Here is a 57,671-nt window from a genome sequence, read left to right as displayed (position 1 = left end):
GACGGCGTCCTGACAGGAGACGAACTGCGTGGCGCAGTTGCGCAGCACTTCCCAGCCCAGCGGGTTGGGCTCACCGCAGGCGAGACCGGCCATAATGGTGGCCATATCGCCGCTGACGTTGACGATCTGGCCCTTCAGCGCAGAGCGGTAGAGACAGTCGGCCAGCTCCGGCTCGACGATAATGGAATGGAGATGCTTCGCGCCGTAGACATCGGCCAGGTAGCCCAGCACGCCGCCCGCCATCGCCCCCACGCCGCCCTGCAGAAGCACGTGCGTCGGACGGGCGATACCCATTGAGGAGAGCTGTTCTACCGTTTCATCGGCGAGGGTGGCGTAGCCCTGCATAATCCAGGTCGGAATTTTCGTGTAGCCTTCCCAGGCGGTGTCCTGCACCACCTCCCAGCCGTTTTTCTGCGCGGTCTGCATGGTAAAGCGGACGGTGTCGTCGTAGTTCATGTCGGTGACGATACACTCGGCGCCGAGGCGCAGTATGGCGTCAACCCGCTCCTGCGCGGAGCCTTTCGGCATATAGATGACGGCGTTCTGGCCTAACTGGCGGGCTGCCCACGCCACGCCGCGGCCGTGGTTGCCGTCGGTGGTGGTGGCGAACGTCATCTTCTCTTTGATGCTGGATTTGAGCGTTTCGAAGGAGAGATCGTTGATATCTAAATGATATCTTTCACACAGCAGCCGGGCGATAGCATAAGAGCCGCCGAGCATTTTGAAGGCGTTGAGGCCAAAGCGCCGGGATTCATCTTTAACGAGGATTTTTTGTACCCCAAACAGCGCGGAAAGTTCGTTCAGCGCCACCAGCGGCGTAGGCTGATAGCCGGCGATCTTTTGATGAAAGCGGCGAGCCTGCTGCGCCTGCTGGCGTGAAAACAGCGGTGAAATCTCTCCGTTAAAAAAACGGTTTTCGGCAATATCCATTTTCAGTGAGAAAGCAGACATACTCGATCCTTATCCTTTTTGAAATGCGAAAGTCGTGGGGCTGGCCCGCAGGCCAGCCTGGGGATTATTTGATGCGTTTCTGCGCTTCCTTGAGCAGCTGCTCCAGCACCTTGCCCGGGTTCGCGTATTTGCGGCAGACGATCATCGCGGCGATGATGTACGGCTTCCAGCTGGCCTCTTTGTAGGTCGGGATCCGGTACTTCTCGAAGACTCCCTCGGTGACTTCGCCCGCGTCGCAGGAGACGCCGGTGATATCCGCCGGCAGGCAGTGCATATACAGCGCTTCACCGTCGCGGGTGTGCTTCATCATCTCTTCCGTACAGTGCCAGTCTTTATGGCCGGCGTTCTGCTCAAGGCAGGCTTTCTCCAGCGCCTTCAGACCTTCATGGTCATTTGCGCGCAGCAGTTCGGTGCGTTTTTCCATTACCTTGTACGGCGCCCAGGATTTCGGATAGACGATATCGGCGTCTTTAAAGGCTTCCTCCATGCTGTTCACCTGGCGGAAGCTGCCGCCGGAGGCCTGGGCATTGTTTTTTGCCACTTCGATAACGTCAGGGATCAGGTCGTACCCTTCCGGGTGGGCGAGGGTGACGTCCATACCGAAGCGGGTCATCAGGCCGATAATGCCCTGCGGCACCGAGAGGGGTTTGCCATAGCTCGGCGAGTAGGCCCAGGTCATGGCGATCTTTTTACCTTTCAGATTCTCCAGCGAACCGAAGTGCTCGCGCAGCCAGGCGAGATCGGCCATGGATTGCGTCGGGTGGTCGATATCGCACTGCAGATTGATCAGCGCCGGTCGCTGCGGCAGGACGCCCTGCTTGTGGCCGTCGTCCAGCGCTTCGCCGACTTCGCGCATGTAGGCGTTGCCCGCGCCAAGGAACATGTCATCGCGAATGCCGATGGCGTCGGCGCAGAAGGAGATCATGTTGGCGGTTTCACGGACCGTTTCGCCGTGGGCAATCTGCGATTTCCCCTCATCCAGATCCTGTTGCGCCAGCCCTAACAGATTAAGCGCGGAAGCGTAGGAGAAGCGGGTACGGGTTGAGTTATCGCGGAACACGGAAATACCCAATCCGCTGTTAAACACTTTGGTGGCGATATTTTCAGCGCGTAGCGTTTTTAGCGCGGCGGCGACGTCCAGCACCTGTTTCAGCTCATCCGGCGATTGTTCCCAGGTCAGCAGAAAGTCTTTCTCACTGAGATGAGAGTTAAGTTTATTGATATCCTTAATCAGTTCGTTAACAGTTTTCATGTTTCAATCCTGGTCGTGAATGACGGCTTATTGATTGCTGTGCGGTCGGATATGCAGAGTTGCCGAATTAGCGACTGCCAGCGCTGTATTACCACTAACAATAAGCGTGCCAAATCCTCCGGGAGAGGCGGCGGAGAGGATTGAATAGTTAAGATTATGCCAGGTCTGTCACGAATTCAGGCGAGTTATCCCGGGAAGATAAAGGTGAAAATTTCCCCCCCACCGTCCATTTCTGCGGGACAGGCGCGGGTTGCCGCCGTAAATAATGCGATTATCATCTTCACATTGCGCCAATATGATAAAAACCGCGGCAAATTTATCATAATGATAAGAAACTGTGATAGCTCTTGCATATTTAAGATAAGGTGGGGGAATTGGCCCTATCTATATCAACGCGGGTGGCTAAAAGGAGTGGTATCATTCCCCGCAGATAAATAAAGCCGCTTCGCTTGACGCCGAACAGGTGAGCAATAATAGAAGGCCGATAGACATGATACCGTCCAAAGCACCCTCCATTTTAATGCAGATTCAGCCTACAATTCAAAAGTTTGCAAGGATGTTATCCAGCGTGCTGCAGCTGGAGGTCGAGATTGTTGATAACGAATTATACCGGGTCGCCGGAACTGGCGCTTATAGTAAACAGATTGGCTATAAATTAAATTCAAATTCACGGCTTCTGCGTTACATTATTGAAACACAGACCGAGAAGGTCGTTACCCATTCCCGCTTCGACCCCCTGTGTAAAGACTGTAACAATAAGGAGAAATGCGAAGAGAAAGCCTTTCTTGGCACGCCGGTGATGTATCACGACCGCTGCGTCGGCGTTATTAGCCTGGTTGCGCTGACGCGCGAGCAGCAGGAACGTATAAATGCGAATATCCAGGAGTTTTCTGATTATGTTCGTCATGTCTCAACCATATTCGTTTCCCGCTTTTTGCAGGAGCGGGCGGTCGGCGACAATATCCATAAAATATTTTTAACCATGATCGAAAATATGGATCAGGGCGTACTGGTCGTGGGCAACGATCAAAGAGTCAAATTTGCCAACCAGGCCGCTTTGAAAATAATGAGCGTCACTCAGGGACAGGTGATTGGTAAGTCAATCCAGTTTCAGCCGTTGACCTTCGAAGATAATTTCAAGCACGGCCACATGCAGCACATTATCTCCTTTGACGATCGCAAGGAGCTCATTATCGGCCAGCTGCACGCGGTGCAGGATCAGTGGTTATTTTTAATGGCGTTCCATCAGTCGCACTCTTCGGCCGATTTCAGCTGCGGGCAGGAAGGGCCGCAGATTGAGGCGATGGTGGGGGAGTGTCGACCTATGCGGCAGTTGAAAAAGCTCATCAGCCGCGTGGCCCCGAGCCCCTCCAGCGTGATGATTGCCGGTGAAAGCGGGACCGGGAAAGAGGTGGTTGCCCGCGCTATCCACAAGCTCAGCGATCGCCACGCGAAGCCCTTTATCGCGATTAACTGCGCCGCGATACCCGAGCAGCTGTTAGAAAGCGAACTGTTTGGCTACGTGAAGGGGGCGTTTACCGGCGCATCGGCAAACGGTAAGACCGGCCTGATTCAGGCGGCCAATAGCGGGACGCTGTTTCTTGACGAAATTGGCGATATGCCGCTCACTCTGCAGGCCAAGCTGCTGCGGGCCATTGAGTCACGTGAGATTCAGCCGGTGGGCGCCAGCCATCCGGTTCAGGTCGATATTCGTATCATATCCGCGACCAATCAAAACCTGGAACAGTACATCGCGGAAGGGAAGTTCCGCGAAGATCTCTACTATCGTCTGAACGTGATTCCGCTGCGTCTGCCGCCGCTGCGCGAACGTCAGGACGACATTGAACTGCTGATTCACTATTTCCTGCATCTGCATACCGGTCGTCTCAATCTGGTTTATCCCGGCGTCGCGCAGGACGTGATCGATTTCCTTAAGCGCTATCGCTGGCCGGGCAATATTCGCGAACTCAGCAACCTGATGGAGTACCTGGTCAACGTGGTGCCGTCGGGAGAAATCATCGATATGTCGCTGCTGCCGCCGAATCTGTTAAGCAGCGGAGAAGCGGCGAGCCAGGCGACGTCGTCGGCTTCAGCGCCAGCGACCCTCACTCAGGAGGAGAATGTGACGGCGCTGGAGGAGATGGAGCGGCAGATGATCCGCGATGCGCTCTCTCGCTACAGTAATAAAAAGCAGGCGGCGGATGAGCTGGGCATCGGCATCGCCACGCTGTATCGCAAAATAAAGAAATATTCGCTGGCGGCGGGTCAGAACTGACGGGAACGGCGGGCAATAAAAAATCCACGCGAGCGCGTGGATTTTGTGGATGGCATGACGGCGAAGAAACGCTTAGACGTTGAATCGTGATTTGATATTTATTGAATTGATATTTAATGTTTTTATTTTTGATTTTTATTTTCATACTCATGTCTGTACTCACTTTAGTTGATGCTGCTATCTGAGGCTAGTTACCACTGACCCTGGCCCAAATTCAGTGCAGTGCTAAATCAGAGCTAGATGGCCCCTTGATGACGTCGGGCTACAGATGATGTGAAGTCGTGTCGAAACCTTGATATAATGAGTGCAGATTACACATTCGATAGCTGAGGAATCGCGATGAGCAATGACAAGAAAACGCAGGTGTATTACGTTAAACCGTCTCGCGCTGACATTGTTCGCTCGGTAGCAACGTCAACCGCCGTTGAGACGGGGCAGTCTTCTGAGAAGATCGAAGCTTCGCTTGAAGCGACGCGCAAAAAGTTCGCCCATCTTCGTCTTGCTGTTTAATCACGTCTTAACGCAGTACCGACCCAATAACACATCGGGCCGTAGTCCATTGACATACCTGCGTGGATAGCCGAAATATATTCGGCTTTGTTTTGCTCCCAGCTTTGATAATCCAGCGGCCTGTGTCCCCCCTGAACTGCCATCACATCAGCTAAAAGTCGTGATAAACGTCCATTGCCTTCCCGGAATGGATGGATGAGTATCAGCTCTACATGGGTTACAGCAATAGCCTCTATGATCTGTTCTTCGCTCATGTTAGTGCATGGTGTATATCGGGCAAGGTATTTAGCGTCGAATTCGTGTATTAGTTTTGGCAACTGTGCAGAGGGCGCGAACATAAAGCCCCCTTTGCTGATATTGACAGTCCTTTCTTGCCCGGCCCACTCATAGATGTTTCCCAGCCAGCGGCGATGCCAGCTTTTCAGCAAAGCAACGGTGATCTGCCCTGCTGGAAACTGCTCTTCAAAAATGCAGTGATAGAGCTTCTCTAACAGCACAAGCTCCGCTTCGTCCATCTCACCAGAATCAGCAATCCCCAGCTTATTTGCCAGAACTTGCTCATCGGAGTTTTTCTCATATTGTCCTTCACTGCCAGAGACACGGTATCGGCTCATGGGAACATCCTGCGCTAATGGGTGCTAAGAAATTATAACGCTGGGTGAGGAGAGTAACAATGGTCGTATAATCAGATAGTTACAAAAGTGTAGACTGAAATATAGTTTTTATAATCTGATGGGAAATTATCGTTAGTAATCAGCATTAACAGACCAATACATCATGGTTTACGAAACATCAATAGTGCTGCGCGCGCTTCCTACCCATTCTTCAGGTTTATTTGCCCAGTCCTGCATCATAACCTTTCGCTCATCAAGATAAGTTGCATGGTTGTATGTGCGACGAACATTGTTGGTATCAGCGTGCGCAAGTTGGGCCTCAATAGCATCAGGTCGATAGCCCATCTCGTTTAAACGGGTACTTCCTGTGGTTCGGGTTGCATGTGGGCTATATGTACCACTCCAGCCGAGGCTTTTACGTAGCTGGCGCAGCGAGTGCGATGTCATTGGACCTAACGGATTATCCCTGCCCGGGAAAAGGTGCTGCCGATGCCCGGTTAATCCCTGTAGTGTTCTGAGCATTTTGATAGCTTGGGAGGGTAGGGGAATAACGTGTTCTCTGCGGGCTTTCATTCGCGCTGCCGGAATTGTCCACAGGGCGTTATCAAGATCGAATTCTGTCCATTCTGCTTCGGTGGCTTCTGCAGGACGCGTCAATGTCCACCACATAAGCCACATACAATAGTTAACCTGGTACGAGCCACGACTATTATCAAAACAGTTTAATAACTTTCCGATTTGCTGAGGATTCAGTGCTTGTTTGTGCTGTGTCTTATTGGCCGGAAGGGCCTTGCGCACAGGCCGTACAGGATCGCTATCAGCTCTAAGCGTTGCAACTGCTAACTCAAAAACTGATGAAACGGTGCGGCGAGCTTCAGCGGCAACTGTCGGTGCTCCTCGTTTAGCAGTTTCTTGAAGAATTCTAAGGATGTGGTGTGGAGTGACCTCTCTGATTGGGAGCTTACCTATTGCGGGGAAAACCACACGTTCAAGCATATCCAGTCGGCGCGTTTTGGTAATTTCGGCCCAGTCTTTCATCTGCAACCACTCTTTAGCGATCAGCTTAAAGGTGTTGGAGACGTCGTTGACCTTGCGGATCTTATCTAACTGGCGAGCCTGTGTCGGGCTAACTCCATCTGCGACTTGCTTACGCGCTTGCTGAAATGAAAAATCCACGCAATTGCGTGGATTTTGTGGTTTTTTTCGATGTTCATGAGGTTCAATGAAACCTCATGAGACAACAAATTTTATTTAGACGTTGAACAGGAAGTTCATCACATCGCCATCTTTCACGATGTAGTCTTTACCTTCAGCGCGCATTTTCCCGGCTTCTTTGGCACCCTGTTCGCCTTTATAGGTAATAAAGTCTTCATAGGCGATGGTCTGCGCGCGGATAAAGCCTTTTTCAAAGTCGGTGTGGATTTTACCCGCGGCCTGCGGGGCAGTGGCGCCGACGGGGATAGTCCAGGCGCGCACTTCCTTCACCCCTGCGGTGAAGTAGGTCTGCAGGTTCAGCAGCTCGTAGCCGGCGCGGATAACGCGGTTCAGGCCCGGCTCTTCGAGACCCAGCTCGGCCATAAACTCATCGCGGTCGGCATCGTCCAGCTCGGCGATATCGGACTCAACGGCGGCGCAAACGGCGACCACCACAGAACCTTCGGCGGCGGCGATTTCGCGGACTTTATCGAGATAAGGGTTGTTCTCAAAGCCGTCTTCGTTGACGTTGGCGATATACATGGTCGGCTTCAGGGTCAGGAAGCTCAGATATTTAATCGCCGCTTTGTCTTCGTCGGTCAGGTTTTTCAACGAACGCAGCATACCGGCATTCTCAAGGTGCGGCAGGCATTTTTCCAGCGCCGCCAGCTCGGCTTTCGCGTCTTTATCGCCGCCTTTGGCTTTCTTCTGCACGCGGTGGATAGCGCGCTCGCAGGTGTCCAGGTCGGAGAGCGCCAGCTCGGTGTTGATAACGTCAATATCGTCAGCCGGATCCACTTTATTGTTAACGTGGATGATGTTGTCGTTTTCGAAGCAGCGCACCACGTGACCGATAGCTTCGGTTTCGCGGATGTTGGTCAGGAACTGGTTGCCCAGGCCTTCACCTTTCGACGCGCCTTTAACGAGGCCTGCGATATCAACGAATTCCATCGTGGTCGGCAGAATACGCTGTGGTTTGACGATTTCAGCCAGTTTGTCCAGACGCGGATCGGGCATCGGCACGACACCGGTGTTCGGCTCAATGGTACAGAAGGGGAAGTTGGCCGCTTCAATACCCGCTTTAGTGAGCGCATTGAACAGGGTGGATTTGCCGACGTTGGGCAAACCGACGATACCGCATTTGAATCCCATGATTTAAATCACCTTAATCTTTGGATAATCAACCTGTTACAGTGAACAGATTGCAGAAAAGTAAATAGCTTCGCCTATTATACACGGTGCGTGACAAAAATTCCGCACGCCGACCGGTTATTGCGCTTTAAAAGCGTGTAAACGGTTGGTCGCCTTAGTCAGGCCATCCTTCAGCCACACCTCGGTGCAGCGTGCCGCTTCGTCAACGGCCTCATCAATCAGCTTCTGTTCGCTGGCGGGCGGCTTGCCCAGCACAAAACCGACAACTTTATTTTTATCGCCCGGATGGCCGATTCCCACGCGTAAGCGGTGAAAGTTCGGGTTATTGCCCAGCTTGCTGATGATGTCTTTCAGGCCATTATGGCCGCCGTGGCCGCCGCCCAGCTTAAACTTAGCCACGCCTGGCGGTAAGTCGAGCTCATCGTGGGCGACCAGGATTTCGTCCGGGTTGATGCGAAAGAAAGTCGCCATCGCGCCGACGGCTTTGCCGCTCAGGTTCATAAAGGTCGTCGGCACCAGCAGGCGGACATCCTCGCCGGCAAGGTTAATCCGCGAGGTGTAGCCGAAGAATTTGCTCTCTTCGCGCAGCGGCGCGCGGTGGCGTTCAGCCAGTAAATCCACGTACCAGGCGCCGGCGTTATGTCGGGTCGCTGCGTATTCTGCGCCGGGGTTCGCCAGGCCGACAATTAATTTTATGCTCACTTTTTTATCCTGCTTGGATCGTTCTCTGGCGCGTAGTGTACTGTCTGCGCGCGCGGTTGACAAAATTCTGCCAGCGAAACGCACCTGCCACAGATAATCACGGGTTTGAATAATTAGAATTTGATGTTGTTCAGTGGGTTATTTGTAAACTTTTGTTGGCAAGATGTTCGCTTCTGTGATCGTCCACGCAATCGCTATATTGGCCATTGTCTATACTACACCTATAAGATTTGGGGATATTCCCATGCAACCCAAGGTTCCGGAGGTGACATATGAAACGCAGAAACGCTTCGTTACTCGGTAATGTGCTGATGGGGTTGGGGTTGGTCGTCATGGTTGTCGGCGTTGGTTATTCTATTTTAAACCAGCTTCCGCAGCTTGACCTGCCGCAGTTTTTCGCACACGGCGCGATCTTGAGTATCTTTGTCGGCGCGGTACTGTGGCTGGCTGGCGCCCGTATCGGCGGTCATGAACAGGTTAGCGACAGATACTGGTGGGTTCGCCACTACGATAAACGCTGCCGCCGCGATCAGCATCGCCACAGCTGAGTGAATTCCAGACCGCCAGCCGTTGTGAACGGCTGGTGCGTTTTCATGCCGCCCGTTCAGGCTGCCCGCTTGTTGGTGTCTCAAATTCTCCTTTCTCTCTTCGTCTTTCTTCGCCACCGTCTGCCTAATACAATTCCTGTACAGAACGCTTGACCCTGACGTCACGTCAGGCAGCAGAGTGGCGCCACTGGTAAACGAAAGGAGCAGTCATGTTAATTCAGGTGGGTGAACTGGCGAAGCGCGCCGGCATAACCGTCCGCACGCTACATCACTATGAACAAACGGGACTGCTGACGCCTTCGGCCAGAAGCGCGGCGGGTTACCGGCTCTATAATCTGGCGGCCGTTCAGCGACTGCATATGATCAAAGCGCTGGCGCAGGCCGGGCTGGAACTCGCCACTATCAAGGACTATCTCGACCGGGACGCCTTCTCGCTGTCCGACCTGCTGGTCAAGCAGATCGCCACCCTCGACCGGCAGCTGCAAACCCTCTCCACGCTGCGCCAGCGCCTGGCGCTGCTGCGTGAAGAGCTGGACTGCGGAGACGAGCCCGACCTGGAGTCCTGGCTACAAATGCTGGAGCTAATGAAAATGTACGATCGCTGGTTTAGTCAACAGGAATTACAGGTGCTGCCGTTCGCAGAGCAGGATGCGCAGCGTAACCAGATATGGCTGGAGCTGGTGGGTGAAGCGCAGCAGCTTATGGGCGAACGCTGTCCGGCCGATGAGCCTCGGGCGATTGCGCTGGCCACCCGCTGGATGGCGCAGCTGGAGCAGGATACCGCCGGCAGGCCGGAGTTTCTCACTCGCCTGAATGAGATGCACGCCGCCGAACCGCAGATGCGCGAACAAACCGGGGTGACGCCGGAGATGATTGATTTCATTACCCGTGCTTTTGCCGAAAGCAAGCTGGCCATCTGGGCGCGCTATCTGAACGCCGAAGAGCTGGCTTTTACACGGCAGCACTATTTCGATCGCCTGATGGAGTGGCCGGCGCTGGTGGCCGAGCTGCATCGGGCCTGTCGTGAGAAGCGGGAGCCTGCCTCCGCGGAGGGTCAGCAGCTGGCGCAGCGCTGGCTGGCGCTGTTCCAGTCTTACGCGGGAAAGGATCCGCACACGCAGCAGAAGTTTCGTTATGCCATGGAGCGGGAGCCGCATTTAATGAAGGGAACGTGGATGACGCCGGAGGTGCTTGGCTGGCTTCAGCAGGCGATTGGCGTAATGATGCGGCAGGCGCCGGGGCCTGCCGCCGGGTAATTAAATATCCGCCAGCGCGGCGCTGCGGTCCGGGTAGAAGCTCAGGCGGCCCGGAATCGGTTTAACGCCTGCCCGCGCCAGGGTACGCAGGGGCTGAAATTCCAGGTTCGAGACGCGTAGCTCACAGCCTTCCGGCAGCTTATTCACGAAGCGCTGGAAGGCATCCAGCCCGCCGGCATCCAGCACCGGCACCGCATCCCACTTCAGCACGACGATACGCTTGCCAGCAATCCGCGTTTCCAGATCGGTAAACAACCCTTCCGCGGCGGCGAAAAACAGCGGACCAATGACGCGCAGCACCAGTACGTCATCGGGAACCTCAACGTTGACCGGCGCGAGGCGGGTCATCCGCGCGATCCGGCGCATAAACAGCAGGGAAGCCAGCACAATACCGACGCTAATAGCGATGACCATATCAAACAGGACGGTCAGCGACATACACATCAGCATGACGATAATGTCGTCTTTTGGCGCATAGCGCAGCAGGTTAACGACCTTGTGCGCTTCGCTCATATTCCATGCCACCATCAGCAGCAGCGCTGCCATCGCGGAAAGCGGCAGCCAGGAGAGCAGAGGGGCAAGCACCAGCAGCGCCATGATCACCAGCAGCGCGTGGATCACGGCGGAAACCGGCGAGGTCGCCCCGGCGCGAACGTTGGCCGCCGAGCGGGCGATAGCGGCGGTGGCGGTAATGCCGCCGAAGAACGGCGCGACGATATTGCCGAGCCCCTGGCCAATCAGCTCGCTGTTGGCCTTGTGTTTGGTGCCGGTCATGCCGTCCAGCACCACGGCGCACAGCAGGGACTCAATCGCCCCGAGCATGGCCATGGAAAACGCCGCCGGCAGCAGCGCCTGCAGCGAGGACCAGCTGAGGGTGAAGTCCGAACCGGGCATATCCCACGGCAGCACCAGCTGCGGCAGCAGCTGCGGAATACCGTTGCCCTGGCTGCCGTCGGCGAGAATATAGTGGAACTGAGAGCCGATGGTGGCGACGTGCCCGCCAAGCAGGTTGACCACGCCCATCACCGCGCAGCCCGCCAGCAGGGCCGGCAGGTGGCCCGGCAGACGAATCCCCAGACGCGGCCAGATAATCAGCGTGCCCAGCGTGACAACGCCGATGGCTGCATCGCCGGGGTTAATGGTCGGCAGCGCCATCGCCAGCGCGCCGACTTTCTGCAGATAATGTTCAGGCACGTGGGCCATCTGCAGACCGAGAAAATCTTTAATTTGCATGGTACCGATGGTGATACCGATCCCGGAGGTGAATCCGAGGGTGACCGATAGCGGAATATACTCAATCAGGCGGCCAAAGCGCGCCAGGCCGAAAAGAATCAGGAAGATCCCCGACATCAAGGTGGCGACCAACAGCCCGGCGAGCCCGAACTGCTGCGAGACCGGGTAGAGGATCACCACGAAAGCGGCGGTTGGCCCGGACACGCTGAAGCGCGAGCCGCCGGTTAAAGCAATTACGATCCCCGCCACCGCGGAGGTATAGAGACCGTACTGCGGCGCCACCCCGCTGCCAATTGCCAGCGCCATCGCCAGCGGGATAGCGATAATCCCGACGGTAATCCCGGCAATCACATCACGAGTAAACCGCGAAGCGGTATATTTTTCTTTCCAACAAGCGTCGATGAGGGCGCGGAAAGGCATCACATGTGAGGAAAATAATCTGTTCACAATAATGTTTCATCCATGAGCGCATCATCTGTCAACTAAATGGCAGGTGAAGGAGGCATCGGTCATTTCCACGTCATCCTTCGGGATGCCTCTGTGTTGGCTGCGTTCATTTACCCCGGTCTCGTACTGCCTGTACGCTGCCGGAGATTCATTCACTTGCCGCCTTGACGCATGCCGAATGATTTTGTGGAGAATAAAAGGTTCAGAGACAAAAAAACCCGCCGCAGCGGGTTTTTGAGCCGGGCTCGATTAATGTTCGAACATAGCAGAGATAGATTCTTCGTTGCTGATACGACGAATCGCTTCGGCCAGCATACCAGACAGCGTCAGAGTACGTACCTTTTCCAGCGCTTTGATTTCCGGCGTCAGCGGAATGGTATCGCAGACGACGAATTCGTCAATCACAGAGTTTTTGATGTTCTGGATGGCGTTGCCGGAGAAGATCGGGTGCGTGGCGTAGGCGAATACGCGTTTCGCGCCGCGCTCTTTCAGCGCTTCCGCAGCTTTACACAGGGTACCGCCGGTATCGATCATATCGTCAACCATTACGCAGTCACGGCCGGCGACGTCACCGATGATGTGCATCACCTGAGAAACGTTAGCGCGCGGACGGCGTTTGTCGATGATAGCCATATCGGTATCGTTCAGCAGCTTGGCGATAGCGCGAGCGCGAACCACGCCGCCGATGTCCGGAGAAACCACGATAGGGTTATCCAGGTTCAGCTGCAGCATATCTTCCAGCAGGATCGGGCTGCCGAATACGTTATCCACCGGAACGTCAAAGAAGCCCTGAATTTGTTCTGCGTGCAGGTCAACGGTCAGAACGCGGTCAACGCCGACGCTGGACAGGAAGTCAGCAACCACTTTCGCGGTGATAGGCACACGAGCAGAACGAACACGACGGTCCTGGCGAGCATAACCGAAGTAGGGGATAACAGCGGTGATACGACCTGCCGAAGCACGACGCAGAGCATCAACCATAACAACCAGTTCCATCAGGTTGTCGTTGGTGGGAGCACAAGTGGACTGGATGATGAAAATATCACCACCGCGTACGTTTTCATTGATTTGTACGCTGACTTCGCCGTCGCTAAAACGACCTACAGCGGCGTCGCCAAGAGAAGTGTACAGGCGGTTGGCAATACGTTGTGCTAGTTCCGGGGTGGCGTTACCAGCAAAAAGCTTCATATCAGGCACGAGAAGAACCTCAGGCATGCGTCCAGTGGTGGATGAAATGGGCCAAAAACGGTGCGGGTGGGCACGATTTCATCCAGGCGGTGTATTTAAAGAGCCCGATGCAACGTCTGGAACAGGGTGACGTTGTCACCGTAACTCAGTTTCCCCGGCGTTTTCACCAAATTTGCTATAATGAGCAGAACTTAGCGCAGCGCCTGCTTGAGCGGAGAGATATTAACACCTCGCGCTACGAAGCCATGCAGCCATGCCGGGGCTTTTTCAAGCACCTGACGAGCGGCGGATTCAGTGTCAAATTCAGCAAACACACATGCACCGGTGCCAGTCAGGCGCGACGGCGCATATTCTAACAGCCAGGAAAGCGCTGCATCAACCTCACGAAAACGTTTTCTTGCGATAACCTCGCAATCATTGCCGAATTTACATTTTAATAACGTATTAATTGACCTTGACGGGGTATTGCGCGGGAGTTCCGGATCGCGAAAAATGATCGGCGTGGGAATGCTCACTCCCGGATGGGCCACCAGATACCATTTTTCCTCCGGTTCGGCCGGGGTGAGAATTTCCCCGACGCCTTCGGCAAAGGCCGCATGGCCGCGCACGAACACCGGCACGTCGGCGCCCAGCTGCAGACCCAACGCCGCCAGCTCATCTTCCGAGAGATGGCAGCCCCATAAGTGATTCAGCGCCACCAGTACGGTCGCGGCGTTGGACGAACCGCCGCCGAGGCCGCCGCCCATCGGAAGAACCTTGTCGATGCTGATATCGGCGCCGCTGCCCACAGGAAGCTTCCCGGCCTGGGCTGCGGCCTGCATTAAAAGCCTGGCCGCGCGAATAATCAGGTTCTCTTCATCCGGCACGCCGTCAACCGGCGTCAGCAGACGCAGCTGGCCATCGTCGCGCGGTTCAATCGTCAGCGTGTCGCCATAATCCAGAAACTGAAACAGCGTCTGCAGGGTGTGGTAACCGTCGGCGCGCTGCCCGGTAATATACAAAAACAGATTCAGCTTTGCGGGAGAAGGCCAGCGGGTCATCATTTCACAATCCAGTTATCCATTTTCAGCTTGATGCGCTGACTGCCGTCGTTAAGCTCCATATTGGCCGGTAGCGAAGGTTTGGTGTCCGAGGTGTAGCCACCGTAGGTGACGTGCCAGGTTTTGCCGTTTTGCGTGTAGTTCAGCTCGCGCAGGCGGTACTGGTCGTCAAGCGAGTAGTCGGTGGCCTCGCCCGGCAGGCCAATAATCCACTGGCGCAGGCTGTTGAGCGGAATCGGCATGCCGGTCAGGCGGCCAATCATCTCTTCGGCATCGGTCGCCGTGTAGGTCTGGCCTTTATTGTCAATCAGCTGCACGCTGCCCGGCTGGGCGGTTAACGACAGCTCGGTGCTGCCGAGGGGGTTAGTCAGCAGCAGGCGGTAGCGGTCCTGGCCGGTTTGCTGCCAGAAGAAGCGGGCATAGACTTTTTGCTCATCAGAAAGATAAGCAAAAGCGCCGCGCGTCTGGAACTGATTAAGATTGCGGACATCTTGCTGGTGCTGACGCCACTGTGGAGAATCCGGGCTTTTACCCGGCCCTTTCGGAGCATTAATCGCACAGGCGGTCAGAACGAGGCTTGCCAGCGGCAACAGGCGGAACAGTCGATTCATAATGATGACAAATCCTTGATGTCTACAGTGAAATGCGGCGAATGGGAGAAACAGGCGGCCGATTTGTGTAGCGGGTTACAATTATAACCATTAATGCTAGCGTTGCCGGACGGTAGCGTCTACGTTCAAGTTGTCTGAAATCAAAAAATTACCGTTAATGGCTATTACAGATTAGCTATTACTCCAAAAGGGGAGCCTCTCTTTTATTGATTACGCGCATCCTGTATGATGCCTGCAGACTAACCTTAGCAACGCTGGTACTACTCCCTCACAATGACGCTTTTAGCTCTTGGCATTAACCACAAAACAGCTCCTGTAGCGCTGCGAGAACGCGTAACGTTTTCGCCGGATACGCTCGATCAGGCGCTGGAGAGCTTGCTGGCCCAGCCAATGGTGCAGGGCGGGGTGGTGCTGTCGACCTGTAACCGCACGGAACTCTATCTCAGCGTCGAAGAGCAGGATAACCTTCAGGAAGTGCTTATCCGCTGGCTGTGCGACTACCACGGTTTAAATGAAGACGACCTGCGCAAAAGCCTCTACTGGCATCAGGACAACGAGGCGGTTAGCCATCTGATGCGCGTCGCCAGCGGCCTGGATTCGCTGGTGCTGGGCGAGCCGCAGATCCTCGGGCAGGTGAAAAAAGCCTTTGCCGACTCCAGCCGTGGTCACCTGAACGTTAGCGAGCTGGAGCGCATGTTCCAGAAGTCGTTCTCGGTGGCCAAACGCGTGCGTACCGAAACCGATATCGGCGCCAGCGCGGTCTCCGTGGCGTTTGCCGCCTGTACCCTGGCGCGACAAATCTTCGAATCACTCTCCAGCGTGACCGTGCTGCTGGTTGGCGCCGGTGAGACTATCGAGCTGGTGGCCCGCCATCTGCGCGAGCATAAGGTGCGCAAGATGGTGATTGCTAACCGCACCCGCGAGCGCGCTCAGGCGCTGGCCGATGAAGTCGGCGCGGAGGTGATCGCCCTGAGCGACATCGACGAACGGCTAAAAGAAGCGGATATCATTATTAGTTCTACCGCCAGCCCGCTGCCGATTATTGGCAAAGGGATGGTGGAGCGCGCGCTGAAGGCGCGCCGCAATCAGCCGATGCTGCTGGTGGATATCGCCGTTCCGCGCGATGTCGAACCGGAGGTTGGCAAGCTGGCGAACGCCTATCTCTACAGCGTGGACGATCTGCAAAACATCATTCAGCACAATCTGGCGCAGCGTAAAGCCGCGGCGGTACAGGCGGAAACCATTGTCGAGCAGGAAGCCAGCGAATTTATGGCCTGGCTGCGCGCTCAGAGCGCCAGCGAGACTATCCGCGAATATCGCTCCCAGGCCGAACAGGTCCGCGAGGAGCTGACGGCAAAAGCGCTGGCTGCGCTCAATCAGGGCGGCGATGCGCAGGAAATCATGCAGGATCTGGCGCGTAAGCTGACTAACCGCCTGATCCACTCGCCAACCAAATCTCTTCAGCAGGCCGCCCGTGACGGGGATGATGAACGCCTGCATATTCTGCGCAACAGCCTCGGGCTGGAATAGCGCACCTTTCTCTCTTTTTTAGGACAGGGTGAATTCACGCCTATGAAGCCTTCTATTGTTGCCAAACTGGAAGCCCTTTACGAACGCCATGAGGAAGTTCAGGCGCTACTCGGCGATGCCGCAACCATCGCCGATCAGGATAAATTTCGCGCATTGTCGCGCGAATACGCACAGCTGAGCGACGTCGCCCGCTGCTACACCGACTGGCGTCAGCTGCAGGATGATATCGAAGCCGCGCAGATGATGCTCGACGACCCGGAAATGCGCGAAATGGCGCAGGAAGAGCTGCGCGAAGCGAAAGAAAAGGGTGAGCAGATGGAGCAGCAGCTGCAGGTTCTGCTGCTGCCAAAAGACCCGGACGACGAGCGTAACGCGTTTGTTGAAGTTCGCGCCGGTACCGGCGGCGATGAAGCGGCGCTGTTCGCGGGCGATCTGTTCCGTATGTACAGCCGTTACGCGGAATCACGCCGCTGGCGCGTGGAAATCATGAGCGCCAACGAAGGCGAGCACGGCGGCTTTAAAGAAGTGATTGCCAAAATCAGCGGCGACGGCGTCTATGGGCGACTGAAGTTCGAATCCGGCGGCCATCGCGTACAGCGCGTACCGGCCACCGAATCCCAGGGGCGTATCCATACCTCCGCCTGCACCGTGGCGGTGATGCCGGAGCTGCCGGAAGCCGAAATGCCGGATATCAACCCGAGCGATCTGCGCATCGATACCTTCCGCTCCTCCGGCGCGGGCGGTCAGCACGTTAACACCACCGACTCGGCGATCCGTATTACCCACCTGCCGACCGGCATCGTCGTCGAGTGTCAGGACGAACGTTCTCAGCACAAAAACAAAGCCAAAGCGCTGTCGGTGCTTGGCGCGCGTATTCGCGCCGCGGAAGTCTCCAGGCGCCAGCAGGCGGAAGCCTCAGAGCGCCGTAACCTGCTGGGCAGCGGCGATCGCAGCGATCGTAACCGCACCTATAACTTTCCGCAGGGCCGCGTGACCGATCACCGCATCAACCTGACGCTTTACCGTCTGGACGAAGCGATGGAAGGCAAGCTGGATATGCTGATTGAGCCGATCGTTCAGGAATATCAGGCCGATCAGCTGGCCGCCCTTTCCGAGCAGGAATGATGACTTTTCAGCAGTGGCTGACGCAGGCCATCGTCCGCCTGAGCCAAAGTGAAAGCCCGCGCCGGGATGCCGAAATCCTGCTGGGTCACGTGACCGGCAGGGCGCGGACCTATATTCTCGCCTTTGGCGAAACGGCGCTGACGGCGGCGCAGGCCGCCGAGCTGGAAACGCTGCTCAGCCGTCGCGCCCGGGGCGAGCCGGTGGCTCATCTGGTGGGCCAGCGCGAATTCTGGTCGCTGCCGCTGTTCGTTTCTCCCGCCACGCTGATCCCGCGTCCGGATACCGAATGCCTGGTTGAACAGACGCTGGCGCGGTTATCCGACAAGCCGTGCCGTATTCTCGATCTCGGCACCGGCACCGGCGCCATCGCTCTGGCGCTGGCCAGCGAACGCCCCGATTGCCACGTCACCGCCGTTGACGTAATGCCCGACGCGGTGGCGCTGGCGGCGCGTAACGCTGAACATCTCGCTATCCCTAACGTCAGGATACTGCAAAGCCACTGGTTTAGCGCGCTCGCCGGTCAGCAGTTCGACATCATCGTCAGCAATCCGCCCTATATCGATGAAACCGACCCGCATCTTGCGCAGGGTGATGTGCGCTTTGAGCCGAAAACGGCGCTGGTCGCCGCCGATGGCGGTCTGGCCGATCTGGCGCATATCATCCGCGAAGGCCGCCGCTATCTGGCTGCCGGCGGCGTGATGCTGCTGGAACACGGCTGGACGCAGGGGGAAGCGGTGCGCGCAATCTTTCGCGCGGCGGGTTATGGCAATATTGCCACCTGTCGCGACTACGGAGACAACGAGCGTCTGACGCTCGGGCAATATCAGGGAGGCGTATGAATCTGTTTAACGCGGTACTGTATCTGCATATCGCCTGCGTGGTGGTTTCGGTGAGCCTGTTCGTGCTGCGCTACTGGTGGAGCTGGAGCGGTAACCGTCTGCTTGACCAGCGCTGGGTTCGTATCGCGCCGCACTGTAGCGATACGCTGCTGTTTCTCAGCGGCGCCGGACTAATGGCAATAACGCACTATCTGCCGTTTACCGAAGAGGGTACATGGCTGACTGAGAAGCTGTTTGGCGTTATCATTTATATCGCATTGGGATTTATCGCGCTGGGCCGTCGTCGCCAGCGCAGTCAGCAGAGCCGGTTTGTCGCCTTTCTGCTGGCCCTGGTGGTGTTGTTTATCATTATTCAACTCGCCATCACAAGAACACCGTTACTGGGGTAAGGCATGAGGTCGTTAGCTGATTTCGAATTTAATAAAGCGCCGTTATGCGACGGCATGGTCCTCATTTCTGAATTAATCCGCGACGATTTTCCGACGCACTATGTGCAGGATGAGCTGGAGCGGCTGCTGGGTCTGGCGCGTGAGGAGATTGCCGCTTCGTGGGACCAGGAGCGCCAGATAGAACGTCTGCTGGAGCTTTTCTATCATGACTGGGGCTTTAGCGATTCGCGCGGCGTTTACCGCCTGTCCGACGTGCTCTGGCTTGATAAAGTCCTGAACAATCGTCAGGGTAGCGCGGTATCGCTAGGCGCAATCCTGCTGTGGATTGCCCAGCGCCTGGCGCTGCCGGTGGTGCCGGTGATTTTTCCGACCCAGATGCTGCTGCGCGCCGACCCTGAAGAGAGCGAAGAGATGTGGCTCATTAATCCATTTAACGGCGAAACGCTCAACGAGCATACGCTGGAAGTGTGGCTGAAGGGCAATATTAGTCCGGTCGCCGAGCTGTTTAACGAAGACCTCGATGAAGCCGACAACGCGGAAGTGATCCGCAAGCTGCTCGACACGCTCAAATCGGCGCTGATGGAAGAGCGGCAGATGGAGCTGGCGTTACGGACCAGCGAAGCGCTGCTGCAGTTCAATCCGGAAGACCCGTACGAAATTCGCGACCGGGGACTGATATACGCCCAGCTGGATTGCGATCACGTGGCGCTGCAGGACCTCAGTTACTTCGTTGAACAGTGCCCGGAGGATCCCATCAGCGAGATGATCCGCGCGCAGATCAACACCATTTCGCACAAACAAATTACATTGCATTAGTCTGAAACCATTCCGGTTACACCCTGATAAGGCGAACTTATGAAACAAAAAGTGGTTAGCATTGGTGATATCAACGTAGCAAACGACCTGCCATTCGTGCTGTTTGGCGGCATGAACGTGCTGGAATCCCGCGATCTGGCGATGCGTATCTGCGAACACTACGTGACCGTCACGCAGAAGCTGGGTATTCCTTATGTGTTTAAAGCCTCTTTTGATAAAGCTAACCGTTCTTCCATCCACTCCTATCGCGGGCCGGGGCTGGAAGAAGGGATGAAGATTTTCCAGGAGCTGAAACAAACGTTCGGCGTGAAAATCATCACCGACGTTCACGAAGCCAGCCAGGCTCAGCCGGTCGCTGACGTGGTGGACGTTATTCAGCTGCCAGCGTTCCTTGCCCGTCAGACCGATCTGGTTGAAGCGATGGCGAAAACCGGCGCGGTGATCAACGTGAAAAAACCGCAGTTCGTGAGCCCGGGCCAGATGGGCAATATCGTCGATAAGTTTATCGAAGGCGGCAACGACAAAGTGATCCTTTGCGATCGCGGCGCGAACTTCGGCTACGATAACCTGGTGGTCGACATGCTGGGCTTTGGCGTGATGAAAAAGGCCTCCAATAACTCACCGGTTATCTTCGACGTTACTCACGCTCTGCAGTGCCGCGACCCGTTTGGCGCCGCTTCCGGCGGACGCCGCGCGCAGGTTGCCGAACTGGCGCGCGCCGGGATGGCGGTGGGTATCGCCGGCCTGTTTATTGAAGCGCACCCGGATCCGGAACACGCGAAATGCGATGGTCCGTCCGCGCTGCCGCTGGATAAACTGGAGCCGTTCCTCAAGCAGATGAAAGCCATCGACGATCTTGTTAAAAGCTTTGATGAGCTCGATACCAGCAAGTAATCGCTGCTGAAACGACAAAAGCCTGCCGGTTTTATAACCGACAGGCTTTTTTGATCTCCCCGAACGGCATGACGCCGCCGGGGGAGGTTCAGGCAAAAATGGTCATCAGGTAGGCGGCGAACAGCGCCAGGTGCGCCGCGCCGTTCAGCACGTTAGTACGCCCGGTAGAGAACGATATCTGGCACAGCAGCAGCGAGGCGACCATCACCACCATTTCCGGCGCGCCAAGGCCAAAGCGCAGTTCGTTGCCGGTGAGGAAGGCGATAAGCGTCACCACCGGTACCGTCAGGGAAATGGTGGCCAGCACGGAGCCGAAGAACAGGTTCATCGCCCGCTGGACCTGATTGTTCAGGACCGCTTTCAGCGCGCCAAGGCCTTCCGGAGAGAGGATCAGCAGCGCGACCAGGAAGCCGGTAAAGGCGACGGGGGCATTCATGCTGGTCAGCAGCGTCTCCAGCGGATTGGCGTTCATTTTAGTCACGGCGATAACCGCAACCAGGTGTACCAGCAGCCAGGCGGTGTGCCACTTGCTGCTATGGGCCGACGGTTTGCCGTGATGCGGGTCATCGTCGTCGCCGTCATCCTCGTGTTCGTAAACAAACAGGCTCTGGTGCGTTTTCGTTTGAATCAGCAGGAACACGCCGTACATGGCGGCGGAGATCAGCGCAACCAGCAGCGCCTGGCCGGTGGTGAAATTAGCCCCGGGCAGCGCCATGGGAAAGACCAGGACGATGATCGCCAGCGGAAAGAGGGCGATGAGGTACTGTTTAAGGCCGAACAGATTCATATACTGGGTGGCGAATTTGCGCCCGCCCAACAATAAAGAAAAACCTACCAGCCCGCCGGTAACAATCATGATGATTGAATAAAGCGTATCTCGCATCAGGGTCGGCGCGGCGTCGCCGGTGGCCATTAATGCGGAAATCAGGCTGACTTCGAGAATAACCACTGAAAGGCTTAAAATTAACGAACCATAGGGTTCGCCAAGGCGGTGCGCCAGAACGTCGGCGTGGCGAACAACGCTGAACGCGCTGCTCAGAATCCCGACCAGCGCCAGGATATTAATGGCAACGACCACTGGCAGTGACTGGCTGCTTCCCCAGAAAAACAGCACCGCCAGCGCCAGAACCGGAAAGGCGAGGGTGGTCTCCTTGTGGCGGGTTTTCACCGCCTCATGTGCATCGGTCATGAATTATCTCCAGGTGTGCAGGTGTTATAATTATAGATACTGTAAGTTAATAAAATAACAGACATTGATCGAACTACTTTGTTTTTTTACTTAAATTTACCACTCTGACCATGGAAAAGTGGTAGATTGCCATAAACTGCGGTTACTCTCGTTTTGTATTTATTATTCAGATAATTACTAAAACATCTTTCTCATTTATCCATCGCCTTGCCAGCCGGTAAATCGCCTGACAGACTGACTATTCACCCTAAATCTGGAGGTCGCCATGCCCTATAGCAACAAAAGTGAATTACCCGACAGCGTTCAGCACGTTCTGCCTGCGCATGCCCAGGAGATTTACAAAGAGGCCTTTAACAGCGCCTGGGACCAGTATAAGCATAAAGAAGACCGACGCGATGACGCCAGCCGTGAAGAGACGGCGCACAAAGTCGCCTGGGCGGCGGTGAAAAATGAGTACCAAAAAGGCGATGATGATAAGTGGCATAAGAAGAAGTAATCGCTTTTGCTACGTCATGTGCTGCCTGAGCCCTTGCCCGCGGCTCGTTCATTGCTTATTGTCAAATAAAGCTGGATAATAATTCGGCAATACTTCACGGATGGCACCAGATAATCGCCGGGAAGCGGGCAGTGGCGGAGGTAGTAGAAAGTGTTAACGCGTGATTTCTTACTGAATGCGGATTGTAAAACGGCGTTTGGCGCTATTGAGGAATCGCTTCTTTGGTCGGCAGAGCAGCGGGCAGCCTCTTTGGCGGCGACCCTGGCCTGTCGTCCGGACGATGGCTCGGTGTGGATCTTTGGCTACGGTTCGCTGATGTGGAATCCGGCGCTGGAGTATCGAGAGTCCTGTACCGGTACGCTACCGGGCTGGCACCGCGCGTTTTGCCTGCGGCTCACCGCCGGGCGCGGTAGCGCCACTCAGCCGGGTCGAATGCTGGCGTTGAAAGAGGGCGGGCGCACCACCGGGGTTGCCTACCGCCTGCCTGATGACACTCTCGAAGAAGAGCTGACCCTGCTGTGGAAGCGGGAGATGATCACCGGCTGCTACCTGCCGACCTGGTGCAAGCTGGATCTGGACGATGGCCGCACCGTCAATGCATTAGTTTTTATTATGGACCCGCGTCATCCGCTGTTTGAGGCGGATACCAGCGCGCAGGTGATTGCGCCGCTGATAGCCCGCGCCAGCGGCCCGCTTGGCACCAACGCTCAGTATCTGTTCTCGCTCGATCAGGAGCTGCGGAAACTCGGGATGTACGATGCCTGCCTCGACGATTTAGTCGGCAAGGTGCGTCATCTGCTGGGGGAAAGCAGCCAGCCCGGGCTGGCTTAAGAGTATATCGCCCGGGTTTCCCCGGGCGTTTGCTATCAGGCGGGAACGTAGCTGATGGAGTGCTCCAGCGACTGGCTGTGGCTGTCGATGAGAACGTTCCAGGTGCCGCTGTAAGGCACGGTCAGATACGCGCTATCTCTGTCCTGCACACTCAGAATATCCGCATGACTATCGCCAGGCACTTTGGCGCTCATCAGGTGAATGTGGCAGCGTTCGGAACAACGCACCACCAACGTATCACCGCCAAACAACGTTAAACTTGCTTTTACCATTGCCATTTAATCTCGACCCCGTTTCTGTCTACAGCATCCTGCCAGCCCATTAACCCGCGTGATATTGTTCACACTTTGCTCTGTGCATAACACCAAAGGGGAGGGGGGCAGATGCTGATTTTGATCAAAAAAAGGAATAAAGATTAAACAAAAATGACGTTGTGCCTGAAAGCATTCAGCTGACATTGTTTTCGGTTAACAAACGCCGCCAGCTTAATATTTAATCCCGTTGAATGGCGGATTTTTAGAAGGTCAGGACTTTATCCGCCGCCAGCGTCCACTGCGCCAGCTCGACGAGGGTGCCAATCTCCACGCCATCAATCAGCGGCAGCGCGCCGATCCCCCGGCCGTCAGCGCAGGTTTTACACAGCTTCACCGGCACGTTTTGCGCGGTGAGGATCTCCAGCATCTGCTGAATGTTGTAGCCTTCCGCTGGCTTCTGTCCGCGCAGGCCGGCGGTCACCGCATCAGACATTAAAAATAATTTCAGTTCGAGGTCAGACTGCTGCTCGCGCAGGGCGATAGCCAGACGCAGGCTATTGAACAGGGATTCGCTGCCGTAGGCGGCACCGTTAGCGATAATCACAATACGTTGCATAAGGACTCCTTCTATAAGGCACGGTTATTGCTTGGCTGAAGTATAAAGCGTTAACCCGGGGGAAGGGTATGAATAATGTGGCGGGTAATACACCTGAGGTGGTCGACTGGTTTGCGCGCGCGCGTCGCTTACAGAAGCGGCAGCTGCACCAGCTGGCGCAGCAGGGGGCGCTGGCAGGCCAGATAAGCGCGCTGGTGCATATGCTGCAGTGCGAGCGCGGCGCGTCAAATATCTGGCTATGCTCGGGCGGCAGACTATACGCGGCGGAGTGCCGGGCGGGCGCGGCGCTGGTTGATGAGCAGCTCACGCGGTTTTATGCGGCGCTGGAACCTGCCCGCGATGCCGCCAGCAGCGCGCTCTGCTGGCGAATTGCCTGCGCGGTGTGGTATCTGACGCAGCTTGTCGCGTTGCGTAAATGCGTGCGCGGCCTGGAGATTGCCGCAGAAGAGGCCACCGGGCAGTTTAGCCGCATTATCCGCCACCTGTTGAATATCGTTCCGCAGCTCAACGACAGTATCGACGATCCGCAAATCGCCGGGCGGATGGTCGCGCTTTACAGCTTTATGCAGGGGAAAGAACTGGTCGGACAGGAGCGCGCGCTGGGCGCGCTGGGCTTTGCTCGCGGACAGTTCAGCGATGAGCTGCGCCAGCAGCTGGTGGACCGCATTGACGGCCAGCAGCCCTGTTTTGACACTTTTCAGGCTTTAGCCAGTTCGCCGCAAACCGTTCTGTTTGTTGAACAGTGCCAGGCCGGTCTGGAAATTGAACAGCTGCGGCGGGTCGCCTGCACCCGCCAGCCGCCGCCGGACGAGGGAGAAACGGCTCTGCGCTGGTTTTGCGTTCAGACCCAGCGTCTTGAGCAGCTGCGCGGCGTGGAAGAGCGGCTGATCGCAGACCTGCTTAACGCGGCCGATGCGCTGCTGGAGGGAGACGATCGGGAGGTCCAGGTGCCGCCCGCCGACTGGCAGGAGGACGGTATAGCCCTGCGGCTGGATAAGCAGCTGTTGCCGCTGGTGCGCCAGCAGGCCCATGAGCTACAGCAGCTCTCCGCCCAGCTCGCGTCGTTAAAAGATGCGCTTGAAGAGCGCAAGCTGATTGAAAAAGCCAAAAGCGTGCTGATGACCCACCAGGGAATGCAGGAGGAGCAGGCCTGGCAGGCGCTGCGTAAAATGGCGATGGACAAAAATCAGCGCATGGTTGAGATAGCCCGCGCGCTGCTGACGGTGAAGTCGCTATGGCAAGTACCACCTAAGGAGTAGGTGCACAATCAGTGGGCATATATTGCCAGCCGACGGTGCAGTTTTTGCCTCAAACGCCCCCGGCAAATGAGCCAACGCGCGTGAACCGGGCCTCCGCAAATCTGGCATTGGCTTTGCATTAAATAAAACGAGTGAATAAAGGTTTTGGCAGCGGGCCAACGGCGGCACGTATGTCTAAGGATAAAGGCGTCCAGCGGTGCGTAAGCACCGCCGGACGCTTTTTTTTGCGCGTTTCTGGAGCGGGTATGGGCGATACGTTTTCAATTTCACGGCGGCGTTTATTACAGGCGGGGGCGGCGCTGGGCGGCGCGATGCTGCTCCCCGGCATGATGCAGGCGGCATGGGCGGCAGGGTCGGATAAGCCGGAACAGACTACCGTGCGGGTCGGTTTTATTCCGCTGACCGACTGCGCCCCCTTAGCCATCGCTTCCCTGAAGGGATTCGATAAAAAGTACGGCATCACCCTCGTCCCGAGCAAGGAGGCCAGCTGGGCGGCGGTGCGCGACAAGCTGGTTGCCGGGGAGCTGGACGCCGCGCACATTCTGTACGGCATGCTCTACGGCCTTGAGCTGGGGATCGCCAGTAAACCGCAGGCGATGGCCAATCTGATGACCCTTAACCGCAACGGTCAGGCGATAACGCTCTCCAGCGAGCTGCAGGAGAAGGGCGTCACCGACCTGGGCGGGCTGAAAAAACTGATCGACCAGCAGGCGCCGGGCAGCTACACCTTCGCCCACACCTTCCCAACCGGCACCCACGCGATGTGGCTCTACTACTGGCTGGCGAGCGGTGGAATTAATCCCTTTGACGATATTCGCACCGTCGTGGTGCCGCCGCCGCAGATGGTAATGAACATGCGCATCGGCAATATGAGCGGCTTTTGCGTTGGCGAACCGTGGAACGCGCGCGCGATAAACGATCGTATCGGCTTCACCGCCGCCACTTCGCAGGATATCTGGCCGGAGCATCCGGAAAAAATTCTCGGCACCCGCAGCGAATGGGTTGAGCGTCATCCCAACACCGCGCGCGCGCTGGTGGCGGCGCTGATAGAGGCCCAGCGCTGGATTGACGCATCCGCCGAGAACACCCGCGAAACGGCGCGCCTTCTCGCCAGACGCGCGTGGCTGAACACCAAAGAGCAGTACCTCAGCGGGCGCATGCTCGGCGAATACGACAACGGTATCGGCCGCCGCTGGCAGGACGCGCACCCGATGCGCTTCTACGAACGGGGAGAAGTGAGTTTTCCGTGGCTCTCGGACGGCATGTGGTTTTTGACCCAGTTCCGCCGTTGGGGATTGCTGAAGTCGGCACCGGATTATCTGGCGGTGGCCCAGCGCATTAACCGGATTGACGTCTGGAAAGAGGCCGCGCAGGCGGTCGGCGGCATCAGCGCGCCGACGCAGGCGATGCGCAGCAGCACGCTGATCGATGGCAAGGTCTGGAATGGGGCCGATCCGGAAGGCTACGCCCGCAGTTTCGCGATTCAACGTAAGGGGGCATGAGATGAAACACGCATATAAACCGCAACCGCAGGCCGGCGCCGACAGCGCGCCCGGCGAAGTCATTACCCTGCCGCCGCTGCAGGTGCGCAAAACCACGCCTTCGCTCAGCCGCTGGCTGCGGGATGTCACCCAACGTCTTCTGCCGCCGCTGCTCGGGCTGGGATTGCTGCTGCTGGGCTGGCAGCTGGCGGCGATGAACAGCAAAGGCTTTCCGACGCCGCTCAGCACGCTGGATTCCGCGCTAACCCTTTTCGCCGACCCGTTTTATCAGGACGGGCCGAACGATATGGGCATCGGCTGGAACGTGCTGGCGTCGCTGCAGCGGGTGGCGGTGGGATTTGGCCTTGCCGCGCTGGCGGGAATTCCGCTCGGCTTCCTGATTGGCCGCTCGCTGTTTTTCGCCCGCATGTTTAACCCGCTGATCGCGCTGCTGCGCCCGGTCAGCCCGCTGGCCTGGCTGCCCATCGGCCTGCTGCTGTTCCAGAAAGCGGAACCCGCCTCCAGCTGGACCATTTTTATCTGCTCGATCTGGCCGATGGTCATTAACACCGCCGAGGGCGTGCGGCGCATTCCGGAAGATTACCTCAACGTCGCCCGGGTGCTGCAGCTGTCGGAGTGGACGGTGATGCGCAAGATCCTCTTTCCGGCGGTATTGCCCGCGGTGCTGACCGGGGTTCGTCTCTCCATCGGTATCGCCTGGCTGGTGATTGTCGCCGCCGAAATGCTCACCGGCGGCTTAGGGATCGGCTTCTGGATCTGGAACGAGTGGAACAACCTCAACGTCGAAAACATCATCATCGCCATCGTCATTATCGGCGTGGTCGGGCTGGTGCTGGAACAGGGGCTGATGCTGCTCGCCCGTCGTTTTAGCTGGCAGGAAAAATAGGGAGTCGCAGATGAAACCATTAATTCAGGTCCAGGGCGTCAGCCAGCGTTTTAACACCGCCAGCGGCGAATTCCTGGCATTGCAGAACGTCTCCTTCGACATCTACGAAGGGGAGACCATCAGCCTGATCGGCCACTCCGGCTGCGGTAAATCAACCCTGCTGAATCTGATAGCCGGGATAGCCCTGCCGACGGAAGGCGGCCTGCTGTGCGACAACCGTGAAATCGCCGGGCCGGGGCCGGAACGCGCGGTGGTGTTTCAGAACCACTCCCTGCTGCCGTGGCTGACCTGTTTTGACAACGTGGCGCTGGCGGTGGATCAGGTCTTTCGCCGCAGCATGAGCAAAGGCGAGCGCAAAGAGTGGATTGAGCACAACCTCGAGCGGGTACAGATGGGGCACGCCCTGCACAAGCGCCCGGGAGAAATCTCCGGCGGCATGAAGCAGCGCGTTGGCATTGCCCGGGCGCTGGCGATGAAACCGAAAGTGCTGCTGCTGGATGAACCCTTTGGCGCCCTTGATGCCCTGACGCGGGCGCATTTACAGGACGCGGTGATGCAGATCCAGCAGTCGCTGAATACCACCATCGTCATGATTACCCATGACGTTGATGAAGCGGTGCTGCTTTCCGACCGGGTGCTGATGATGACCAACGGTCCGGCGGCGACGGTCGGGGAGATCCTCGACGTCAATCTGCCGCGACCGCGCCATCGCGTGCAGCTGGCGGACGATAGCCGCTATCACCATCTGCGCCAGCAGATCCTGCACTTCCTCTATGAAAAACAGCCGAAAGCGGCATAGGGGGCGGCGATGAGGCGGCAACTGGTGATTATTGGCAACGGTATGGCGGCCACGCGCCTGGCGCAGGCGCTGGTGGAGCGCGATGCGCAGCGGTTTAGCATCACCCTCATCGGCGATGAGCCGTGCCAGGCCTATAACCGCATTCAGCTGTCGCCGGTGCTTGGCGCCGAAAAAGCGGCAAGCGAGACGCTGCTGCTGCCCGCGTCATGGTATCCGCGGCATAACGTGACGGTACGCGCCGGTGAAACGGTTACGGCGGTGGATATTGCGGCCCGTACGCTGCAAACCACCGCAGGCGAACTGGGCTGGGATGAGCTGGTGTTCGCCACCGGCTCACTGCCGTTTCTGCCGCCGCTGCCGGGCATCACCCAGCCGCACGTTTTTGCTTTCCGCACCCTGGCGGACGTTGAGGGCATCCTGGCCATCGACGGCCCGGCGGTGGTCATTGGCGGCGGCGTACTCGGCGTAGAGGCCGCCGCGGCGCTGCGGCGTCATGGTGACAGTGTCACTTTACTCCATCGCGGAAGCGGGCTGATGGAGCAGCAAATCGATGCTTTTACCGGCGAGCAGCTGCAAATGCTGCTTGCCGAGCGCGGGATTCGCTGCGTGATGGAGAGCCGTATCGCCGCCATTGATGAACATCAGGTGCGGCTGGAGGACGGGCGCGCGTTTGCCGCCTCGCGGGTGGTGCTGGCGACCGGCGTGCAGCCGAACAAACGGCTGGCCGAGCGCAGCGGGCTGGCCTGCGCCCGCGGCATCCTCGTTGACCGCCAGCTGGCAACCGCGCAGCCGGGCGTCAGCGCCATCGGCGAGTGCTGTGAAATCGACGGTCAGACCTGGGGGCTGGTGGCGCCATGTCTGCGCCAGGCGGAGGTGCTGGCGGACCGCCTGTGCGCGACCCCTGGCGAGGATTTCAGCTGGCAGGACAGCGGCACTCGCCTGAAGGTCACCGGCATTGAGCTCTTCAGCGCCGGCGAGCTGCGGGCCGCCGAACAGGATGACGTATATACCAGCTGGGATCCGCTGGACCGCCACTACCGTCGCCTGCTGCTGCGCGACGGCAAGCTGCGCGGCGTACTGCTGCTGGGCGATTGCAGCAGCGCCGCGCCCCTCACCGCTCTGCTGGGGGCGCATGCGCCGGCGCCGGCAGAGTGGCTCTTCGATCCCTCTTCAACGATGCAGCCGCGCGCTGCGGGACAAACTACGATGACAAAACCTGTATTAGTGCTGGTCGGACACGGTATGGTCGGCCACCATTTTCTTGAGCAATGCGTCGACCGTCACCTTCATCAACAGTATCGGATTGTGGTGTTCTGCGAGGAGCGCTATGCCGCTTACGACCGGGTTCATCTGACTGAATATTTCGCCGGACGCAGCGCGGAATCGCTGTCGCTGGTTGAGGGCGATTTTTTCGCTCAGCACGGTATTGAGCTGCGCCTGAGCGAATCGGTCGCCAGCATCGACCGCGAAGCGCGGGTGGTGCGCGATGCCTTCGGCCACGAAACCCACTGGGATAAGCTGGTGCTGGCGACGGGGTCTTACCCGTTTGTTCCGCCGGTGCCGGGTCATAATCTCGAGGGCTGTTTTGTTTATCGTACGCTAGACGACCTCGACCAGATTGCCGCCCGCGCCGCAACCGCCCGACGGGGTGTGGTGATCGGCGGCGGCCTGCTCGGGCTGGAAGCGGCCAACGCGCTGAAGCAGCTGGGGCTGGAAACTCACGTTGTCGAGTTTGCGCCGAACCTGATGGCGGTGCAGCTGGACAACGGCGGCGCTGCGATGCTGCGGGAAAAAATCAGCCAACTGGGCGTCGGGGTGCATACCAGCAAGGCGACGACGGAAATTGTTCGCAATGAGCAGGGGCTGCAGCTGAACTTCGCTGACGGCAGCTCGCTGGCGACTGATATGCTGGTATTCTCCGCAGGTATTCGCCCCCAGGACGCGCTGGCGCGCAGCGGCGGACTGAACGTAGGCGAACGCGGCGGCATATGCATCGACAACCAGTGCCGTACCTCCGACCCGGACGTACTGGCGATCGGCGAATGCGCCCTGTGGGAGAACAAAATTTATGGTCTGGTGGCGCCCGGCTATCAGATGGCGCGGGCCGCGGCGGCCACCCTGGCGGGTGAGGCGGGCTGCTTTAGCGGCGCGGATATGAGCACTAAGCTTAAGCTGCTGGGCGTCGATGTCGCCTCGTTCGGCGACGCCCAGGGGCGCACGCCGGGCTGTCAGAGCTATCAGTGGACTGATGGGCCGCAGCAGATCTACAAAAAAATCGTGGTCAGCGCGGAGGGCAAAAAACTGCTCGGCGGGGTGCTGGTCGGGGATGCCAGCGACTATGCCACGCTGCTACAGATGATGCTTAACGGGATGGCTTTACCCAAACACCCGGAAAGCCTGATCCTTCCGGCGCGTGAGGGCAGCGCGCCAAAAGCGCTCGGGGTAGCGGCGCTGCCGGACAGCGCGCAGATTTGCTCCTGTCACAACGTCAGCAAAGGCGATATCTGCCAGGCGGTGAGCGGCGGCGCGGGCGATATGGCGGCGATAAAAAGCTGCACTAAAGCGGCGACCGGCTGCGGCGGCTGTAGCGCGCTGGTGAAACAGGTGATGGAGTACCAGCTTGCCGGGCAGGGCGTTGAAGTCAAAAAGGATATCTGCGAGCATTTTCCGTGGTCGCGGCAGGAGATCTATCACCTGGTACGCGTCAACCATATCCGCACCTTCGAACAGCTGATTGCCCGCTATGGACACGGCCACGGCTGTGAAGTCTGTAAACCTCTGGTGGCCTCGGTGCTGGCCTCCTGCTGGAATGAATATCTGCTGAAGCCGGCGCATCTGCCGCTTCAGGACACCAACGATCGCTACTTCGCCAATATTCAGAAAGATGGCACCTATTCGGTGGTGCCGCGCATGGCGGCGGGAGAGGTGACGCCGGACGGGCTGATTGCGATCGGCCAGATCGCCAAACGCTATCAGCTATACAGTAAAGTGACCGGCGGCCAGCGTATCGACCTGTTCGGCGCGCGCCTGGAGCAGCTCCCGGCAATCTGGCGCGAGCTGGCCGAGGCGGGATTTGAAACCGGCCACGCCTACGGCAAATCCCTGCGGACGGTGAAATCCTGCGTCGGTTCGACCTGGTGCCGCTACGGCGTCCAGGATTCCACCGGCCTGGCGGTCACCCTCGAACATCGCTACAAGGGGCTGCGCGCGCCGCACAAAATTAAAATGGCCGTCTCCGGCTGTACCCGCGAATGCGCGGAAGCCCAGGGGAAAGATATTGGGGTTATCGCCACGGAGAAGGGCTGGAACCTGTACGTTTGCGGCAACGGCGGCATGAAGCCGCGCCATGCCGACCTGTTCGCCAGCGATCTTGATGAAGCCACCCTTATTCGCAGTATTGATCGGCTGCTGATGTTCTACATTCGTACCGCGGATCGCCTGCAGCGCACCAGTACCTGGATGGATAACCTTGAGGGCGGGGTCGACTATCTGCGCGAAGTGATCCTCGAAGACAGCCTCGGCATCGGCGAAGAGCTGGAACAGGAGATGGCGCGGGTGGTCGAGAGCTACCAGTGCGAATGGCAAACCACCCTTAACGATCCGCAGCGGCTGGCGCTGTTCCGCTCCTACGTGAACAGCGATGAGCCGGACGAAAGCGTACAGCGGCAAACCCTGCGCGGCCAGCCGCAGCTGGCCCCGTTCGCGGCGCAGGCCGAACCGGCGCTGCCGTCCCGCCCGTGGCAGGCCATTTGCGATCTCAACGCCATTCCTCAGCAGGCGGGGATTGGCGCGCGGCTCGGCGAGCGGCAGATTGCGCTGTTCCGCTTCGGCGACCAGGTGTATGCCCTCGATAACCTCGAGCCGGGCAGCGACGCCAACGTTTTGTCGCGCGGCCTGCTTGGCGATGCGGGCGGCGAACCGATCGTGATTTCGCCTCTGTATAAGCAGCGTATCCGCCTGCGCGATGGCCGCCAGTGCGACGGCGGCGAACTGGCGGTACGCGCCTGGCCGGTCAAAGTGGAGAACGGTAAAGTGTGGGTTGGCAACCAGCAGCTGCTGGCGCGCGCGGAGGCTTCCTGATGACGGAAACCAGGACCACGTGTCCCTATTGCGGAGTCGGCTGCGGCGTTATCGCCAGCCTGAATGCCGATGGCCAGGTTACCGTACGCGGGGATGAGCAGCACCCGGCAAACGTTGGCCGCCTGTGCGTGAAGGGGGCGGCGCTGGGCGAAACCGTCGGCCTGGCGGGAAGATTGCTCTTCCCGGAAGTCGACGGCGAGCGCGCAACCTGGACTCAGGCGCTGGCGGCGGCGGGTTCGCGCCTGCGGGAGGTTATCGACCGTCACGGGCCGCAGGCGGTGGCGTTTTATGCCTCCGGCCAGCTGCTGACCGAGGACTACTACGCGGCGAATAAGCTGATGAAGGGGTTTATCGGCGCGGCAAATATCGATACCAATTCGCGGCTGTGCATGTCTTCAGCGGTTACCGGCTACAAACGGGCGCTGGGCGCTGATGTGGTGCCGTGCAGCTATGAGGACGTGGAAAACAGCGATCTGGTGGTGCTGGTCGGGTCGAACGCCGCCTGGGCGCATCCGGTACTCTATCAGCGGCTGGCGCAGGCGAAGCGCGACAATCCGCAGATGCGGGTGGTGGTCATTGATCCGCGTCGGACCGCCACCTGCGATATCGCGGACCGGCATCTGGCGCTGGCTCCCGGCAGCGACGGCGGGCTGTTTGTCGGCCTGCTGAACGCCATTGCCGCCAGCGGCGCCATCAGCGGTGATTTTAGCGATGCGCCGCAGGCGCTGGCTATCGCCCGGAACTGGGACCTCGACAAAGTAGCGCAGTTCTGCGGCCTGCCGCGACAGCAGGTCGCCGATTTCTACAGCGAGTTTATCGCCGCTCCGCGCGCCATCACGCTCTATACCATGGGGATTAACCAATCCGCCAGCGGCAGCGATAAATGCAACGCTATCATCAACGTTCACCTGGCGAGCGGGAAATTTGGCCGCCCGGGCTGCGGGCCTTTTTCGCTGACCGGACAACCTAACGCCATGGGCGGGCGTGAGGTGGGCGGGCTGGCGACCATGCTGGCGGCGCATATGAATTTTGAAACCGATGATTTACGGCGTCTGGCGCGCTTCTGGGGGACCGAACGTCTGGCGCAAACGCCGGGGCTGACGGCGGTGGATCTGTTCGCCGCCATTGGCCGCGGCGAGGTGAAAGCGGTGTGGATTATGGGCACCAATCCGGTGGTGTCGCTGCCGGACAGCCATGCGGTAAGCGAAGCGCTGGCGGCCTGTCCGCTGGTCATCGTTTCCGACGTCGCCGCCGCTACCGATACCGGACGCTTTGCCCATATCCGCTTTCCCGCGCTGGCGTGGGGGGAGAAGAGCGGCACGGTAACCAACTCCGAACGGCGGATCTCACGCCAGCGCGCTTTCATGCCGCCGCCGGGGGAGGCCAGAGCCGACTGGTGGATCGTCGCTCGCGTGGCCCAGGCGCTGGGCTTCGGCTCCGCCTTTGCCTGGCAGCATCCGCACGAGGTGTTCAGCGAACACGCCGCGCTTTCAGGATATGAAAACGATGGCCAGCGGGCGTTTGACATCGGCGGACTGGCGGATCTCAGCCGCGAAGCGTGGGATGCGCTGGAGCCGGTGCGCTGGCCGGTGAGCCGCAGCCATGCAAGCTGGGGTTTGCTCAAGGGGTGGCACCGCAGCGGCAAACTGCGCATGGTCCCGGTGACCCCACAGCCCACTCGGGCGGTCACCGATGCGTTCTATCCGCTGATCCTCAACAGCGGGCGGATCCGCGATCAGTGGCACACCATGACCCGCACCGGCGCGGTGCCGCGTCTGATGCAGCATATTAGCGAACCGGTGGTGGAAGTCGCGCCAGCGGACGCGACGCGCTATCAGCTGCTGGAAGGTGAACTGGCTCGGGTCCGCTCACCGAATGGGGTGATGGTAGCAAAAGTGACAATCAGCGCTGGCCAGCGTCCCGGATCGCTGTTTGTGCCGATGCACTGGAATAATCAGTATGCTCGCCAGGGACGGGTGAATAACCTGCTGAGGGCGGTCACCGACCCGCACTCCGGGCAGCCGGAAAGTAAACAGGCGGCGGTAGCGATAGCCGCCTGGCTGCCGGCGTGGAAAGGCGAGCTTTTTGCTCGCCAGCCGGTTCCGCTCCCCGCCTCGCTGCACTGGCGGCGGCGGGCGGCGCAGGGCGTTATCCATCTTTCGCTGGCGGGGGATACCCGCTCCCGCGACTGGCTTGTGGGCTGGTGTCAGCGGCAGGGATGGCAGATGCAGGTAGCCGAAGGCGGCAACGTCTGGAACCTGCTGGCGTGGCAGGGGGGAGAGCTGATGCTCGGCTGGTGGAGCGACGCCAGCGAGCCGGCTATTGATGCCGAGTGGATTCACGCCGCGTTTCGCACCCCGCCGCAGAACGCCGCCCGGCGCCATGCACTATTGAGCGGCAGAAAAGGCGGCGATGAGATGCCGCGCGGGCGCATTATCTGCAGCTGCTTTAGCGTGGGCGAACGGGCGATAGGCGAAGCGATTGCCAGCGGCTGCCGTACGCCTGCCGCGCTGGGGGCGAAACTCAAATGCGGCACCAGCTGCGGTTCCTGTCTCCCGGAGCTTAAGGCGCTGCTGGCGGCGAAGCAGGTTGAGGCCTGAGATTCAGCATATTCCTGGAATCGCGCGAGAGGCTGCGAGGGCGGGGAAAAAACGATAAACTTAGGTTTTGCCGCCACCACTTCGTGAGTAGACGTAACCGATTTGAGCTCTTTGTCGTTCCGCATAACCCCGTATTTACCGCTTCTCCTGCTGCTGGCAGGCGCGCCCGCCCGCGCGCTGCAGGATAATCAGGCGTTCTCCGGCGCGCCTGAGAGCTTACCTGACCTCGGCCTGGCGCCGCAGGTCGACGACGACGCAAAGCACTTTGCCGAGATGGCGAAGAAATTTGGCGAAGCCAGTATGAGCGATAACGGGCTGACAACCAGCGAACAGGCGCGAGTATTTGCCATCGGTAAACTGGGGAACGAGGTCAGCCACCAGCTGGAGAGCTGGCTTTCGCCGTGGGGCAACGCCAACGTCGATCTGCTGGTGGATAAAGAGGGCAATTTTACCGGCAGCAAAGGGAGCTGGTTTGTCCCTCTGCAGGATAACGGCGACTACCTTACCTGGAATCAGTACTCGGTCACCCAGCGGGATACGGGTCTGGTCGGCAATATTGGTCTCGGCCAGCGCTGGCGGATGGGCTCCTGGCTGCTGGGCTACAACTCTTTCTACGATAAAGCCCTGGACGATCGGATGGCGCGCGGCAGCGTCGGGGCCGAAGCCTGGGGCGAGTCGCTGCGCCTGTCGGCGAACTACTACCAGCCGCTCGGCGGCTGGCAGCAGGGGAGTAGCCTGACCCAGCAGCAGCGTATGGCGAGCGGCTACGATGTGACCGCCCAGGCGCGGCTGCCGTTTTATCAGCACATTAATACCAGCGTCAGCGTGGAGCAGTATTTTGGCGATAGCGTCGATCTGTTCCATTCGGGTACCGGCTACCATAACCCGGTCGCGGTGTCGGTGGGGCTGAATTACACTCCCGTTCCGCTGGTGACGGTCACGGCGAAGCATAAGCAGGGCGAGAGCGGCGTCAGCCAAAATGATGTCGGGCTGAAGCTGAACTATCGCTTCGGCGTCCCGCTGAAGCAGCAGCTGGCGGCCGATGAAGTCGCCGTTAGCCGATCGCTTCGCGGCAGCCGCTACGACAGCCCGGAACGGGATAACCTGCCGGTCGTTGAATATCGCCAGCGTAAAACGCTGTCGGTTTATCTGGCGACGCCGCCCTGGGATCTTCAGCCCGGGGAAACGGTGCAGCTAAAACTGCAGATTCGCAGCCTGCACGGCATTAAGTCGCTGAGCTGGCAGGGGGACACCCAGGCGCTAAGCCTGACATCGCCAATTGAGGCGAACAGTACGGACGGCTGGACTGTGATTATGCCGCGCTGGAGCAGCGAAGCCGGGGCGAGCAACCGCTGGCATCTTTCGCTGGTGGTGGAGGATAAAACGGGTCAGCGCGTCTCATCCAATGAGATCGCACTGGCGCTGACTGAGCCGTTGGTACGGGTACCGGCCGAGGGCGTGTCGTGGCAGCATCTGCCCTAAAATACGCGCTCCTGATGGACCCAAACCGCCGCTTCCACGCGCGATTTCAGCTTCATTTTCTTGAGCATATGCTTGACGTGGACTTTGACGGTACTTTCGGTGATATCCAGACGGCGGGCGATCATTTTGTTCGGCAGGCCCTGGGCAATCAGCTTGAGAATATCGCGCTCGCGCGGGGTTAGCTGGCTGATGTCGCGGTCCGAGGTGGCGCGATTAGCGCGCAGGCTGGCAGCCAGCACCGGGGTTAACGCTTCGCTGAGCACCATTTCGCCTGCTGCGGCCTGCTGCAGCGCCTTCAGCAGATCTTCCGGTTCCATATCCTTCAGCAGGTAGCCGTCGGCGCCGCGTTTCAGGGCGGTCACCACATCTTCTTCATGATTGGAAACGCTAAATACCACCACGCGGCCGGAAAGCGACTTTTCGCGCAGCTTGTCGAGGGTTTCCAGACCGTTCATGCCCGGCATATTGAGATCCAGCAGAATCAAATCGGGATCTAATGATTCCGCCATCGCAATCCCTTGCTCGCCGTTGCTGGCTTCGCCGATAACCTGGATGTCCGGGGCCATGCTGATCAGCTGTTTGACGCCGGTGCGCAGCATCGGGTGATCGTCGATGAGAAGGATGGTTGCCCGTTCCTGTTGACTCATGAAGTTCTCCTTATTGGATTGAAAACGATTTTTCAGGGATAAAAGTGACCACCACTTCGGTACCGCCGGTTTCCCGACGCCGAACCTGACAGTCCCCGCGCAGGCTCTGCGCGCGATCGCGCATGATAATCAAGCCGTAGTGGTTGCTGCGCTCCGCATGGTCCGGCACGCCGCGACCGTTATCGGCCACCGTTAGCCGGACCTGATTGTCCCGCAACGCCACGGTAACGCTGACGTCGGTGGCATTGGCGTGCTTCAGCGCGTTGCTGAGCGCTTCCCGGGCGATTTGCAGCAGATGAATGGCCTGATGCGATGGAACAAAACGCGGCGGCAGCTGATAATCCAGGCGTACCGTGAAACCGAAGTGGGCGCTGTATTCCCGGCAGCTGGCCTCCAGCGCCGGGCGCAGCCCCGGTTCGGTGAGCTGTAGCCGGAAGGTTGTCAGCAGTTCGCGCAGCTGGGCCCAAGAGGTATTGAGTTCATTACGGATTTGCCCCAGCAGCTGGCGGCTCGCTTCCGGCAGATCGTCGCCCTGCATCTGCAGGCAGCTAACCTGCATTTTCATACAGGAGAGCGACTGGGCGATGGAGTCGTGGAGCTCGCGGGCGATAGTGGCGCGCTCCTCCATCACGATAAGCTGCTGCTGGCGCTCCTGATGGCGATCGAGGGCGAGGGTGCCGGTGAGTTGTTCAACCAGCGTATCCACCAGCTGCTGCTGATCGTGGCTCAGATGCCGCCCGGCGGGCAGGGTGGCCAGCAAAATACCGTACTGATTATGGGCATCCGACAGCCGCCATTTTAAGGTGGTGCCGGTATCCGGCAGCGGCGGCAGATCGCGCGGACACAGATAGCAGCCTCTGTCGTCGCACTGAATATCGGAGTGGCAGGAAAACTCCTGATGGTTGTCTTCATCTTCCATATCGTAAACGCGAACTTCAATATCGCGCAGCAGGGTTAGCCCCTGTAACCCGTTAAGAACGGGCGAAATGCGCTCGCAGAGCGGCGCGTTCGAGTGCAGTCGGCGGTTGGCCTGCCACAGGAAGGCGAGGATCTCGTTTTTCTGCTCCAGACCGGCGGTTTTTTCCTGCACCCGGCGTTCAAGCACCGAATAGCTCTCCGCCAGCTCTTCAGACATATTGTTCAGCGCCATACCGAGCGTCGCCATCTCGTTGCGTCCGCTAATCTGCGCGCGCTGGGTAAAATCGCGACGGCTCACCGCTCGGGCCATGCCGAGCAGCTGTTTCCACGGGCGTAGCAGGCGGGCGCGCAGCCAGACGATGGTAAACACCAGCAGTAGCGCCATCCCCACGGCCATGATGCGCTGGATCCAGACCACGTGTTTAATCCGCTCCTCAGTGGTGTGATCGAAAGCGGTCACCAGCTGGTCGATGCGATCGACAAAGCCGGCGACATCCGTCGCGACCGAGGCCTGATTTTGCGCCCTGCGCATCCCCGGCGCCAGCTCCAGCTGCCAGTAGTGCTGTAACGCCTGAAGCTGGCGCTGCTGATCGTCATGGCGAGCGGCGTACTGCAGTTCCGGGCTAAAAACGGTTGCCGTCATTTCATCGAGCAGCTTTTGATCGCTTTCGCCCAGCGGTACTGCCGCCAGCAGGCGGTAGCTCTGCATGCGCAGCGAGCCGGCTTTGTTAATCGCATGCGCGCTGCCCTGAACGCCGTGCACCAGGCGAGAAGAGATCGCCATTCCGGCGACGCCGATGACCGTGGCTAACAGAACGATTAACGCGAGTTGATTAACCAGCGTTAGCGGCGTAAAAAGACGTTTCAACATGGGGTATGAGGCTCCTGACCGGCAAATCATCCGGGAGTGGCGCTTATTCTCGGACATCCCCTGGAGTATACCCATACCCCTAAAGGATTACCCCTTAATTGTCAGGGTGTGATGGATTGGTGGCAGACGTTCGGGCAATGCCAGCACTGACGTGAAAAACCACACTTTTTTACGCAGAAATAGCTACTCACTTCGAGTGATGCGTTTTTTTTAGCCAAATTAGCGCCAACTTTTCCTTTGATTTATATCAACTTACCGCCGCCTGTAACCCATAAGGTAGCCAGGGTTAATATGAATTATTAGAGGTGTCTATGAGTCACTCTTCAATCCCGGAGAAGACTAACAGTTCAGTCATTAGCGACTGGCGTCCCGAAGATCCTGAATTCTGGCAGCAGCGCGGTCATCGCGTCGCCAGCCGCAATCTGTGGATCTCCGTTCCGTGTCTTTTGCTGGCATTCTGCGTCTGGATGTTGTTCAGCGCCGTTGCCGTCAACCTGAATAAAGTCGGCTTTCAGTTTACCACCGACCAGTTGTTTATGCTGACCGCGCTCCCGGCGCTCTCCGGCGCGCTGCTGCGCGTGCCTTACGCGTTTATGGTACCGCTGTTCGGCGGACGTCGCTGGACCGCGTTCAGTACCGGGATCATGATCGTGCCCTGCGTCTGGTTAGGCTTCGCGGTACAGGATACCTCTACGCCCTTCAGCGTTTTCGTGATTATTTCTCTGCTCTGCGGTTTTGCGGGGGCGAACTTTGCTTCCAGTATGGCTAACATCAGCTTCTTCTTTCCGAAGCAGAAGCAGGGCGGCGCGCTGGGCATCAACGGCGGCCTCGGGAACATGGGCGTCAGCGTAATGCAGCTGGTTGCCCCTCTGGTGGTTTCGCTGTCGATCTTCGCCGTCTTTGGCGGTACCGGCAGCGAGCAGCCGGACGGTTCCATGCTGTATCTGGAAAACGCGGCGTGGATCTGGGTGCCGTTCCTGATTATCTTCACCCTGGCGGCGTGGTTCTTTATGAACGATCTGTCGGCGTCGAAGGCGTCGCTGAGCGAGCAGCTACCGGTACTGAAGCGCGCCCATCTGTGGATTATGGCGCTGCTCTATCTTGCCACCTTCGGCTCGTTTATCGGCTTCTCTGCGGGCTTCGCCATGCTGTCGAAGACCCAGTTTCCGGATGTGCAGATTCTGCACTATGCGTTCTTCGGGCCGTTTATCGGCGCCCTGGCGCGCTCGACCGGCGGGGCGATCTCCGACCGCCTCGGCGGGACTCGCGTGACGCTGGTGAACTTCGTGGTTATGGCTATCTTCTGCGGCCTGCTGTTCCTGACGCTGCCGACCCACGGCGAGGGCGGCAACTTTATTGCCTTCTTCGCGGTATTTATGGTGCTGTTCCTGACCGCCGGTCTGGGCAGCGCGTCTACCTTCCAGATGATCTCGGTTATCTTCCGCAAAATGACCATGGATCGCGTTAAGGCGCAGGGCGGCAGCGAAGCGCAGGCCATGCGTGAAGCGGCGACCGATACGGCGGCGGCGCTGGGCTTTATTTCGGCGATTGGCGCGATTGGCGGCTTCTTTATTCCAAAAGCGTTTGGTATTTCGCTGGATTTAACCGGCTCACCGGCCGGCGCCATGAAGGTCTTCCTGGTGTTCTATATCGCCTGCGTGGTGATTACCTGGGCAGTCTACGGACGCAAGCAGAAATAATATTTCTTTCTGAGTTTCTGCAAAGGGCGCAACGGTATTTGCGCCCTTTTTAGTATTTATTTCTTAGTTACAACATACTAATGGTGTGGGGTAATTTTAAAAGCCGCCTGAAGTCACAGAAAAAATGACTTAAGGGGTATCTACCCCTTAATACCATGGCGAATCGCTAATCCTTATTTTCTGCAGGCTTTTATGAAAAATATCTTTGTTAATCAATAAAATAAAAAATAGAAATAAATACCACTTTGGTGGTAATTACTGTGTTAACCCGTTTTTATAAGCCATATCGTCTTGATCGTTATCAATTCTCTCCCTCTTTCATAGCGTTACCTTCGCTGCAAATCCAGCAATGTCGATTTATCAGAGAGCCGTCAGGCTCCACACAGGAGAGACCCGATGAGTAAATTCCTGGACCGGTTTCGCTACTTCAAACAGAAGGGTGAAACCTTTGCCGATGGGCACGGCCAGCTTCTAAAAACCAACCGGGACTGGGAGGATGGATACCGTCAACGTTGGCAGCACGATAAAGTTGTGCGCTCCACCCACGGTGTCAACTGCACCGGTTCGTGCAGCTGGAAGATTTATGTCAAAAATGGCCTGGTCACCTGGGAAACCCAGCAGACCGACTATCCGCGCACCCGTCCGGATATGCCAAACCACGAGCCTCGCGGCTGCCCGCGCGGCGCCAGCTACTCCTGGTATCTTTACAGCGCCAACCGCCTGAAGTATCCGCTGATGCGCAAACGCCTGATGAAAATGTGGCGTGAAGCGAAAGTTCAGCACAGCGATCCGGTGGATGCCTGGGCCTCTATTATTGAAGACGCCGACAAAGCGAAAAGCTTTAAGCAGGCGCGCGGCCGCGGCGGTTTCGTGCGTTCGTCCTGGCAGGAAGTGAACGAGCTGATTGCCGCCTCTAACGTCTACACCGTCAAAACCTACGGCCCGGACCGCGTGGCGGGCTTCTCGCCTATTCCGGCGATGTCGATGGTCTCCTATGCCTCCGGCGCGCGCTATCTGTCGCTGATCGGCGGGACCTGCCTGAGCTTCTACGACTGGTACTGCGACCTGCCGCCTGCGTCACCGCAGACCTGGGGCGAACAGACCGACGTACCGGAATCCGCCGACTGGTACAACTCCAGCTATATTATCGCCTGGGGATCCAACGTACCGCAGACCCGTACCCCGGATGCCCACTTCTTTACCGAAGTGCGCTACAAAGGTACCAAAACCGTTGCCATCACCCCCGACTACGCCGAAATCGCCAAGCTCTGCGATCTGTGGCTGGCGCCGAAGCAGGGTACCGATGCGGCGATGGCGCTGGCGATGGGCCACGTCATGCTGCGCGAGTTCCATCTCGACAAACCGAGCCAGTATTTCACCGATTACGTGCGCCGCTACACCGACATGCCGATGCTGGTGATGCTCGAAGAGCGCGACGGCTATTACGCCGCGGGCCGCATGCTGCGCGCGGCTGATCTGGTGGACGCATTAGGTCAGGAAACGAATCCGGAATGGAAAACCGTCGCCTTTGATGAGAAGGGCGAAATCACCGTACCGAACGGCTCTATCGGCTTCCGCTGGGGCGACAAAGGCAAGTGGAATCTGGAACAGCGCGACGGCAAAACCGGTGAAGACGTTGAGCTGCGCCTGAGCCTGCTGGGCGGCCACGACGATATCGCCAACGTCGGCTTCCCGTATTTTGGCGGCGAAGGTACCGAGCACTTTAATAAAGTCGAGCTGGAAAATGTGCTGCTGCACAAACTGCCGGTCAAACGCCTGCAGAAGGCCGATGGCTCTAGCGTGCTGGTCACCACCGTCTACGACCTGACCATGGCGAACTACGGTCTGGATCGCGGTCTTGGCGATGAAAACTGCGCCAGCAGCTACGACGACGTCAAAGCGTATACCCCGGCATGGGCGGAGAAAATCACCGGCGTTTCCCGGGCGCACATTATCCGTACCGCGCGGGAGTTTGCCGATAACGCCGATAAGACCCACGGCCGTTCGATGATCATTGTCGGCGCCGGTCTGAACCACTGGTTCCACCTCGATATGAACTATCGCGGTCTTATCAATATGCTGATCTTCTGCGGCTGCGTCGGTCAGAGCGGCGGCGGCTGGGCGCACTATGTCGGCCAGGAAAAACTGCGTCCGCAGACCGGATGGCAGCCGCTGGCGTTTGCTCTCGACTGGCAGCGTCCGGCGCGTCATATGAACAGCACATCCTACTTCTATAACCACTCCAGCCAGTGGCGCTATGAAACCGTGACCGCGCAGGAGCTGCTGTCGCCGTTAGCGGATAAATCCCGCTACAGCGGCCACCTGATTGACTTCAACGTGCGCGCCGAGCGTATGGGCTGGCTGCCGTCGGCGCCGCAGCTGGGCACCAACCCGCTGCGCATCGCGGAAGAGGCGAAGAAAGCGGGCATGACGCCGGTCGATTACACCGTCAAATCCCTGAAAGAGGGTTCCATTCGCTTTGCCGCAGAGCAGCCGGAAAACGGTAAAAACCATCCGCGCAACCTGTTTATCTGGCGTTCTAACCTGCTGGGCTCTTCCGGTAAGGGCCACGAGTACATGCTGAAGTACCTGCTGGGTACGGAAAACGGTATTCAGGGCAAAGATCTCGGTAAGCAGGGCGGCGTGAAGCCGGAAGAAGTGGAGTGGAAAGACAACGGTCTCGACGGCAAGCTGGATCTGGTGGTGACACTCGATTTCCGTCTGTCGAGCACCTGCCTCTATTCCGACATCGTGCTGCCGACCGCCACCTGGTATGAAAAAGACGACATGAATACCTCGGATATGCATCCGTTTATTCATCCGCTGTCAGCCGCCGTCGACCCGGCCTGGGAATCGAAAAGCGACTGGGATATCTACAAAGATATCGCGAAGAAATTCTCTGAAGTCTGCGTGGGGCACCTCGGCAAAGAGACCGACGTGGTGACGCTGCCTATCCAGCACGACTCCGCCGCCGAACTGGCGCAGCCGCTGGACGTTAAGGACTGGAAAAAAGGCGAATGTGACCTGATTCCTGGGAAAACCGCGCCGCATATTCTGACCGTCGAGCGCGATTATCCGGCGACATACGAACGCTTCACTTCTATCGGCCCGCTGATGGAGAAAATCGGCAACGGCGGTAAAGGCATCGCCTGGAATACCCAGAGCGAAATGGATCTGCTGCGCAAGCTCAACTACACCAAAGCGGACGGCCCGGCGAAAGGCCAGCCGATGCTTAACACCGCGATTGATGCGGCAGAGATGATCCTGACCCTGGCGCCGGAGACCAACGGCCACGTGGCGGTGAAAGCCTGGGCGGCGCTCAGCGAGTTTACCGGTCGCGACCATACGCACCTGGCGACGAATAAAGAAGAGGAAAAAATCCGCTTCCGCGATATTCAGGCCCAGCCGCGCAAAATTATCTCCAGCCCGACCTGGTCCGGACTCGAAGATGAGCACGTTTCTTATAACGCCGGCTACACCAACGTTCACGAACTGATCCCGTGGCGTACGCTTTCCGGCCGCCAGCAGCTGTATCAGGATCACCAGTGGATGCGCGATTTCGGCGAAAGCCTGCTGGTCTATCGTCCGCCAATTGATACCCGTTCGGTGAAAACGGTGATGGGGGCGAAATCCAACGGCAACCCGGAGAAGGCGTTGAACTTCCTGACGCCGCACCAGAAGTGGGGTATCCACTCCACCTACAGCGACAACCTGCTGATGCTGACGCTGTCGCGCGGCGGGCCGATTGTGTGGATGAGCGAAGCGGACGCCAAAGATCTGGGGATTGAGGATAACGACTGGATCGAGGTGTTCAACAGCAACGGCGCGCTGACCGCCCGCGCGGTGGTCAGCCAGCGCGTGCCGGCCGGGATGACCATGATGTACCACGCCCAGGAGCGTATCGTAAACCTGCCGGGTTCCGAGATCACCGAGCAGCGCGGCGGGATCCACAACTCCGTGACCCGTATTACGCCGAAGCCGACCCATATGATCGGCGGCTATGCCCAGCTGGCCTACGGCTTTAACTACTACGGCACGGTAGGGTCGAACCGCGATGAGTTCGTGGTGGTACGTAAGATGAAGAATATTAACTGGTTAGATGGCGAAGGTAACGACCAGGTACAGGAGAGCGTAAAATGAAAATTCGTTCACAAGTCGGCATGGTGCTGAATCTCGATAAGTGCATCGGCTGTCATACCTGCTCGGTCACCTGTAAAAACGTCTGGACCAGCCGCGAGGGTATGGAGTACGCATGGTTCAACAACGTTGAAAGTAAACCGGGCGTTGGTTTCCCGAACGACTGGGAGAATCAGGAAAAGTGGAAGGGCGGCTGGATCCGTAAGATCAACGGCAAGCTGCAGCCGCGCATGGGCAACCGCGCGATGCTGCTCGGTAAAATCTTTGCTAACCCGCATCTGCCGGGCATCGACGACTACTACGAGCCGTTTGACTACGACTACCAGAACCTGCACAACGCGCCGGAAAGCAAACACCAGCCGATCGCCCGTCCGCGCTCGCTGATCACCGGTCAGCGGATGGATAAAATCACCAGCGGTCCAAACTGGGAAGAAATTCTGGGCGGCGAGTTCGAGAAACGCGCCAAAGACCAGAACTTTGAGAACATGCAGAAGGCGATGTACGGCCAGTTCGAAAACACCTTCATGATGTATCTGCCGCGCCTGTGCGAGCACTGCCTGAACCCGGCGTGCGTGGCGACCTGCCCGAGCGGCGCCATCTACAAACGTGAAGAAGATGGCATCGTACTGATCGACCAGGACAAGTGCCGCGGCTGGCGTATGTGCATCACCGGCTGTCCGTACAAGAAAATCTACTTCAACTGGAAGAGCGGGAAATCGGAGAAGTGCATCTTCTGCTACCCGCGTATCGAATCCGGGATGCCGACCGTTTGCTCGGAAACCTGCGTGGGGCGTATTCGCTACCTCGGCGTGCTGCTGTACGACGCGGACGCCATTGAAAATGCCGCCAGCACGGAGAATGAGAAAGACCTGTATCAGCGTCAGCTGGACGTGTTCCTCAACCCGAACGACCCGAAAGTGATTGAGCAAGCGCTGAAAGACGGCGTGCCGCAGGGCGTTATCGACGCTGCCCAGCAGTCGCCGGTGTACAAAATGGCGATGGACTGGAAGCTGGCGCTGCCGCTGCATCCGGAATATCGCACCCTGCCGATGGTCTGGTACGTGCCGCCGCTGTCGCCGATTCAGTCGGCCGCCGACGCGGGGGAACTGGGCAGCAACGGTATTCTGCCGGACGTCGAAAGCCTGCGTATCCCGGTTCAGTATCTGGCCAACCTGCTGACCGCGGGCGATACCCAGCCGGTGCTGCTGGCGCTGAAACGCATGCTGGCGATGCGCCACTTCAAGCGTGCGGAAACCGTCGACGGCGTACTGGATACCCGGGCGCTGGAAGAGGTAGGCCTCACTGAAGCCCAGGCGCAGGAGATGTATCGCTATCTGGCTATCGCTAACTACGAAGACCGTTTCGTGGTGCCGAGCAGCCACCGCGAGCAGGCCCGCGACGCCTTCCCTGAGAAAAACGGTTGCGGCTTTACCTTCGGCGACGGCTGCCACGGTTCTGACAGCCAGTTCAATCTGTTTAACAGCCGCCGTATCGATGCTATCGACGTCACCAGCAAAACGGAGCCGCACCCATGATTGAACTCGTCATTGTGTCGCGCCTTCTCGAGTACCCTGACGCTGCCTTATGGCAGCATCAGCAGGAGCTGTTTGACGCTATCGCCGCTTCGGAAAAGCTCGCGCCGGAGGATGCCCATAAGCTGAGCGTTTTCCTGCGTGACCTGACCGCTCAGGATGTGCTGGACGCGCAGTCTCGCTACAGCGAACTCTTCGATCGCGGCCGCGCGACCTCGCTGCTGCTGTTTGAGCACGTGCACGGCGAATCCCGCGATCGCGGCCAGGCGATGGTTGACCTGATGGCGCAGTATGAACGCCACGGTCTGCAGCTGGATAGCCGCGAATTGCCGGATCATCTCCCGCTGTACCTGGAGTATCTGGCGCAGCTGCCGGAAGCGGAAGCGCTCGGCGGATTGCAGGACGTCGCGCCGATTCTCGGCCTGCTCAGCGCTCGCCTGCAGCAGCGCGAGAGCGGCTACGCGGCGCTGTTTGAGCTGCTGCTCAAGCTGGCTAACGCGCAGGTCGATAGCCAGAAAGTGGCGGAAAAAATCGCCGATGAAGCCCGCGACGATACGCCGCAGGCGCTGGACGCCGTCTGGGAAGAAGAACAGGTGAAATTCTTTGCCGATCAGGGCTGCGGCGAGTCGGAGATCTCCGCTCACCAGCGTCGTTTTGCCGGAGCCGTTGCCCCGCAATATTTGAATATCTCTAACGGAGGACAGCAATAATGCACTTCCTGAATATGTTCTTCTTTGACATCTATCCGTATATCGCCGGTACGGTGTTCCTGGTGGGAAGCTGGCTGCGTTATGACTACGGGCAGTATACCTGGCGTGCGGCCTCCAGCCAGATGCTGGACCGTAAAGGGATGAATCTGGCTTCGAACCTGTTTCATATCGGGATTCTGGGGATCTTTGCCGGTCACTTTCTCGGTATGCTGACGCCGCACTGGATGTACGAATCCTTCCTGCCGGTCGACGTGAAGCAGAAGATGGCGATGATTGCGGGCGGCGCCTGCGGCGTGATGACGCTGGTGGGCGGTCTGCTGCTGCTGAAACGTCGTCTGCTGAGCCCGCGCGTGCGCGCCACCACCACCGGAGCGGATATTCTGATCCTCTCCCTGCTGATGGTGCAGTGCGCCCTGGGCCTGCTGACTATTCCGTTCTCCGCTCAGCATATGGACGGTAGCGAAATGATGAAGCTGGTCGGCTGGGCGCAGTCGGTGGTGACCTTCCACGGCGGGGCTTCGCAGCATCTGGACGGCGTGGCGTTTATTTTCCGCGTTCACCTGGTGCTGGGCATGACGCTGTTTGTGCTGTTCCCGTTCTCCCGTCTGGTGCATATCTGGAGCGCGCCGGTGGAGTACCTGACGCGCAAATACCAGATTGTACGCGCCCGTCGCTAATTCTATTTCGAGTAAAGCTAAACCCTGCTGCGGCAGGGTTTTTCATTTGTGCGGTCTGCTCCCGGCGGGGCACATATGGCAGAAATACAGAATCAGTTCTGGAGAAATAAAAGAGCTAACTAAGACGGTTTTGATAATTTGATTTTGCTGAGGTACTGCAGGGAAGTGATGGTGGTGGGGGAAGGATTACTCGGCGCGTTGCGCCTCGCCCTTCGGGTCGTTGCCTGCGGCAACGCTTTCTCGCTCCGCTCGAATCGAACCTTAGTCGAAGCTTCTCATCCTTCCCGCATGGGATGGATATGGGGCACTGAGCGAAGTGTGAATTCAATACGACATAGAAGTGATGGTGGTGGGGGAAGGATTACTCGGCGCGTTGCGCCTCGCCCTTCGGGTCGTTGCCTGCGGCAACGTTTTCTCGCTCCGCTCGAATCGAACCTTAGTCGAAGCTTCTCATCCTTCCCGCATGGGATGGATATGGGGCACTGAGCGAAGTGTGAATTCAATACGACATAGAAGTGATGGTGGTGGGGGAAGGATTACTCGGCGCGTTGCGCCTCGCCCTTCGGGTCGTTGCCTGCGGCAACGCTTTCTCGCTCCGCTCGAATCGAACCTTAGTCGAAGCTTCTCATCCTTCCCGCATGGGATGGGTATGGGGCACTGAGCGAAGTGTGAATTCAATACGACTAGAAGTGATGGTGGTGGGGGAAGGATTCGAACCTTCGAAGTCGATGACGGCAGATTTACAGTCTGCTCCCTTTGGCCGCTCGGGAACCCCACCAGGGGTAATTCAAATTTTGAGGTCAAGCTGAGAGATGGTGGTGGGGGAAGGATTATTCGTCGCTTCGCTCCTCACCCTTCGGGCCGTTGCCTGCGGCAACGTTGTCTCGCTTTCGCTCGACTCGAACCTTGGTCGAAGATTCTCACCCTTCCCGATAAGTGCAAACATCGTTTACGTTCATCGGTATTACCACAACAACGTGGTAAAGAATGGTGGTGGGGGAAGGATTCGAACCTTCGAAGTCGATGACGGCAGATTTACAGTCTGCTCCCTTTGGCCGCTCGGGAACCCCACCACGGGGTAATGCTATTTACTGGCCTGCTTCCTGCTGGAAGCGGGGCGCATCATATCAAATGAGACGCCCCTGTAAAGCATTCCTTTAGGGAAATGAAGCTGTTTGCCTGCTTTTTATCCGTAAAGGTGCAAAGCTAATCAATTCATTTCCCTGAGATTAAAGAATAATCGTCCGGTTACCGTAAACAAATACCCGCTGAGCAAGAACCTGATACAGCGCACGGCTCAGAACGTTTTTCTCGACGTCGCGGCCAGCGCGCATCATATCTTCCGCGGTGTAGGTATGATCGACGTGAATGACGTCCTGCATAATGATTGGGCCTTCATCCAGATTATCGTTCACGTAGTGTGCGGTGGCGCCAATAATCTTCACCCCGCGGTCATAGGCCTGGTGATACGGACGCGCGCCGATAAAAGCCGGCAGGAATGAGTGATGAATATTAATAATTTTATTCGGGAAACGAGAGACAAACTCTGGGGTCAAGACCCGCATGTATTTCGCCAGCACAACGTAATCCGGCTCAAGGGCGGCGATCGCGTCGCCCATCTGTTTATCATGCTCTTCGCGAGTTAAACCCTCATGGCTCACCAGCTGGAAGGGGATATCAAACCGTTCAACCAGCGAGCGTAGCGTTTCGTGATTGCCGATGACGGCGGCGATTTCTACGTCCAGGCCGCCGTAGTTAGCTTTCATCAGCAGATCGCCGAGGCAGTGCGCCTCTTTGGTGACCAGAATGACGACCCTGCGGCGCCCTGCTGGATTGAGTTCACGAATTGAACCTTCCGGCAGCGCGCTGTCGAGGTCCGCCAGCAGGATTGAATCATTGAAAATACCCTCGAGCTCGGTACGCATAAAGAAGCGGCCGGTTCGGTGGTCAACAAACTCATTGTTCTGCACGATATTCAGTTCGTGCTTGTAGCAGATATTAGTGATACGCGCGATGAGGCCTTTCTGATCAGGGCAAATAGTGCGCAGTACTTTACGTTGTTGTGAATGCATCGCGGGGAAAATCCTGTAGTGTTTGCTATTTCTGCTGCTGGCTTACTGACCGCAGCATTTTTTAAATTTTTTACCTGAACCGCAAGGGCAGGGATCGTTACGACCGATTAGCGGTCGCGTGCCGTCAATATAATACCACTGTCCGTTTTCTTTTAAGAATCGGGATCGTTCAATAATGGCTCCGGAGCGGTTATCGTCAGCGTAACGAGCGATAAAGCTGACAAAGCCTTCATCCGGGTTCTTGCCCGTCTCGGCGGCAAAGACGGTGAGACCCTGCCACTGTGTGCGGGTAAAACCGTTTTCCAGGTCTGCGCGAAACTGCTGCGCTTGACAGGAGGGGTGCCAGGTTTTAATCAGATAGTCGGCGTCTTTCATAACAAACGCGCTATAGCGGGAGCGCATCAGCTGTGACGGATCTGGCGCCAGCTGCGCGCCAGCCAGATAAGGCTGACAACATGAGCTATACTCCAGAGCGCTGCCACAGGGGCATAATGGCGACAAAACGGCCTCCACAGGAAAAAGAAAGACGGCGCTACGCCGCCAAAGCGCATTATGTTAACTGAGGTATGGCGATGATGCCATGCCCGGAGTGGAAGGATATGTTTCGGTACTCATGAGAAAGCTTAAAATTGGCCTGGCGTTAGGGGCTGGCGCCGCTCGCGGGTGGTCGCATATCGGCGTGATTAATGCCTTACGGCGGACGGGTATCGACGTCGATGTTATCGCAGGGTGCTCCATTGGCTCGCTGGTCGGAGCGGCGTACGCCTGCAATCGGCTTCCGGCCCTGGAGAAATGGGTATGCTCCTTTAGTAACTGGGATGTACTGAAGTTAATGGATCTCTCCTGGCAACGGGGTGGCCTGCTGCGGGGCGAGCGCGTGTTTAGTCAATACCGCAAACTCATGCCCGTCAGCGAGATCGAGCGCTGCGAACGTCCGTTCGCGGCGGTCACAACGAATTTAAGCACCGGTCGTGAACTGTGGTTTACGGAAGGGGATCTGCATCTGGCGATCCGTGCGTCCTGCAGTATGCCGGGTTTGATGGCGCCGGTGATGCATAATGGCTACTGGCTGGTGGATGGCGCGGTGGTTAACCCCGTGCCGGTGTCTCTGGCTCGCGCCATGGGCGCGGATATCGTCATTGCCGTTGATTTGCAGCACGATGCGCATCTGATGCAGCAGGATTTGCTGTCAATGGAGGTGCCTCGTCCGGAGAGCGAGGAAGATTTTTCGTGGCATTCGCGGCTGCGCACTCGCCTGGCGCGTATGACGTCACGTCGGGCGACGAGGGCGCCAACGGCGATGGAAATCATGTCGACGTCAATTCAGGTTCTGGAGAATCGCCTTAAGCGAAACCGTATGGCGGGCGACCCGCCTGATATCCTGATTCAGCCCTTTTGTCCACAAATCTCCACGCTTGATTTCCACCGGGCCAGCGAAGCTATCGCCGCCGGACATCTGGCAGTGGAAAAGAAAATGGATGAACTATTACCTTTAGTGCGTACCCCCGTGGAGCGCATTTGATGCATACTTAAGTAAATTCTGACAGGCGGTAGCGTGAATATCATGCCACTATTAAATTATCGTCAGTCAGGGGAGAGATCATGACGCAGCCATTGGCGGGAAAACAGATTCTGATAGTTGAAGACGAACCCGTTTTCCGCTCTCTTATGCACACCTGGTTAGCTTCGCTTGGTGCGACCATCGTACAGGCGGAAGATGGTATGGATGCACTGCAAAAAATGGCGGAGTCAAAACCCGATTTGATGATTTGCGATATCTCCATGCCGCGAATGAACGGCCTGCAGCTGGTAGAACATGTGCGTAACCAGGGCGAGCAGTTGCCGATTCTGATGATTTCAGCGACGGAAAATATGGCGGACATCGCCAAAGCGTTGCGCCTGGGCGTTCAGGATATCCTGCTCAAACCGGTTAAGGATTTCGATCGCCTGCGAGAAACCGTGTATGCCTGCCTCTATCCCAATATGTTTAATTCGCGTGTCGAAGAAGAAGAGCGCCTGTTTGAGGACTGGGATGCGCTGGTAAGCGATCCTAGCGCGGCGTCGAGGCTGCTTCAGGAGCTCCAGCCGCCGGTGCAGCAGGAGATGTCGCGTTGCCGTATTCACTATCGCCAGCTTGTCTCTGTCGATAAGCCAGGGCTCGTGCTCGATATTGCGCCGCTATCAGAAAACGATCTGGCGTTTTATTGTCTGGATGTCACACGAGCAGGTGATAATGGCGTTCTGGCGGCCCTATTGCTGCGCGCGCTGTTTAATGGGTTACTGCAGGAGCAGCTCGCTCATCAGGGGCAGCGTTTGCCGGAGATGGGCAGCCTGCTAAAACAGGTTAACCAATTGCTGCGGCAGGCAAACTTACCCGGGCAATTCCCATTATTGGTAGGGTATTACCACAGCGGCTTGAAGAATTTAATTTTAGTCTCCGCGGGTTTGAATGGCACCTTGAATACGGGAGAACATCAAATTCAGATTAGTAATGGCGTTCCGTTAGGCACTTTAGGTAATGCATACCTCAACCAAATTAGTCAACGCTGCGCATCATGGCAGTGCCAAATTTGGGGGGCTGGCGGACGTTTACGCCTGATGTTGACCACGGAGTGAACAATCGTGCTTATTTTTAGGCTCGTGGGATTACCACGCGATCTTTTGTGGTGGTACTATCGCCGGGTTTAATGCGTAAAATTCCTAATTCGAAGATATCTAATCCTTTTCGGAACAGCTTTGACTGAGCAGGCTGATATACTCGATACCATATTATTAACGAGAAGTTTAAAAAACGAACAGTCCAGGAGATTTCAATGGCTGCGCTTAATTCAAAAGTAAGAAAAGCTGTCATCCCGGTTGCGGGATTAGGCACCAGGATGCTGCCCGCTACTAAGGCTATTCCGAAAGAAATGCTGCCGCTGGTAGATAAGCCATTAATTCAATATGTTGTTAACGAATGTATTGCCGCCGGGATTACCGAAATTGTTCTGGTTACGCACTCTTCGAAAAACTCGATTGAAAACCATTTCGATACCAGTTTTGAACTGGAAGCGATGCTGGAAAAACGCGTAAAACGCCAGCTGCTGGAAGAAGTCCAATCTATTTGTCCGCCGCACGTGACTATTATGCAGGTCCGTCAGGGGCTGGCTAAAGGTCTGGGCCACGCTGTGCTGTGCGCGCACCCGGTAGTGGGTGATGAGCCGGTCGCGGTTATTTTACCGGACGTTATCCTTGATGAATATGAATCCGATCTGTCTCGCGACAACCTGGCCGAAATGATCGCTCGTTTCGATGAGACCGGCGCAAGCCAGATCATGGTTGAACCGGTTGCTGACGTTACCGCATACGGCGTTGTCGATTGCAAAGGCCTGGCCCTGCAGCCGGGTGAGAGCGTACCGATGGTTGGTGTCGTCGAGAAACCGAAAGCGGACGTAGCGCCTTCTAATCTGGCGGTTGTCGGTCGTTACGTGCTGAGCGCGGATATTTGGCCACTGCTGGCGAAAACCCCTCCGGGAGCCGGCGATGAGATTCAGCTGACCGACGCCATCGATATGCTGATCGAAAAAGAAACGGTAGAAGCCTATCATATGAAAGGCAAGAGCCACGACTGCGGTAATAAGCTGGGTTATATGCAGGCTTTTGTTGAATATGGCGTACGCCACAAGTCCCTGGGCGCTGAATTTAAAGCCTGGCTGGATAAAGCCGTAGCGAAGTAATCGTTCGCGGCAGAATGCGAAACCGGGAGCGAGATTCGTTTCCCGGTTTTTTTATGCCCGCCCGGAACCGGTCCCGAATAACGGATAAAAAAAATCCCGCCGCAGCGGGATTTTTAAACGGACACGATAGCTTATTACAGCAGGAAATCGTCCAGAGATTTACCTTGCTCATCCATCGCTTTCTTGATCACTGCCGGAGTACGACCCTGACCAGTCCAGGTTTTAGTTTCGCCATTTTCGTCAACGTAGCTGTATTTAGCCGGACGTGCAGCGCGCTTGGTTTTAGTTCCCGCTTTAACTGCCGCCATGGTGCTCAGCAGTTCATTAGGATCAATACCGTCAGCGATCAGCATTTCACGGTATTGCTGCAGTTTACGAGTGCGTTCTTCAATTTCCGCAGCCGCAGCGCTTTCTTCTTCACGACGTTCGTTAACGACAACTTCTAATTTTTCCAGCATTTCTTCGAGCGTTTCAAGGGTGCATTCTCTTGCCTGCGCACGAAGAGTACGGATGTTGTTCAAAATTTTAAGTGCTTCGCTCATTGTAGTAATCTCAAACTTATATTGTGGGGTGGTTTGTTGGACTAATAATAGAGCGATAAATTCAGATGTGCAATAGGGGAGAATGTAAGGAAGTCAAAATAACTTGTTATTTGTCTCGGGAATTAATTCATTTAACTTAAATTTTATGTGCGGGTTCACATCTTTTTCGCTTATAGGATGGCTGAAGGGATAAGCTAAAACCCTGAGATAGTATGCTTTTTCCGATGCGCGGTGGGAAAAATTATACTTTGCATGGATAAATATGATTGTGGGTATTAGCGCAGCAGCGACGATGATGTTTAATATAAAACACTTGTCCAGCGCGGTTATAGCTATCCGAAAATGGCTGATAAGCACAAAAGGGCAATAGTGACGTCTGCGTGACCGCCTGGTCGTACGAATAGCAGGCATTACCATTCAATTAACAGGCTTAATCTTTCAGGTCTCCGCCGAGTGAACGTTCCCGGCAATACCCGCACGGCGAGGGCTGATAGCGTGTGAATATATGATACAATTTTACTGCTAAAAAACACATTGATTGGGGTTACGCGGCCGATGGCACAACTTTATTTCTACTATTCAGCAATGAACGCAGGCAAGTCCACCGCTCTGTTGCAGTCATCATACAATTACCAGGAGCGAGGGATGCGCACGGTGGTTTATACGGCAGAGATTGATGACCGCTTTGGTTCAGGGAAAGTGAGTTCGAGGATCGGTCTCTCATCGCCGGCGCGGTTGTATAATACCCAAACTGCGTTATTTACCGACATTGCAGACGAACATAAGCGTCAACCCATCCACTGCGTATTAGTTGATGAGAGCCAGTTCTTAACCCGGGAGCAGGTGCGCGAGCTGTCCGAGGTGGTGGACCAGCTCGATATTCCCGTATTGTGCTATGGATTGCGGACGGATTTTCGCGGCGAACTTTTTACGGGCAGTCAATATTTGCTCGCGTGGTCCGATAAGCTGGTTGAATTAAAAACTATCTGTTTCTGCGGCCGTAAGGCGAGTATGGTTTTGCGCCTCGATCAGGAAGGCCGGCCCTACAATGAGGGGGAACAGGTGGTGATTGGCGGTAATGAGCGCTATGTATCCGTATGCCGTAAACATTATAAAGAGGCGCTGAGCGAAGGCTCACTGACCGCGGTGCAGAACAAACAGCGCAGGGGCTAATACCCACCCTTTAAATCGTCTCAGGCGCTTTTACAGCGCCTTTTTTCATTTACTAAGCCTTTGGCCCTTGATTATACGTTTCGGCTGTCTGAGGCGTTTTGCCGGCTGCTGAACGACAGAGACAAAAAAGCCCCATCAAAAGATGGGGCTCAGCGTTACTGACTTTACGGCTGTGGAATTAAGCGGATTTTTTCGCTTTCTTCTCAGCTTTAGCCGGCGCGACTTCTTTTTTCTCTTCCACGCTGCCTTCAACGTAATTACGTCCGTAGAACGTATCCAGCAGAATCTGTTTCAGCTCAGCGATCAGCGGGTAGCGCGGGTTAGCGCCGGTGCACTGGTCGTCAAATGCGTCTTCAGACAGCTTGTCAACGTGGGCCAGGAAATCAGCTTCCTGCACGCCAGCTTCGCGGATAGACTTAGGAATACCCAGCTCAGCTTTGATTTCGTCCAACCAGCCAAGCAGTTTTTCGATTTTCGCTGCGGTACGGTCACCCGGTGCAGTCAGACCCAGATGGTCCGCGATTTCAGCGTAGCGACGACGTGCCTGCGGGCGGTCGTACTGGCTGAATGCTGTCTGTTTAGTCGGGTTGTCGTTAGCGTTATAGCGAATAACGTTGCTGATCAGCAGGGCGTTCGCCAGACCGTGAGGAATGTGGAACTGAGAGCCCAGCTTGTGCGCCATTGAGTGACATACCCCGAGGAAGGCGTTCGCAAACGCGATACCGGCGATGGTCGCAGCACTGTGCACACGCTCACGCGCTACCGGGTTCTTAGAACCTTCGTGGTAGGACGCTGGCAGGTTTTCTTTCAGCAGTTTCAGAGCCTGCAGCGCCTGGCCGTCAGAGAACTCGGAAGCCAGTACGGAAACGTAAGCTTCCAGGGCATGAGTCACCGCATCCAGACCACCGAAAGCACACAGTGACTTCGGCATTTCCATGACCAGGTTGGCATCAACAATCGCCATATCCGGAGTCAGGGCATAGTCTGCCAGCGGGTATTTCTGACCGGTTGCATCATCGGTAACAACGGCGAACGGCGTAACTTCAGAACCGGTACCGGAAGTCGTGGTGATGGCGACCATTTTGGCTTTCACGCCCATTTTCGGGAACTTGTAGATACGTTTACGGATATCCATAAAGCGCAGCGCCAGTTCTTCGAAGTGGGTTTCCGGGTGCTCGTACATAACCCACATGATTTTCGCCGCATCCATCGGGGAACCGCCGCCCAGCGCGATAATCACGTCTGGTTTGAAGGAGTTCGCCAGCTCAGCGCCTTTACGAACGATGGTCAGCGTCGGGTCAGCTTCCACTTCAAAGAAAACTTCGGTTTCAACGCCAGCCGCTTTCAGCACAGAGGTGATCTGGTCAGCATAGCCGTTGTTGAACAGGAAGCGGTCGGTCACGATCAGCGCGCGTTTGTGACCATCAGTAATCACTTCATCCAGCGCGATTGGCAGTGAGCCACGACGGAAGTAGATAGATTTCGGAAGTTTGTGCCACAACATGTTTTCAGCTCGCTTAGCAACGGTTTTCTTGTTGATCAGGTGCTTAGGACCAACGTTTTCAGAGATGGAGTTACCACCCCATGAACCACAACCCAGAGTCAGGGAAGGTGCGAGTTTGAAGTTGTACAGGTCACCGATACCACCCTGAGAAGCAGGGGTGTTGATCAGGATACGTGCGGTTTTCATCAGCTGACCGAAGTAAGCAACGCGTTCTGGCTGGTTGTCCTGGTCGGTATACAGGCAAGAGGTATGACCGATACCGCCCATTGCCACCAGTTTTTCAGCTTTATCAACCGCGTCTTCGAAGTTCTTCGCACGGTACATTGCCAGCGTCGGAGACAGTTTTTCGTGGGCAAACGGTTCGCTTTCATCAACGTCGGTGACTTCACCAATCAGAATTTTGGTGGAAACAGGGACGGTGAAGCCGGCCAGTTCAGCGATTTTATACGCCGGTTGACCTACGATTGCAGCGTTCAGGGCGCCGTTTTTCAGGATGATATTCTGAACAGCCTTCAGCTCCTGGCCCTGCAGCAGATAGCCGCCGTGGCTGGAGAAACGTTCGCGAACGGCATCGTATACGGAATCTACAACCACAACGGATTGCTCAGAAGCACAGATAACGCCGTTATCGAAGGTTTTAGACATCAGGACGGAAGCAACGGCACGCTTGATATCAGCCGTTTCATCGATAACAACAGGCGTGTTACCTGCGCCTACGCCGATGGCAGGTTTACCGGAGCTATACGCCGCCTTAACCATGCCCGGACCGCCGGTCGCAAGGATCAGGTTGATATCCGGATGGTGCATCAGCGCATTTGACAGTTCAACGGAAGGCTGGTCAATCCAACCAATCAGATCTTTCGGCGCACCGGCTGCGATAGCTGCCTGCAGTACGATATCAGCCGCTTTGTT

The 57,671-nt window shown here is 57.2% G+C and carries 47 protein-coding genes, 2 tRNA genes and 4 other RNA genes (2 of these 53 cut by a window edge); 28 read left to right on the top strand and 25 right to left on the bottom strand.

From position 1 onward, the window contains the following. Both dpaL and ygeW read right to left on the bottom strand, forming a co-directional pair. Positions 1-951 carry the 5' portion of a diaminopropionate ammonia-lyase gene (dpaL, locus tag BJF97_RS17445; protein WP_014838771.1) on the bottom strand. 249 nt of this gene lie to the left of the window's left edge, so 951 of the gene's 1,200 nt are visible here — the first part of the coding sequence; it begins with the start codon at positions 949-951; its stop codon lies off the left edge, out of view. Between the two features lie 64 nt (positions 952-1,015). Further along, positions 1,016-2,203 carry a knotted carbamoyltransferase YgeW gene (gene ygeW / locus BJF97_RS17440; protein ID WP_014838770.1) on the bottom strand — a complete coding sequence of 396 codons (1,188 nt, stop codon included), beginning with the start codon at positions 2,201-2,203 and terminating at the stop codon, positions 1,016-1,018. Between the two features lie 490 nt (positions 2,204-2,693). Here ygeW and BJF97_RS17435 point away from each other — a divergent pair, with 490 nt between their 5' ends. Both BJF97_RS17435 and BJF97_RS34755 read left to right on the top strand, forming a co-directional pair. After that, positions 2,694-4,478, top strand: a complete 1,785-nt coding sequence (locus tag BJF97_RS17435; RefSeq protein WP_025108444.1) for a sigma-54 interaction domain-containing protein — start codon at positions 2,694-2,696, stop codon at positions 4,476-4,478. A 339-nt stretch (positions 4,479-4,817) separates the two neighbouring features. Then, a complete protein-coding gene (locus BJF97_RS34755) occupies positions 4,818-4,988 on the top strand; it encodes a hypothetical protein (protein ID WP_004900141.1) in 171 nt (56 codons plus the stop codon). Here BJF97_RS34755 and BJF97_RS17430 read toward each other — a convergent pair. The 4 genes from BJF97_RS17430 to pth form a co-directional block, all read right to left on the bottom strand. Continuing rightward, on the bottom strand, positions 4,985-5,602 hold the full coding sequence (locus tag BJF97_RS17430; protein ID WP_014229759.1) for a Fic/DOC family protein: 618 nt from the start codon (positions 5,600-5,602) through the stop codon (positions 4,985-4,987). The two genes, BJF97_RS34755 and BJF97_RS17430, sit on opposite strands and share 4 nt — an antisense overlap. Positions 5,603-5,770: 168 nt before the next feature. Then, positions 5,771-6,778 carry a tyrosine-type recombinase/integrase gene (locus BJF97_RS17425; protein ID WP_074193846.1) on the bottom strand — a complete coding sequence of 336 codons (1,008 nt, stop codon included), beginning with the start codon at positions 6,776-6,778 and terminating at the stop codon, positions 5,771-5,773. A gap of 75 nt (positions 6,779-6,853) precedes the next feature. Further along, entirely contained in the window at positions 6,854-7,948 is a 1,095-nt protein-coding gene (gene ychF, locus BJF97_RS17420; protein WP_032694087.1) for a redox-regulated ATPase YchF, read from the bottom strand. A gap of 117 nt (positions 7,949-8,065) precedes the next feature. Next, on the bottom strand, positions 8,066-8,650 hold the full coding sequence (pth, locus tag BJF97_RS17415; RefSeq protein WP_004121831.1) for an aminoacyl-tRNA hydrolase: 585 nt from the start codon (positions 8,648-8,650) through the stop codon (positions 8,066-8,068). Positions 8,651-8,922: 272 nt separating this feature from the next. Between pth and ychH the strand changes: the two genes are divergently transcribed. Further along, positions 8,923-9,198, top strand: a complete 276-nt coding sequence (gene ychH, locus BJF97_RS17410) for a stress-induced protein YchH (RefSeq protein ID WP_004103160.1) — start codon at positions 8,923-8,925, stop codon at positions 9,196-9,198. Positions 9,199-9,407: 209 nt separating this feature from the next. Then, complete coding sequence (locus BJF97_RS17405) at positions 9,408-10,454, top strand: MerR family transcriptional regulator (protein ID WP_032694085.1); 1,047 nt, start codon at positions 9,408-9,410, stop codon at positions 10,452-10,454. Here the strand turns inward: BJF97_RS17405 and dauA are convergent, their stop codons facing one another. The 4 genes from dauA to lolB all read right to left on the bottom strand — a co-directional run bounded on the left by dauA (position 10,455) and on the right by lolB (position 14,973). Further along, a complete protein-coding gene (gene dauA / locus BJF97_RS17400) occupies positions 10,455-12,134 on the bottom strand; it encodes a C4-dicarboxylic acid transporter DauA (protein WP_014229756.1) in 1,680 nt (559 codons plus the stop codon). A 249-nt stretch (positions 12,135-12,383) separates the two neighbouring features. Next, positions 12,384-13,331 (bottom strand): ribose-phosphate diphosphokinase, encoded by a 948-nt coding sequence (prs, locus tag BJF97_RS17395; protein ID WP_004103157.1) that lies wholly within the window; start codon positions 13,329-13,331, stop codon positions 12,384-12,386. A 182-nt stretch (positions 13,332-13,513) separates the two neighbouring features. After that, positions 13,514-14,362 (bottom strand): 4-(cytidine 5'-diphospho)-2-C-methyl-D-erythritol kinase, encoded by an 849-nt coding sequence (gene ispE / locus BJF97_RS17390; protein ID WP_177341159.1) that lies wholly within the window; start codon positions 14,360-14,362, stop codon positions 13,514-13,516. Further along, the gene (gene lolB / locus BJF97_RS17385) at positions 14,362-14,973 is read right to left on the bottom strand and encodes a lipoprotein insertase outer membrane protein LolB (RefSeq protein ID WP_004851888.1); all 612 of its coding nucleotides are present in this window, start codon (positions 14,971-14,973) and stop codon (positions 14,362-14,364) included. Before lolB ends, ispE begins: the two co-directional genes overlap by 1 nt. 273 nt (positions 14,974-15,246) lie before the next feature. On the opposite strand from lolB, the gene hemA reads away from it, so the two are divergent. The 6 genes from hemA to kdsA are packed head-to-tail and all read left to right on the top strand — an operon-like array spanning position 15,247 to position 20,566. After that, complete coding sequence (gene hemA, locus BJF97_RS17380) at positions 15,247-16,503, top strand: glutamyl-tRNA reductase (RefSeq protein ID WP_004851885.1); 1,257 nt, start codon at positions 15,247-15,249, stop codon at positions 16,501-16,503. Positions 16,504-16,545: 42 nt separating this feature from the next. Beyond that, positions 16,546-17,628, top strand: a complete 1,083-nt coding sequence (prfA, locus tag BJF97_RS17375; RefSeq protein WP_004851884.1) for a peptide chain release factor 1 — start codon at positions 16,546-16,548, stop codon at positions 17,626-17,628. Continuing rightward, positions 17,628-18,467 carry a peptide chain release factor N(5)-glutamine methyltransferase gene (gene prmC, locus BJF97_RS17370; RefSeq protein ID WP_032694081.1) on the top strand — a complete coding sequence of 280 codons (840 nt, stop codon included), beginning with the start codon at positions 17,628-17,630 and terminating at the stop codon, positions 18,465-18,467. Before prfA ends, prmC begins: the two co-directional genes overlap by 1 nt. Then, positions 18,464-18,856: an invasion regulator SirB2 gene (gene sirB2, locus BJF97_RS17365; protein ID WP_004851880.1), complete on the top strand. Its 393-nt coding sequence runs from the start codon at positions 18,464-18,466 to the stop codon at positions 18,854-18,856. Before prmC ends, sirB2 begins: the two co-directional genes overlap by 4 nt. Positions 18,857-18,859: 3 nt before the next feature. Next, a complete protein-coding gene (gene sirB1, locus BJF97_RS17360; protein ID WP_004851879.1) occupies positions 18,860-19,672 on the top strand; it encodes an invasion regulator SirB1 in 813 nt (270 codons plus the stop codon). 39 nt (positions 19,673-19,711) lie between these two features. After that, positions 19,712-20,566, top strand: coding sequence for a 3-deoxy-8-phosphooctulonate synthase (gene kdsA, locus BJF97_RS17355; protein WP_004103146.1), 855 nt, complete (start codon positions 19,712-19,714; stop codon positions 20,564-20,566). Between the two features lie 88 nt (positions 20,567-20,654). Here the strand turns inward: kdsA and chaA are convergent, their stop codons facing one another. Further along, entirely contained in the window at positions 20,655-21,755 is a 1,101-nt protein-coding gene (gene chaA / locus BJF97_RS17350) for a sodium-potassium/proton antiporter ChaA (protein WP_004121802.1), read from the bottom strand. A gap of 265 nt (positions 21,756-22,020) precedes the next feature. On the opposite strand from chaA, the gene chaB reads away from it, so the two are divergent. Together chaB and BJF97_RS17340 are read left to right on the top strand one after the other, a co-directional pair. Further along, positions 22,021-22,251: a putative cation transport regulator ChaB gene (chaB, locus tag BJF97_RS17345; protein WP_009651994.1), complete on the top strand. Its 231-nt coding sequence runs from the start codon at positions 22,021-22,023 to the stop codon at positions 22,249-22,251. Positions 22,252-22,401: 150 nt separating this feature from the next. Beyond that, the gene (locus tag BJF97_RS17340; RefSeq protein ID WP_004851874.1) at positions 22,402-23,082 is read left to right on the top strand and encodes a gamma-glutamylcyclotransferase; all 681 of its coding nucleotides are present in this window, start codon (positions 22,402-22,404) and stop codon (positions 23,080-23,082) included. Between the two features lie 35 nt (positions 23,083-23,117). Here BJF97_RS17340 and BJF97_RS17335 read toward each other — a convergent pair whose 3' ends face one another. Together BJF97_RS17335 and BJF97_RS17330 are read right to left on the bottom strand one after the other, a co-directional pair. Continuing rightward, the gene (locus BJF97_RS17335; RefSeq protein ID WP_002910387.1) at positions 23,118-23,360 is read right to left on the bottom strand and encodes a DUF1883 domain-containing protein; all 243 of its coding nucleotides are present in this window, start codon (positions 23,358-23,360) and stop codon (positions 23,118-23,120) included. Positions 23,361-23,598: 238 nt separating this feature from the next. Continuing rightward, positions 23,599-23,952 carry a DsrE/DsrF/TusD sulfur relay family protein gene (locus BJF97_RS17330; protein WP_014229754.1) on the bottom strand — a complete coding sequence of 118 codons (354 nt, stop codon included), beginning with the start codon at positions 23,950-23,952 and terminating at the stop codon, positions 23,599-23,601. 68 nt (positions 23,953-24,020) lie between these two features. Between BJF97_RS17330 and nasR the strand changes: the two genes are divergently transcribed. From nasR to BJF97_RS17295, 7 genes are all read left to right on the top strand, one after another. Continuing rightward, entirely contained in the window at positions 24,021-25,211 is a 1,191-nt protein-coding gene (nasR, locus tag BJF97_RS17325) for a nitrate regulatory protein NasR (RefSeq protein WP_014229753.1), read from the top strand. Between the two features lie 245 nt (positions 25,212-25,456). Continuing rightward, positions 25,457-26,713 (top strand): CmpA/NrtA family ABC transporter substrate-binding protein, encoded by a 1,257-nt coding sequence (locus BJF97_RS17320; RefSeq protein WP_014838763.1) that lies wholly within the window; start codon positions 25,457-25,459, stop codon positions 26,711-26,713. Position 26,714: 1 nt separating this feature from the next. Then, positions 26,715-27,599, top strand: a complete 885-nt coding sequence (gene ntrB / locus BJF97_RS17315) for a nitrate ABC transporter permease (RefSeq protein WP_032694080.1) — start codon at positions 26,715-26,717, stop codon at positions 27,597-27,599. A gap of 10 nt (positions 27,600-27,609) precedes the next feature. Continuing rightward, on the top strand, positions 27,610-28,398 hold the full coding sequence (locus BJF97_RS17310; RefSeq protein ID WP_014838761.1) for an ABC transporter ATP-binding protein: 789 nt from the start codon (positions 27,610-27,612) through the stop codon (positions 28,396-28,398). A gap of 9 nt (positions 28,399-28,407) precedes the next feature. Then, complete coding sequence (nirB, locus tag BJF97_RS17305; RefSeq protein ID WP_077253362.1) at positions 28,408-32,478, top strand: nitrite reductase large subunit NirB; 4,071 nt, start codon at positions 28,408-28,410, stop codon at positions 32,476-32,478. Beyond that, on the top strand, positions 32,478-35,078 hold the full coding sequence (locus tag BJF97_RS17300) for a nitrate reductase (RefSeq protein ID WP_032694079.1): 2,601 nt from the start codon (positions 32,478-32,480) through the stop codon (positions 35,076-35,078). The genes nirB and BJF97_RS17300 overlap by 1 nt, the downstream gene beginning before the upstream one ends. A 102-nt stretch (positions 35,079-35,180) precedes the next feature. Next, positions 35,181-36,560, top strand: coding sequence for a YchO/YchP family invasin (locus BJF97_RS17295; RefSeq protein WP_014838758.1), 1,380 nt, complete (start codon positions 35,181-35,183; stop codon positions 36,558-36,560). On the opposite strand, the gene narL is transcribed toward BJF97_RS17295, so the two are convergent. Both narL and narX read right to left on the bottom strand, forming a co-directional pair. Then, positions 36,557-37,207, bottom strand: a complete 651-nt coding sequence (narL, locus tag BJF97_RS17290) for a two-component system response regulator NarL (protein ID WP_004103129.1) — start codon at positions 37,205-37,207, stop codon at positions 36,557-36,559. The two genes, BJF97_RS17295 and narL, sit on opposite strands and share 4 nt — an antisense overlap. 10 nt (positions 37,208-37,217) lie before the next feature. Then, a complete protein-coding gene (gene narX / locus BJF97_RS17285; RefSeq protein WP_014229747.1) occupies positions 37,218-38,996 on the bottom strand; it encodes a nitrate/nitrite two-component system sensor histidine kinase NarX in 1,779 nt (592 codons plus the stop codon). Between the two features lie 311 nt (positions 38,997-39,307). On the opposite strand from narX, the gene BJF97_RS17280 reads away from it, so the two are divergent. The 5 genes from BJF97_RS17280 (at position 39,308) to narI (ending at position 47,752) form a co-directional block, all read left to right on the top strand. Further along, positions 39,308-40,696, top strand: a complete 1,389-nt coding sequence (locus BJF97_RS17280; RefSeq protein WP_014229746.1) for a NarK family nitrate/nitrite MFS transporter — start codon at positions 39,308-39,310, stop codon at positions 40,694-40,696. 396 nt (positions 40,697-41,092) lie between these two features. Further along, positions 41,093-44,836, top strand: coding sequence for a nitrate reductase subunit alpha (locus BJF97_RS17275; RefSeq protein WP_014229745.1), 3,744 nt, complete (start codon positions 41,093-41,095; stop codon positions 44,834-44,836). Beyond that, entirely contained in the window at positions 44,833-46,368 is a 1,536-nt protein-coding gene (narH, locus tag BJF97_RS17270) for a nitrate reductase subunit beta (protein ID WP_014838755.1), read from the top strand. Before BJF97_RS17275 ends, narH begins: the two co-directional genes overlap by 4 nt. Beyond that, complete coding sequence (narJ, locus tag BJF97_RS17265) at positions 46,365-47,075, top strand: nitrate reductase molybdenum cofactor assembly chaperone (RefSeq protein WP_014229743.1); 711 nt, start codon at positions 46,365-46,367, stop codon at positions 47,073-47,075. Before narH ends, narJ begins: the two co-directional genes overlap by 4 nt. After that, on the top strand, positions 47,075-47,752 hold the full coding sequence (narI, locus tag BJF97_RS17260) for a respiratory nitrate reductase subunit gamma (RefSeq protein WP_004103123.1): 678 nt from the start codon (positions 47,075-47,077) through the stop codon (positions 47,750-47,752). The genes narJ and narI overlap by 1 nt, the downstream gene beginning before the upstream one ends. Positions 47,753-47,921: 169 nt before the next feature. Here narI and BJF97_RS17255 read toward each other — a convergent pair. From BJF97_RS17255 to BJF97_RS17220, 8 genes are all read right to left on the bottom strand, one after another. Beyond that, positions 47,922-48,052: non-coding RNA, RtT sRNA (locus BJF97_RS17255), on the bottom strand. 44 nt (positions 48,053-48,096) lie between these two features. After that, positions 48,097-48,227, bottom strand: a non-coding RNA gene (locus tag BJF97_RS17250) — RtT sRNA. A gap of 44 nt (positions 48,228-48,271) precedes the next feature. Then, a non-coding RNA gene (locus tag BJF97_RS17245) (RtT sRNA) lies at positions 48,272-48,402 on the bottom strand. Positions 48,403-48,445: 43 nt separating this feature from the next. Next, positions 48,446-48,530, bottom strand: a tRNA-Tyr gene (locus BJF97_RS17240). A gap of 35 nt (positions 48,531-48,565) precedes the next feature. After that, positions 48,566-48,697: non-coding RNA, RtT sRNA (locus tag BJF97_RS17235), on the bottom strand. Positions 48,698-48,740: 43 nt separating this feature from the next. Beyond that, positions 48,741-48,825, bottom strand: a tRNA-Tyr gene (locus BJF97_RS17230). Positions 48,826-48,981: 156 nt separating this feature from the next. Beyond that, the gene (purU, locus tag BJF97_RS17225) at positions 48,982-49,824 is read right to left on the bottom strand and encodes a formyltetrahydrofolate deformylase (protein WP_004121732.1); all 843 of its coding nucleotides are present in this window, start codon (positions 49,822-49,824) and stop codon (positions 48,982-48,984) included. A 42-nt stretch (positions 49,825-49,866) separates the two neighbouring features. Further along, positions 49,867-50,325 (bottom strand): YchJ family protein, encoded by a 459-nt coding sequence (locus BJF97_RS17220; RefSeq protein ID WP_014229741.1) that lies wholly within the window; start codon positions 50,323-50,325, stop codon positions 49,867-49,869. Positions 50,326-50,437: 112 nt separating this feature from the next. On the opposite strand from BJF97_RS17220, the gene rssA reads away from it, so the two are divergent. From rssA to galU, 3 genes are all read left to right on the top strand, one after another. After that, a complete protein-coding gene (gene rssA / locus BJF97_RS17215) occupies positions 50,438-51,346 on the top strand; it encodes a patatin-like phospholipase RssA (RefSeq protein WP_014229740.1) in 909 nt (302 codons plus the stop codon). Positions 51,347-51,426: 80 nt separating this feature from the next. After that, positions 51,427-52,440, top strand: coding sequence for a two-component system response regulator RssB (gene rssB, locus BJF97_RS17210; protein WP_004851838.1), 1,014 nt, complete (start codon positions 51,427-51,429; stop codon positions 52,438-52,440). 197 nt (positions 52,441-52,637) lie between these two features. Next, positions 52,638-53,540, top strand: coding sequence for a UTP--glucose-1-phosphate uridylyltransferase GalU (gene galU, locus BJF97_RS17205; RefSeq protein WP_004851836.1), 903 nt, complete (start codon positions 52,638-52,640; stop codon positions 53,538-53,540). 134 nt (positions 53,541-53,674) lie between these two features. Here galU and hns read toward each other — a convergent pair whose 3' ends face one another. Next, positions 53,675-54,082, bottom strand: coding sequence for a histone-like nucleoid-structuring protein H-NS (gene hns / locus BJF97_RS17200; RefSeq protein WP_004121719.1), 408 nt, complete (start codon positions 54,080-54,082; stop codon positions 53,675-53,677). A gap of 555 nt (positions 54,083-54,637) precedes the next feature. Here hns and tdk point away from each other — a divergent pair. After that, on the top strand, positions 54,638-55,255 hold the full coding sequence (tdk, locus tag BJF97_RS17190) for a thymidine kinase (RefSeq protein WP_032694077.1): 618 nt from the start codon (positions 54,638-54,640) through the stop codon (positions 55,253-55,255). 178 nt (positions 55,256-55,433) lie between these two features. Here the strand turns inward: tdk and adhE are convergent, their stop codons facing one another. After that, on the bottom strand, positions 55,434-57,671 hold the 3' portion of the coding sequence (gene adhE, locus BJF97_RS17185) for a bifunctional acetaldehyde-CoA/alcohol dehydrogenase (RefSeq protein WP_014229738.1). 438 nt of this gene lie beyond the right edge of the window; 2,238 of the gene's 2,676 nt are visible here — the last part of the coding sequence; its start codon lies off the right edge, out of view — the gene reads right to left on this strand; the stop codon is at positions 55,434-55,436.

The organism is Klebsiella sp. LTGPAF-6F (genome assembly GCF_001753185.1).
GTDB classification, from domain to species: Bacteria; Pseudomonadota; Gammaproteobacteria; order Enterobacterales; family Enterobacteriaceae; genus Klebsiella; species Klebsiella michiganensis.
The sequence above is the reverse complement of the archived record's forward strand: the minus strand, read 5'-3'. Positions and strand labels throughout refer to the sequence as shown.

Bases quoted from the DNA above. Each gene is read 5' to 3' on its own strand.
- ygeW (WP_014838770.1), bottom strand. From the start codon at position 2,203: ATGAAAACTGTTAACGAACTGATTAAGGATATCAATAAACTTAACTCT.
- BJF97_RS17435 (WP_025108444.1), top strand. From the start codon at position 2,694: ATGATACCGTCCAAAGCACCCTCCATTTTAATGCAGATTCAGCCTACA.
- BJF97_RS34755 (WP_004900141.1), top strand. From the start codon at position 4,818: ATGAGCAATGACAAGAAAACGCAGGTGTATTACGTTAAACCGTCTCGC.
- BJF97_RS17430 (WP_014229759.1), bottom strand. From the start codon at position 5,602: ATGAGCCGATACCGTGTCTCTGGCAGTGAAGGACAATATGAGAAAAAC.
- ychF (WP_032694087.1), bottom strand. From the start codon at position 7,948: ATGGGATTCAAATGCGGTATCGTCGGTTTGCCCAACGTCGGCAAATCC.
- ychH (WP_004103160.1), top strand. From the start codon at position 8,923: ATGAAACGCAGAAACGCTTCGTTACTCGGTAATGTGCTGATGGGGTTG.
- BJF97_RS17405 (WP_032694085.1), top strand. From the start codon at position 9,408: ATGTTAATTCAGGTGGGTGAACTGGCGAAGCGCGCCGGCATAACCGTC.
- ispE (WP_177341159.1), bottom strand. From the start codon at position 14,362: ATGACCCGCTGGCCTTCTCCCGCAAAGCTGAATCTGTTTTTGTATATT.
- lolB (WP_004851888.1), bottom strand. From the start codon at position 14,973: ATGAATCGACTGTTCCGCCTGTTGCCGCTGGCAAGCCTCGTTCTGACC.
- hemA (WP_004851885.1), top strand. From the start codon at position 15,247: ATGACGCTTTTAGCTCTTGGCATTAACCACAAAACAGCTCCTGTAGCG.
- prfA (WP_004851884.1), top strand. From the start codon at position 16,546: ATGAAGCCTTCTATTGTTGCCAAACTGGAAGCCCTTTACGAACGCCAT.
- prmC (WP_032694081.1), top strand. From the start codon at position 17,628: ATGACTTTTCAGCAGTGGCTGACGCAGGCCATCGTCCGCCTGAGCCAA.
- sirB2 (WP_004851880.1), top strand. From the start codon at position 18,464: ATGAATCTGTTTAACGCGGTACTGTATCTGCATATCGCCTGCGTGGTG.
- sirB1 (WP_004851879.1), top strand. From the start codon at position 18,860: ATGAGGTCGTTAGCTGATTTCGAATTTAATAAAGCGCCGTTATGCGAC.
- kdsA (WP_004103146.1), top strand. From the start codon at position 19,712: ATGAAACAAAAAGTGGTTAGCATTGGTGATATCAACGTAGCAAACGAC.
- chaA (WP_004121802.1), bottom strand. From the start codon at position 21,755: ATGACCGATGCACATGAGGCGGTGAAAACCCGCCACAAGGAGACCACC.
- chaB (WP_009651994.1), top strand. From the start codon at position 22,021: ATGCCCTATAGCAACAAAAGTGAATTACCCGACAGCGTTCAGCACGTT.
- BJF97_RS17335 (WP_002910387.1), bottom strand. From the start codon at position 23,360: ATGGCAATGGTAAAAGCAAGTTTAACGTTGTTTGGCGGTGATACGTTG.
- BJF97_RS17330 (WP_014229754.1), bottom strand. From the start codon at position 23,952: ATGCAACGTATTGTGATTATCGCTAACGGTGCCGCCTACGGCAGCGAA.
- nasR (WP_014229753.1), top strand. From the start codon at position 24,021: ATGAATAATGTGGCGGGTAATACACCTGAGGTGGTCGACTGGTTTGCG.
- BJF97_RS17320 (WP_014838763.1), top strand. From the start codon at position 25,457: ATGGGCGATACGTTTTCAATTTCACGGCGGCGTTTATTACAGGCGGGG.
- ntrB (WP_032694080.1), top strand. From the start codon at position 26,715: ATGAAACACGCATATAAACCGCAACCGCAGGCCGGCGCCGACAGCGCG.
- BJF97_RS17310 (WP_014838761.1), top strand. From the start codon at position 27,610: ATGAAACCATTAATTCAGGTCCAGGGCGTCAGCCAGCGTTTTAACACC.
- nirB (WP_077253362.1), top strand. From the start codon at position 28,408: ATGAGGCGGCAACTGGTGATTATTGGCAACGGTATGGCGGCCACGCGC.
- BJF97_RS17300 (WP_032694079.1), top strand. From the start codon at position 32,478: ATGACGGAAACCAGGACCACGTGTCCCTATTGCGGAGTCGGCTGCGGC.
- narL (WP_004103129.1), bottom strand. From the start codon at position 37,207: ATGAGTCAACAGGAACGGGCAACCATCCTTCTCATCGACGATCACCCG.
- narX (WP_014229747.1), bottom strand. From the start codon at position 38,996: ATGTTGAAACGTCTTTTTACGCCGCTAACGCTGGTTAATCAACTCGCG.
- BJF97_RS17280 (WP_014229746.1), top strand. From the start codon at position 39,308: ATGAGTCACTCTTCAATCCCGGAGAAGACTAACAGTTCAGTCATTAGC.
- BJF97_RS17275 (WP_014229745.1), top strand. From the start codon at position 41,093: ATGAGTAAATTCCTGGACCGGTTTCGCTACTTCAAACAGAAGGGTGAA.
- narH (WP_014838755.1), top strand. From the start codon at position 44,833: ATGAAAATTCGTTCACAAGTCGGCATGGTGCTGAATCTCGATAAGTGC.
- narJ (WP_014229743.1), top strand. From the start codon at position 46,365: ATGATTGAACTCGTCATTGTGTCGCGCCTTCTCGAGTACCCTGACGCT.
- narI (WP_004103123.1), top strand. From the start codon at position 47,075: ATGCACTTCCTGAATATGTTCTTCTTTGACATCTATCCGTATATCGCC.
- purU (WP_004121732.1), bottom strand. From the start codon at position 49,824: ATGCATTCACAACAACGTAAAGTACTGCGCACTATTTGCCCTGATCAG.
- rssA (WP_014229740.1), top strand. From the start codon at position 50,438: ATGAGAAAGCTTAAAATTGGCCTGGCGTTAGGGGCTGGCGCCGCTCGC.
- rssB (WP_004851838.1), top strand. From the start codon at position 51,427: ATGACGCAGCCATTGGCGGGAAAACAGATTCTGATAGTTGAAGACGAA.
- galU (WP_004851836.1), top strand. From the start codon at position 52,638: ATGGCTGCGCTTAATTCAAAAGTAAGAAAAGCTGTCATCCCGGTTGCG.
- hns (WP_004121719.1), bottom strand. From the start codon at position 54,082: ATGAGCGAAGCACTTAAAATTTTGAACAACATCCGTACTCTTCGTGCG.
- tdk (WP_032694077.1), top strand. From the start codon at position 54,638: ATGGCACAACTTTATTTCTACTATTCAGCAATGAACGCAGGCAAGTCC.